29 protein-coding genes, 1 other RNA gene and 3 pseudogenes are annotated in these 41,060 nt (G+C 65.5%); 12 read left to right on the top strand and 21 right to left on the bottom strand.

Annotation, left to right across the window (positions count from 1 at the left end; genetic code table 11):
* Positions 1–120 precede the first annotated feature (120 nt).
* Together F7R02_RS16595 and ssrA are read right to left on the bottom strand one after the other, a co-directional pair.
* A pseudogene (locus F7R02_RS16595) lies at positions 121–1,047 on the bottom strand (integrase); the annotation flags it as partial.
* Between the two features lie 107 nt (positions 1,048–1,154).
* Positions 1,155–1,551, bottom strand: a transfer-messenger RNA (tmRNA) gene (ssrA, locus tag F7R02_RS16590).
* Positions 1,552–1,686: 135 nt separating this feature from the next.
* Here ssrA and F7R02_RS16585 point away from each other — a divergent pair.
* Positions 1,687–4,134: a S8 family serine peptidase gene (locus F7R02_RS16585; RefSeq protein ID WP_078589761.1), complete on the top strand. Its 2,448-nt coding sequence runs from the start codon at positions 1,687–1,689 to the stop codon at positions 4,132–4,134.
* Positions 4,135–4,265: 131 nt separating this feature from the next.
* On the opposite strand, the gene smpB is transcribed toward F7R02_RS16585, so the two are convergent.
* Entirely contained in the window at positions 4,266–4,769 is a 504-nt protein-coding gene (smpB, locus tag F7R02_RS16580; protein WP_033484200.1) for an SsrA-binding protein SmpB, read from the bottom strand.
* A gap of 60 nt (positions 4,770–4,829) precedes the next feature.
* Here smpB and F7R02_RS16575 point away from each other — a divergent pair, with 60 nt between their 5' ends.
* Together F7R02_RS16575 and F7R02_RS16570 are read left to right on the top strand one after the other, a co-directional pair.
* Entirely contained in the window at positions 4,830–5,261 is a 432-nt protein-coding gene (locus tag F7R02_RS16575) for a type II toxin-antitoxin system RatA family toxin (protein ID WP_005913723.1), read from the top strand.
* Between the two features lies 1 nt (position 5,262).
* On the top strand, positions 5,263–5,550 hold the full coding sequence (locus F7R02_RS16570; protein WP_139370918.1) for an RnfH family protein: 288 nt from the start codon (positions 5,263–5,265) through the stop codon (positions 5,548–5,550).
* A gap of 273 nt (positions 5,551–5,823) precedes the next feature.
* Here the strand turns inward: F7R02_RS16570 and F7R02_RS16565 are convergent, their stop codons facing one another.
* Positions 5,824–6,219 (bottom strand): outer membrane protein assembly factor BamE, encoded by a 396-nt coding sequence (locus tag F7R02_RS16565; RefSeq protein ID WP_003483624.1) that lies wholly within the window; start codon positions 6,217–6,219, stop codon positions 5,824–5,826.
* Positions 6,220–6,323: 104 nt separating this feature from the next.
* On the opposite strand from F7R02_RS16565, the gene fur reads away from it, so the two are divergent.
* Complete coding sequence (fur, locus tag F7R02_RS16560; RefSeq protein ID WP_003483626.1) at positions 6,324–6,734, top strand: ferric iron uptake transcriptional regulator; 411 nt, start codon at positions 6,324–6,326, stop codon at positions 6,732–6,734.
* A 384-nt stretch (positions 6,735–7,118) separates the two neighbouring features.
* On the opposite strand, the gene recN is transcribed toward fur, so the two are convergent.
* Positions 7,119–8,783 (bottom strand): DNA repair protein RecN, encoded by a 1,665-nt coding sequence (recN, locus tag F7R02_RS16555; RefSeq protein ID WP_033484201.1) that lies wholly within the window; start codon positions 8,781–8,783, stop codon positions 7,119–7,121.
* A 137-nt stretch (positions 8,784–8,920) separates the two neighbouring features.
* On the opposite strand from recN, the gene hrcA reads away from it, so the two are divergent.
* The 6 genes from hrcA to F7R02_RS16520 all read left to right on the top strand — a co-directional run bounded on the left by hrcA (position 8,921) and on the right by F7R02_RS16520 (position 16,406).
* On the top strand, positions 8,921–9,952 hold the full coding sequence (gene hrcA / locus F7R02_RS16550; RefSeq protein ID WP_167521048.1) for a heat-inducible transcriptional repressor HrcA: 1,032 nt from the start codon (positions 8,921–8,923) through the stop codon (positions 9,950–9,952).
* 100 nt (positions 9,953–10,052) lie between these two features.
* Positions 10,053–10,571, top strand: coding sequence for a nucleotide exchange factor GrpE (grpE, locus tag F7R02_RS16545; RefSeq protein WP_003483633.1), 519 nt, complete (start codon positions 10,053–10,055; stop codon positions 10,569–10,571).
* Positions 10,572–10,712: 141 nt separating this feature from the next.
* A complete protein-coding gene (gene dnaK, locus F7R02_RS16540) occupies positions 10,713–12,638 on the top strand; it encodes a molecular chaperone DnaK (protein WP_003483635.1) in 1,926 nt (641 codons plus the stop codon).
* 160 nt (positions 12,639–12,798) lie between these two features.
* On the top strand, positions 12,799–13,926 hold the full coding sequence (dnaJ, locus tag F7R02_RS16535) for a molecular chaperone DnaJ (RefSeq protein ID WP_078589759.1): 1,128 nt from the start codon (positions 12,799–12,801) through the stop codon (positions 13,924–13,926).
* A 453-nt stretch (positions 13,927–14,379) separates the two neighbouring features.
* A complete protein-coding gene (pdxY, locus tag F7R02_RS16525; protein ID WP_078589758.1) occupies positions 14,380–15,288 on the top strand; it encodes a pyridoxal kinase in 909 nt (302 codons plus the stop codon).
* Positions 15,285–16,406, top strand: coding sequence for a prephenate dehydrogenase (locus F7R02_RS16520; protein ID WP_003483643.1), 1,122 nt, complete (start codon positions 15,285–15,287; stop codon positions 16,404–16,406). The genes pdxY and F7R02_RS16520 overlap by 4 nt, the downstream gene beginning before the upstream one ends.
* Positions 16,407–16,676: 270 nt before the next feature.
* Here the strand turns inward: F7R02_RS16520 and F7R02_RS16515 are convergent, their stop codons facing one another.
* The 15 genes and pseudogenes from F7R02_RS16515 to purB form a co-directional block, all read right to left on the bottom strand.
* Positions 16,677–16,871, bottom strand: a complete 195-nt coding sequence (locus tag F7R02_RS16515) for a hypothetical protein (RefSeq protein ID WP_003483645.1) — start codon at positions 16,869–16,871, stop codon at positions 16,677–16,679.
* Between the two features lie 451 nt (positions 16,872–17,322).
* Complete coding sequence (locus F7R02_RS16510) at positions 17,323–18,726, bottom strand: TolC family protein (RefSeq protein ID WP_033484206.1); 1,404 nt, start codon at positions 18,724–18,726, stop codon at positions 17,323–17,325.
* Positions 18,723–19,808: an efflux RND transporter periplasmic adaptor subunit gene (locus F7R02_RS16505; protein WP_005913738.1), complete on the bottom strand. Its 1,086-nt coding sequence runs from the start codon at positions 19,806–19,808 to the stop codon at positions 18,723–18,725. The genes F7R02_RS16510 and F7R02_RS16505 overlap by 4 nt, the downstream gene beginning before the upstream one ends.
* The gene (locus F7R02_RS16500) at positions 19,792–21,480 is read right to left on the bottom strand and encodes an ATP-binding cassette domain-containing protein (RefSeq protein ID WP_078589757.1); all 1,689 of its coding nucleotides are present in this window, start codon (positions 21,478–21,480) and stop codon (positions 19,792–19,794) included. The genes F7R02_RS16505 and F7R02_RS16500 overlap by 17 nt, the downstream gene beginning before the upstream one ends.
* An 89-nt stretch (positions 21,481–21,569) precedes the next feature.
* Positions 21,570–22,469 carry a hydrogen peroxide-inducible genes activator gene (locus F7R02_RS16495; RefSeq protein ID WP_078589756.1) on the bottom strand — a complete coding sequence of 300 codons (900 nt, stop codon included), beginning with the start codon at positions 22,467–22,469 and terminating at the stop codon, positions 21,570–21,572.
* 240 nt (positions 22,470–22,709) lie between these two features.
* On the bottom strand, positions 22,710–24,479 hold the full coding sequence (locus F7R02_RS16490; protein ID WP_016849804.1) for an ABC transporter transmembrane domain-containing protein: 1,770 nt from the start codon (positions 24,477–24,479) through the stop codon (positions 22,710–22,712).
* Positions 24,476–25,078 carry an IMPACT family protein gene (locus F7R02_RS16485; protein WP_167521047.1) on the bottom strand — a complete coding sequence of 201 codons (603 nt, stop codon included), beginning with the start codon at positions 25,076–25,078 and terminating at the stop codon, positions 24,476–24,478. Before F7R02_RS16485 ends, F7R02_RS16490 begins: the two co-directional genes overlap by 4 nt.
* A 224-nt stretch (positions 25,079–25,302) precedes the next feature.
* Positions 25,303–25,896 carry an LOG family protein gene (locus F7R02_RS16480; RefSeq protein ID WP_078589755.1) on the bottom strand — a complete coding sequence of 198 codons (594 nt, stop codon included), beginning with the start codon at positions 25,894–25,896 and terminating at the stop codon, positions 25,303–25,305.
* Positions 25,897–26,050: 154 nt separating this feature from the next.
* On the bottom strand, positions 26,051–27,487 hold the full coding sequence (gene lpdA / locus F7R02_RS16475; protein WP_005913750.1) for a dihydrolipoyl dehydrogenase: 1,437 nt from the start codon (positions 27,485–27,487) through the stop codon (positions 26,051–26,053).
* Between the two features lie 146 nt (positions 27,488–27,633).
* Positions 27,634–28,845, bottom strand: a complete 1,212-nt coding sequence (gene sucB, locus F7R02_RS16470) for a dihydrolipoyllysine-residue succinyltransferase (RefSeq protein WP_078589754.1) — start codon at positions 28,843–28,845, stop codon at positions 27,634–27,636.
* A 42-nt stretch (positions 28,846–28,887) separates the two neighbouring features.
* A complete protein-coding gene (locus F7R02_RS16465) occupies positions 28,888–31,716 on the bottom strand; it encodes a 2-oxoglutarate dehydrogenase E1 component (protein ID WP_078589753.1) in 2,829 nt (942 codons plus the stop codon).
* 180 nt (positions 31,717–31,896) lie between these two features.
* Positions 31,897–32,832 carry a GNAT family N-acetyltransferase gene (locus F7R02_RS16460; RefSeq protein ID WP_078589752.1) on the bottom strand — a complete coding sequence of 312 codons (936 nt, stop codon included), beginning with the start codon at positions 32,830–32,832 and terminating at the stop codon, positions 31,897–31,899.
* The gene (locus tag F7R02_RS16455; protein ID WP_078589751.1) at positions 32,829–34,316 is read right to left on the bottom strand and encodes a ribosomal protein uL16 3-hydroxylase; all 1,488 of its coding nucleotides are present in this window, start codon (positions 34,314–34,316) and stop codon (positions 32,829–32,831) included. The genes F7R02_RS16460 and F7R02_RS16455 overlap by 4 nt, the downstream gene beginning before the upstream one ends.
* Before the next feature lie 255 nt (positions 34,317–34,571).
* Positions 34,572–35,045 (bottom strand): annotated as a pseudogene (locus F7R02_RS16450) (DUF3060 domain-containing protein); the annotation flags it as partial.
* A gap of 239 nt (positions 35,046–35,284) precedes the next feature.
* The gene (gene purB / locus F7R02_RS16445) at positions 35,285–36,652 is read right to left on the bottom strand and encodes an adenylosuccinate lyase (RefSeq protein ID WP_078589750.1); all 1,368 of its coding nucleotides are present in this window, start codon (positions 36,650–36,652) and stop codon (positions 35,285–35,287) included.
* Between the two features lie 195 nt (positions 36,653–36,847).
* Between purB and F7R02_RS16440 the strand changes: the two genes are divergently transcribed.
* Positions 36,848–37,798: a CAP domain-containing protein gene (locus tag F7R02_RS16440; protein WP_078589749.1), complete on the top strand. Its 951-nt coding sequence runs from the start codon at positions 36,848–36,850 to the stop codon at positions 37,796–37,798.
* A 10-nt stretch (positions 37,799–37,808) separates the two neighbouring features.
* Here F7R02_RS16440 and F7R02_RS16435 read toward each other — a convergent pair.
* Positions 37,809–39,132, bottom strand: a pseudogene (locus tag F7R02_RS16435) (hemolysin family protein).
* A 283-nt stretch (positions 39,133–39,415) separates the two neighbouring features.
* Here F7R02_RS16435 and F7R02_RS16430 point away from each other — a divergent pair.
* Positions 39,416–40,819, top strand: coding sequence for a class II fumarate hydratase (locus tag F7R02_RS16430; protein ID WP_078589748.1), 1,404 nt, complete (start codon positions 39,416–39,418; stop codon positions 40,817–40,819).
* Positions 40,820–41,060 lie beyond the last annotated feature (241 nt).

Here is a 41,060-nt window from a genome sequence, read left to right as displayed (position 1 = left end):
TCGCGCCGGGTCTGCTTGCGCTTGCCCAGGCCCTCAGCGTCACCGAACGTCAGCTGCATAGATGATCCTCTACATGATGAGGCGGGTAGTGTCGCGTATCTGTGGTGCGTTGTTCAGAGCTTCCTTAATGCGGGCGCCTGTGGTCAATCCCAACAAAGTGCCGAACCAGCGATGAGGATACTTCGATGCCCACATTTTAAATGTTGAAGGCTCGAACAAGGCATTGAGTTCGTCTTTGGAAAATGGATTGCGACTCGGCTCATCGGTGGTTGCCTTTGACCGATTTATAATTGCTTTGTGCGGTGCTTTGCTGATCAGATCTTCGCTGGCCAACGCATTAAAAAATGCAGCCAGACGGTCTCGATGCTTTTCCTTCGTGCGCATCCCAAGCTTGGCGTAATTGCCTTTTTTGGCTTTCCTCAAAATGTCAGCAGGAGCCAGTCCTGCAAATTCTGTCTTTTTACTCGCGTTGCTGGGGTAATGCTCGATGGCTTCCAAGAAGCTCCGCACATCATCGGCCTTGTAGTCTTCCACAGGCTTGTCGCCAACCAATGCAACGAACAAGCCCAGGCTGTATTCGGTGTCGAAGATGTTGGTCGCACTTCGACCGACTCGTTTCATCTCACGAACATGGATGGCTGCGCGTTCAGAAAATAACGGTCCGGCCTTCTTCCTCACTTCGGTGGAAGAGGGCAGCGGGAGATTTTTCAACGCTTCGAGCAGCCGAGCATGGTCTTCGGCCCCGTCAGCAGACAGTTCCATCCCACCCACCTTAATGGTGTAGGGCCGAGCTTCGTTGCCTTGCAATGCGGCCAAAGCCTGGCTCAGCAAATCGTCCTTCATGCTGCTTGCCCCCCGCCGCATCCGATCGAATGCTTCCGAGAGTGCCACAGCAGTTCGTGCTACGGCCAGACGGGCAGCATCACCCAGGGACAAGCGAACGGGACGGACAAGGTAGCGCGAGCCAACGAGAGATTGGAGGTCGGTCGGGACGAAGAAGCGCACATAGAGCCCAGCAGGGCGGCGCAGAAAATAAGGCTTCGGCACGGGGTTTGATACCTCGTTTGATACCTAACGCAGGCTCAAACTGAACATCAAACCCCGGGCCTAACCTTCGCAGAATCAAGCACTTACTGCTCTTTTCCGCGATCAGATGGTGGAGGTGGGCGGAATCGAACCGCCGTCCGGAAGCACTCCATCCCCAGCACTACATGCTTAGCCCTCCGTTAGATCTCGTTCCCAGGCAGCACGGTTGGCAAAGCGCACCTGGAAACCAGCCTGCTTTATCTGACCGGTAGCTGACAGGCAGCCACTACCGATGGTTCCGTGATAATGACCCTACACCTACGAGCACGGGCACAAGTAGGTTCGGGGGTTCGCCTTAGGCGGCTGTAGAACTACAACTAAAGCCAATTAAGCGGCGATAGCGAAGTCCGAACCGTAGTTGTCATCGTTGGCAACTAAAAGTTTGCTGCTGGATTAACGAGGAAAGCTGCCCCCTCGGCATGCGCCAAGCGACTTCGCGACCCCCGTCGAAACCAGTGCACCCCCGGGGAAAGCAGTAAAACGCTGACCGGGTCAGTGTAGGGATCGGCGCGCCCTGTCACAAGTGGTGAGATGCGCAACGCTTACAGTGGCTTCAGTCCCGTACCGAACGGAACAGTCTGCAAACGAAGGAGCGAAGCGATGGCGACAGGCAAGCCCCCACGTTCGAAACCTGCACGCGCGCTGCCGCGCAAGGCCGCTGCAAGCACGCAACAACCGGCGCGGCCGCGCACTGCGCGTGCGCAGCAGGCCGGGGCCCAGGAGCCCGCGGCGACCCGCGTGCAGGGCAAGGCGCGCACGGTGATCTACATCCATGGCATCGGCAACAAGCCGCCGGCTGATGTGCTGCGTTGTCAGTGGGACAAGGCCTTGTTCGGGCGGCCCATGGGCGAGCGTACGCGGCTGGCGTACTGGGTCAATCGCGAGCGCTATCCAGTGGCCGAGCCGGGCAATTGCGATGCGCGCGATGTGGGTCCGGCGCTCAATCAAAGCGTGCAGCGCGCCTTGAGCACGCTTGGCCTGGTGCCGGGCGAACAGGACCTGCACCTGTTGGCAGACGCGCTGGCGCAGAGCGAGCAGGAACGTGCCGATCTGCATCGGCTGCTGGACGAGCTTCAGGGCGCGTCCGTGCCCGGCAGCGTGCAGGTCAAGGGGGCCATCGATGCGATCAACCGGGTGTTGCTGCGGCTGATTTCCGCTGCATTGTTGCAGGACGTGCATGACCTGTTCTTCGTGCCGGAACGTGCGGCGCTGATGCGCGAAAGTCTGGCGCAGCGGCTGCGTGCAGGCGGCGGGCCATTCGTGGTGGTGGCGCACAGCCAGGGTTCGATGATCGCCTTCGATGTGCTGCGCCAGCTGAAGGCGGCCGACTGCGAGGTCAGTTTGTTCCTCACCCTGGGCTCGCCACTGGGGTTGCCGCAGGTGCGGAGCATGTTCAAGCGCTGGACCGGCACGCGCAAACTGCCGTTCCCCGAGTGCGTACAGCGCTGGATTAATGTGACCGAAACGCGCGACCCGATCGCGCTGGACCCGGACCTCACCGACGACATCGCCAATGCGAAAGGACGTTTCGAAAACCTGGCCGCTGCGCGCTTGAACCCGGACTGGCAGCACAACCCGCATTCGGCTTCGGGCTATCTGTCGATTCCGCAGGTGCGCGCCGCGGTGCGCCAAGCCGTGGGTGTGGGCTTCGATCAGCCGGTGTCCAATGCAGTGCTGATCAAGGACCTCAGCGAGCAGCTCGAAGCGCATGGCCCGGAGCACCGACACGATGTGCTGATCGAGCTGGATCGGCGCGTGTTGGGTAACGACCCTGCCGATGCGCGCGCATTGCTGTTGCAGCATGTGCGCCAAGCCGCTGCGCGCACCACCGGCTTGAGTGGCGATGCGCTGGATGAGGCGATCGAGCTGGAAGACAGCCTGCAGCGTTTCGTGTCTGCGCGGCTCACCCGATTCGAGATCGAATCGCTGCAGGATCGCTATCGCACATTGGGCTTTCGGCGGGTGTGGCGCAATGCCGGAAAACGCGCGTTGATCCATGTGTCGGGCAATGTCCTGCATGCCGATGCGGCACGCACGGCGTATCGCGCGCGCGCGCAGCAGATCGGTTGGGCGGTGATGGATACCGGCATCGCGGCCGGTCACCCGCATTTTTTCCTCAAGGGTGAGCGCGACAACGTGGTGGCACAGTGGGATTGCACGCGGCGCGGTGCGCCCAAACGGCTGACCCGCGCCGACGGCACTGCGTTTACCCGGCTCGATCGGCATGGGCACGGCACGCATATCGCCGGCATCATCGCCGGGCAGTGTCGCGCTTCGATCCCGGATGCGAGCGGCACGCCCGGCCGTACGCTTGAATTTTCCGGCATGGCGCCGGATACGCAGCTGTATGGCTTCAAGGTACTCGACGATGCCGGAAACGGCCGCGACTCGTGGACGATCAAGGCGGTGCAGCAGGTGGCCGACATCAACGAGCGCGCCGGCGAGCTGGTCATCCATGGCGTCAATCTGAGCCTGGGCGGCTGCTTCGACCCGGAGAGCTACGGCTGCGGGTTTACGCCGTTGTGCAATGAATTACGCCGGCTGTGGCGGCAAGGCGTGCTGGTGGTGATCGCTGCCGGCAACGAGGGCCTGGCCTGGTTGATGCGCAACGATGGCGATGCGTATGCGGCCAACATGGATCTGTCGATCAGCGACCCGGGCAACCTGGAAGACGCCATCGTGGTCGGCTCGGTGCACAAGAGCAGCCCACACAACTATGGCGTGTCGTATTTTTCCTCGCGCGGGCCGACTGCCGACGGCCGCAGCAAGCCGGATGTGGTCGCGCCAGGGGAGAAGATCCTGTCGGCCTACTACGACTTCGACCCAGGCGACCCGGCCAGCCTGATGGTGGAGATGAGCGGCACCAGCATGGCCGCACCGCATGTCTCCGGCGTGCTGGCGGGTTTCCTATCGGCGCGCCGCGAGTTCATCGGCTTCCCCGATCGGGTTAAGCAACTGCTGCTGGATACCTGTACCGACCTGCAGCGCGACCGCTATGTGCAGGGCAGGGGAGTGCCGAATGTGATGCGGATGCTTGGAGCGACGTGATTCGGGAAGCGGCAGTGGGGAGTCGGGAATCGTAAAAGCGACCAGCATCCACGACCTCAGCTCGTGCTCAGCCGGCTATATCGCTGCCGCTGCGGGAAAGGATCTTGCCGTTGCGATTCCCGATTCCCAATTCACGCATCGCGATTATGCCGCCGCATCACGCGCTGCTTGTCGCGCTGCCAATCGCGGTCCTTGGCGGCGTCGCGCTTGTCGTGATTCTGTTTGCCCTTGGCCAGGGCGATTTCCAGCTTGACCTTGTTGCTGCTCCAGTACAGCGCGGTAGGCACCAGGGTGTAGCCTTCGCGCTCCACGCGGGTGAGCACCTTGTCTATCTCGGCCCGGTGCAGCAGCAGTTTGCGGTCGCGCCGTTCCACTGGCACCGTGTGGGTGGAGGCCTGGATCAGCGGCGTGATCTGCGCGCCGATCAGGTAGATCTCGCCGGAGCGCACATAGGCATAGCCGTCGACGATGTTGGCGCGGCCGGCGCGGATCGCCTTGACCTCCCAGCCCTGCAGTGCCAGGCCGGCTTCGTAGCGTTCTTCCAGGTGGTATTCGTGGCGCGCACGCTTGTTCAACGCGATGGTTTTCGTGGCCTTCGCGCCGTTTGCTTTATCCTTGCTCTGTTTCTTGCTCATCCGCCCATTGTCGCCGATTCGGTGTCGTCAAACGATCTTCCGTCTTTCACAAGTTAGCGAATGCCTACCATCCGTCGCAGCGCCCTAGTCGAACACAGCGCCACCCGCATGTTCGATCTGGTCAATGATGTCGCCGCCTACCCGCGCCGTTTCGGCTGGTGCGACGCTGCCAATGTGCTTGAGCAGGACCAGGCGCACATTGTGGCGCGCCTGGATTTGGGGCTGGGGTCGTTCCGCACCTGGTTCACCACCGAGAACATCCTCGAGCGCCCGGAGCGCATCGTCATGCACCTGCGCGACGGCCCGTTCAAGCGCCTGGAAGGCTTGTGGGAGTTCCAGGCGCTGGGCGAGGGCGCCTGCAAGGTGAGTCTGACCCTGGAGGTGGAGACCAGCTCGCGGCTGCTTGGCCCGGCGCTGGCGCTGGGCTTTCAGGGCTTGGCCGACCGCATGGTCAACGATTTCGTGCGCGTCGCCGATCGCGGCGACGTCTAGGTTGCGCGGCGGCATGCTTATCGAAGTGGTGCTGGCCTGGCCGGATCGCTACAGCTCGGTACAGCTGGAATTGCCTGAAGGCGCAACGGTGGCCGAAGCCGTCGCCACGTCCGGTTTGGCGTTGCAGCAAGCCCCTGCCGCGCATGCGGTGCACGGGCTGGTCGCGCGGCCGGAGCAGGTGTTGCGCGACGGCGACCGGGTCGAATTGCTCAGGCCGCTATTGCTGGATCCCAAGGAGGCGCGGCGCAGGCGTGCCGGACCAAGCAAGAAAGCCGGCCCCAACAGCTAGCGACTTCCAACGCTGCGACGACGTACTCGGTCTCGCCGCAAACCAAGCGCTTTTGGCCGTCGTCTTGAAGACTTCATGATGTGTTCGATGAGGTCGAACGAGCGCGCCTCGACCTAAGGCTGCAACAACAACAAGCGCGACGGACCGGTCCTGGGCCCGGCGCTGCGGGATCACTGAAGCGCTCTTTGGCATCCGGCAAAACGAAAAACGCATCCGTTTAAGGGGATGCGTTTTGGTCCGGTCAGGCGATCACGACACCGCAGAGCCACCGCATCAACGGCCGCGCTGCTTCTTCTTGTCACGTGCCAGGTTGCGGCCGAACTGCTTGGGCGCGGCTTTGGCCAGCTGCTCGTCCTGCGAAGGGAAATAGTCGCCTTCCCAGCGCACGACCTGTTCGTTCTCGAAGAACACAGTGAAATTCTTGATCTCGGTACGCGCCAGACGGTCCACGCGCTGCGTGGAGGTATAGTCCCAGCGCTGGGCATGGAACGGGTCGGGGATCGAGGGCGTGCCCAGCAACGCGCTGACCTGCTGCTTGCTCTGGCCTACCTGCAGTTGCTCTACGGCGTTCTGTTTGATCAGATTGCCCTGGTAGATCGGCTGCTTGTAGATGATGCCGCAGCCAGCGGTGGAAAGAGCAACGGCGGCGACCAGCAGGAGATTACGCATCGGGGATTAAGTGCTGAGGAAATCACGCCGATGATACACTTCCGCCGGTCGCCGCGACCCGTTTGATGGCAGCTGGCGCTAAATCGCCAATGAACGGAGAACGTATGGAAACCCACGACCTGCGCAAAGTCGGGCTCAAGGTGACCCATCCGCGCATGCGGATCCTGGAACTGCTCGAACAGAAGAGCAATCAGCATCACCTCAGCGCAGAAGACATCTATCGCCAACTGCTCGACCACGGCGACGAGATCGGCTTGGCCACGGTCTACCGCGTGCTGACCCAGTTCGAGGCGGCCGGCTTGGTGCTGAAGCACAATTTCGAAGGCGGGCAGGCCGTCTACGAGCTGGATCGCGGCGGTCACCACGACCATATGGTGGACGTGGATACCGGTCACGTGATCGAGTTCGAGAGCGAGGAAATCGAGGCGTTGCAGCGCCAGATCGCCGCCAAGCATGGCTATGAACTGGAAGAGCACTCGCTGGTGCTGTACGTGCGCAAGAAGCGTGCGCGCTGAGCTGGGGCGTAGCTAGCGCTAGTGCGTAATGACAAGGCGGCTTCGGCCGCCTTGTCCGTTGTGGGGCGGTTGGTGCATTCGATGCACTGCTTCCCCCATCCGCCCTTCGGCACCTTCCCCCGCGGGCGGGGGGAGGGAGCCGGCGGGCGACCGTTCGCAGTGCAGCCGACAGATCGCGCTCAGCCAGACCGCGCTTCTCCCGCTGGCGGGAGAAGGTGGCGCGCAGCGCCGGATGAGGGACAATCGCATGCGCCTGTCGTGGTCGCGTCGCAGCGATGTCGCCCCCATCCGCCCTTCGGGCACCTTCCCCCGCAGGCGGGGGAAGGGAGCCTTGTCAGACGGCGGAGGAACGGGGGAGTCTGAATTCGCGGCCGACTCGCCCGCTCAGGCGCTCTGCAGCAGCTTGCGGGCGGCCGCGCGCGCTTCCTTGCTCACTTCCACACCACCCAGCATGCGTGCCAATTCTTCCTGGCGGGCCTGCGGGCCGAGCAGTTCGACCGCGCTTTGGGTCATGCCGTCCACCGGCGCCTTGCTGACCCGGTAATGCGCATGGCCCTTGGCGGCGACCTGCGGCAGGTGGGTGACGCACAGCACCTGGCGCTCTTCGCCCAACGCGCGCAGCTTCTGCCCGACGATGTCGGCCACCGCGCCGCCGATGCCCGAATCCACTTCGTCGAACACCATGGTGGGCACGCTGTCCAGGCCCAGCGCTGCCACTTCGATGGCCAGCGAAATGCGCGACAGCTCGCCACCGGAGGCAACCTTGCGCAAGGCGCGCGGGGGCTGCCCGGCGTTGGCGGCGACCAGGAATTCCACCCGTTCGGCGCCATTGGGGTCCGGCCGGGCGCTCTCGTGTGGCTGCAGCTGGATCAGGAACTGCCCGCCACCCATGCCCAACTCGCCGATCAGCGCCGTGGTCGCGGCCGACAACGCCTCGGCAGCGGCGGTGCGGCTGTCGCTGAGCGCACCGGCCGCGTTGCGCCAGGCGCCGGTGGCGGTTTCGATGTGCTTGTCGAGCTGCTGCAGGCGCTCGTCGGCGCCGCGCAGGCTCTCGACTTCGGCGCTCAGATGGTCGCGATGCGCGGCCAGCTCGTCCGGTGTGACGCGGTGTTTGCGCGCCAGATCGTGCAGACGGCCGAGGCGGCGCTCCATGGCCTCGAACTGGGCCGGGTCGGCCTCCAGGTCGTCGCGCACGCGGTCGAGCAGGGCCAGCGCTTCCTCGATCTGGATGACGGCGCTGTCCAGCAGCGCGTCCACCTCGCCCAGCCGCGGTTCGTGCTCGGCCACGCGAGATAAATCGTGGCGGCTGTCCTGCAACAGGCCCAGGGCGCTGGCGCCGTCGTCGCCGTTGAGCTGCTGGGCGACGCTGTCGCAGGCGCCGATCAACGCGGTGGCATGGGCCTGGCGGCGGTGATTGACGTCCAGTGCGGCAATCGCGGCCGGGTCAAGGTCCTCGCGTTCCAGTTCGGCCAGTTGGTGTTCCAGAAAGCCGATCCGGTCGGAGACATCGCCCTGCGCGGAGAGGGCGTCGCGCTCGTCCAGTAGCGCCTGCCAGCGTTGGCTGGCCTGGCGCACCTGCTCGCGCTGTGCGCTGTTGCGGGCGTAGGCATCGAGCAGTGCGAGCTGGCTGTGCCGGGTCATCAGCGCCTGGTGCTCGTGCTGGCCGTGGATTTCGACCAGCTTCGAGGCCAGTTCCGCCAGTTGCGAGGAGGTGACCGGACGGCCGTTGATCCACGCGCGCGAGCCGCCGTCGGCGCGGATGATCCGGCGCAGCTGGCATTGCGCCTCGTCGTCGAGTTCGTTGTCGGCCAGCCAGCCCAGGCCGGGATGCTCGGCTGGCAGCTGGAATTCGGCCGACAGTTCGGCGCGCTCGGCGCCATGACGGACCACGCCGCTGTCGGCGCGCAGGCCGGACAGAAAGCCCAGCGCGTCCACCATCAGCGACTTGCCGGCGCCGGTTTCGCCCGAGACCACGGTCATTCCCGGCCCGAATTCCAGTTCGGTGGCACGGACAACGGCGAAATCCTTGATCGAGAGGTGTCTGAGCATGAGGTCGAGTGTGAACGCTTTGGGGAAGCTTAGGGTGGCAGGGGCAAACGGGGAATCGGATGCTTGCCATCCCCGGGGCCAGACATTATCTATGCGCTGTCTCACCGGATGATCCCATGCGCGCGTCCCAGTCCCCAATGCTCGACCCCCGCGCCCGTCAGTTGCTGCGCACACTGATTGCGCGCTACATCCGCGACGGCGAGCCGGTGGGCTCCAAGACGCTGGCCCAGCATGCGGGGCTGGACGTCAGTCCGGCCACCATCCGCAATATCCTGGCCGACCTGGAAGACGTGGGCCTGCTCAGCTCTCCGCATACCTCGGCCGGACGCGTGCCGACCGCGCATGGCTACCGGGTGTTCGTCGACAGCCTGGTGCAGATGCAGCCGCCCGGCGAAGAGGAAGTACGCCGCCTGCGCGCGGAGCTGGCCAGCGGCAACGGCACGCAATCGTTGCTGGGCAGCGCCTCGCAGATGCTGTCGGCGATGAGCCACTTCGTCGGCGTGGTCAGCGCGCCGCGCCGGGAGCAGTTCGCGTTTCGGCATATCGATTTCGTGGCGCTGGATGCGCGCCGCGTGCTGGCGATCCTGGTGTTTGCCGACAACGAGGTGCAGAACCGGGTGATCGAGCCGCGGCGCGCCTACGAGCCGGCCGAGCTGGAACGGGTGGCCAACTACCTCAATGCGCAGTTCGCCGGGCGCGCGCTGGCCGACATCCGCGCCTGCCTGCTGCGCGAGCTGCGCATGGCCAAGAGCGAGATGGAACAACTGCTGGCGCACAGCGTGGAGCTGGCCAGCGAGGCGCTGGTGCCGGCCGATGCCGACGACATGGTGATGGCCGGGCAGACCCGGCTGATGGGCGTGCAGGACCTGTCGGACCTGGATCGCCTGCGCGAACTGTTCGAGGCCTTCGCCAGCAAGCGCGAGATTTTGCAGCTGCTCGAACGCACCATCCAGGCGCCGGGCCTGCGCATCTTCATCGGCGAGGAAACCGGCATGGTGTCGCTGGAAGACGTCTCGCTGGTCACTGCACCTTACGCCGCCAATGGCCAGGTGCTGGGCGTGCTGGGGGTGATCGGGCCCAAACGCATGGCCTACGACCGGCTGATTCCGCTGGTGCAGACCGCCGCCGACGTGCTGGGCGCGGCCATGCAGTCGCCCGGCACGCGATAACCGGCATCGATCGGCGCGATCGTGTTTGCTTGAAACGCGCGCAGGCGCCCATATACGGGGTGACGTTGGGGCGGGCGTTCCGCTTGCCCGGGAACTGCACATGAACCAAGACCACCCCGAATTCGACTCCGAAGACCTGTCCCAGAATCCACCCGAGACCGATCCGCTCAAGGCCGAGATCGAATCGCTGCGCAGCGAGATCGCCCTGGTCAAGGCCGACGCCCTGCGCGAGCGCGCCGACCTGGAAAACCAGCGCAAGCGCATCGCCCGCGACGTGGAAAACGCGCGCAAGTTCGCCAACGAGAAGCTGCTCGGCGAGCTGCTGCCGGTGTTCGATAGCCTGGACGCGGGACTCACCGCCGCCGGTACCGAGCCCAGCCCGCTGCGCGATGGCCTGGACATGACCTACAAGCAATTGCTCAAGGTGGCCGCGGACAACGGCCTGACCCTGCTCGATCCGGTCGGCCAGCCGTTCAACCCGGACCAGCACCAGGCGATCAGCCAGGGCGAGGCCGAGGGCGTCGCGCCGGGCCATGTGGTGCAGGTGTTCCAGAAGGGCTACCTGCTCAACGACCGCCTGCTGCGCCCGGCCCTGGTGGTCGTGGCCAAGCACGACTGAACCGCAGCGCCGGCTGAACTGCCAGGCGCAGGCATGAAACACAGATGTGCGCCGGTGGCTTGAACACCTGCGCACCACCCCCACATCTCAGCCAGACCCGGCGTCGCCGGACACAGCTACAGAATCATCAGGAGCGTATCCATGGGCAAGATCATTGGTATTGACCTCGGCACCACGAACTCGTGCGTGTCGATCATGGACGGCGGCAAGGCCCGCGTCATCGAAAACTCCGAGGGCGATCGCACCACGCCTTCGATCGTCGCCTACACCAAGGACGGCGAAGTGCTGGTCGGCGCTTCGGCCAAGCGCCAGGCCGTGACCAACCCGAAGAACACCTTCTACGCGGTGAAGCGCCTGATCGGCCGCAAGTTCACCGACGGCGAAGTGCAGAAGGACATCTCGCACGTGCCGTACGGCATCCTGGCGCACGACAACGGCGACGCCTGGGTGCAGACCAGCGACGGCAAGCGCATGGCGCCGCAGGAAATCTCCGCGCGCGTGCTGGAAAAGATGAAGAAGACCGCCGAAGACTTCCTCGGCGAGAAGGTCACCGAGGCGGTGATCACGGTGCCGGCGTACTTCAACGACAGCCAGCGTCAGGCCACCAAGGATGCCGGCCGCATCGCCGGTCTGGACGTCAAGCGCATCATCAACGAGCCGACCGCCGCAGCGCTGGCCTATGGCCTGGACAAGAACGGCGGCGACCGCAAGATTGCCGTGTACGACCTGGGCGGCGGCACCTTCGACGTCTCGATCATCGAAATCGCTGAAGTCGATGGCGAGAAGCAGTTCGAAGTGCTGGCCACCAATGGCGACACTTTCCTGGGCGGCGAAGACTTCGACAACCGCGTCATCGAGTACCTGGTTGATGAATTCAACAAGGATCAGGGTATCGATCTGCGCAAGGATCCGTTGGCGCTGCAGCGCCTGAAGGACGCCGCAGAGCGCGCCAAGATCGAGCTGTCGTCCAGCCAGCAGACCGAAGTGAACCTGCCGTACGTCACCGCCGATGCCTCGGGCCCCAAGCACCTCAACATCAAGTTGACCCGTGCCAAGCTCGAAGCGCTGGTGGAAGACCTGGTCAAGAAGTCGATCGAGCCGTGCCGCACCGCGTTGAACGACGCCGGCCTGCGCGCCAGCGACATCAACGAAGTGATCCTGGTCGGCGGCCAGACCCGTATGCCGAAGGTGCAGCAGGCAGTTGCCGATTTCTTCGGCAAGGAACCGCGCAAGGACGTCAACCCGGACGAAGCCGTGGCCGTGGGTGCGGCGATCCAGGGCGGCGTGCTGGCCGGCGACGTCAAGGACGTGCTGCTGCTGGACGTGACCCCGCTGTCGCTGGGCATCGAGACCATGGGCGGCGTGTTCACCAAGATCATCGAAAAGAACACCACGATCCCGACCAAGGCCTCGCAGACCTTCTCCACCGCCGAAGACAACCAGTCTGCCGTGACCGTGCACGTGTTGCAGGGTGAGCGCGAGCAGGCCCGCTTCAACAAGTCGCTGGCCAAGTTCGACCTGTCCGGCATCGAGCCGGCGCCGCGCGGCATGCCGCAGGTGGAAGTGTCCTTCGACATCGACGCCAACGGCATCCTGCACGTGTCGGCCAAGGACAAGAAGACCAACAAGGAACAGAAGGTCGAGATCAAGGCCGGTTCGGGTTTGTCGGATGAAGAGATCCAGCGCATGGTCGCCGACGCGGAAGCCAACCGCGAAGAAGACAAGAAGTTCCAGGAGCTGGTGCAGGCCCGCAACCAGGCCGATGGTCTGATTCACGCTACCCGTACCGCAATCACCGAGCATGGCAGCAAGGTCGGTGGCGATGTGATCGGCAAGGTGGAAGCGGCGCTGTCGGATCTGGAAACCGCCATGAAGGGCGACGACAAGGCGCAGATCGAAGCGCGCACCAAGACGCTGGAAGAAGCCGGCCAGTCGTTGTACGCAGCAGCTGCGGCAGCAGAGCAGGGCGGCAACGCCGATGCGGCCAGCGGCAACGCCCAGGCCTCCAAGGCCGCCGATGACGTAGTGGACGCCGAGTTCACCGAGGTCAAGGACGACAAGAAGTAAGCCGTGATTTGGGAGTCGGGCGTGGGGATCGGCAAGCGCTAAAGCTAGCCGTTCCCCATTCCGATATCCTTTACGCGTCGCGTCGCCAGGGCGGAACAGCACACGCTGTCCGCTTTTGCGTTTCAACGAATCTCAAATCACGAATCCCGAATCCCGGCTTATGAGCAAACGCGATTACTACGAAGTGCTGGGCGTTGCCCGTGGCGCCAGCGACGAGGAGCTGAAGAAGGCGTACCGGCGTTGTGCGATGAAGCACCACCCGGACCGCAATCCTGGCGATGCGGCTGCCGAAGCGGCGTTCAAGGAATGCAAGGAAGCCTACGAAGTGCTGTCCGATGGCAATAAGCGGCGCGCCTACGACGCGCACGGCCATGCGGCGTTCGAGCACGGCATGGGCGGTGGTGGCGGGCCGGGTGGCCCGGACATGGGGGATATCTTTGGGGATATCTTCGGCAATATTTTCGGCGGTGGCGCCGCCGGTCCGCGCGCTGCGCGACGTGGCGCCGACGTCGGTTACGTGTTGGAACTGGATCTGGAAGAAGCCGTCGCCGGTATCGAGCGCCGCATCGAGATTCCCACGCTGATCGAATGCGCGCCCTGCCATGGCAGCGGTTCGGAAGACGGCAAGGTCGAGACCTGTGGCACCTGCCATGGGCGCGGCCAGGTCCGCATCCAGCGCGGCATCTTCGCCATGCAGCAGAGCTGCCCGCATTGCGACGGGCGCGGCACGCTGATCCAGAACCCCTGCAAGACCTGCCACGGTGCCGGACGGGGGGAAGAAGACAAGGTGCTGTCGATCAAGGTGCCCGCCGGCGTGGATACCGGCGACCGGATTCGTCTTGCAGGCGAAGGCGAGGCCGGCCCGGCCGGCACGCCACCGGGCGATCTGTATGTGGAAGTGCGCGTGCGCGAGCATGCGATCTTCCAGCGCGACGGCGACGATCTGCATTGCGAGGTGCCGATCCGCATTTCGCAGGCGGCGCTCGGCGATACCGTGCGGGTGGCAACCCTGGGCGGCGAAGCGGAAATCCGCATCCCGGCCGAAACGCAGACCGGCAAGTTGTTCCGTCTGCGCGGCAAGGGTGTGCGCTCGGTGCGCAGCCGCAGCGAGGGCGACCTGTATTGCCGCGTGGTGGTGGAAACGCCGGTCAATCTCACCGCCGATCAGCGCGAACTGCTGCAGCAGTTCGAAGCGACGTTCACCGGTGAGGATGCACGCAAGCATTCGCCCAAGTCGGCCACCTTCATCGATGGCGTCAAGGGGTTTTGGGATCGGATGACGTCCTGACCCAGGCGGCGTGATGTCACGATGGCCCGGCATGCGGCTTGCTGCGCGTCGGGCTATTTTTGGGGCTGCTCCGACGGCCGCCCGCGATGCGGCCAATGTGTCGAGTTGCGGATGGAACGCGATGTCAGCGCGAGAATTGCCGGGCCAGCCGCGCGTGCGTTTCATTAGCGCCGCCGCGTGAGATTCCCAGCGACATCTCCGCCCATCGCACGTGCGTCTTTGAAGCGTTGCCATTGCCTTCAGGCGCAGCACGTTGTTGCTCGCAACGCGAGCAAAGCCAAGCCCTGATCGTGCGGTCGGGCCATTGGCCTGCAGCATCGGCCGAGCGCCTTTTAGCGTCTGACCTTGCTCAACGACGGTATTGCCAAAACTGCCGGTGACGTCGTTCATCCACGACATCCTTGCAAGGTTATGCGGATAATCGGTGCCCTCTTTTCCAGCACGGCCGCCCGCATGAGCGATGCAACCGACAGCCACCTCGTCCATGGTCGCCGCCAGCGTCCGGATGGCCCTTCGCCGATCGACGTGATTTCGGTGCAATCGCAATTGGTCTATGGCCATGCCGGCAACAGCGCTGCGGTGCCGCCGCTGCGCGCGCTGGGACTGCGTGTGGCCGAAGTGCCCACCACCCTGCTGAGCAACGCGCCGTTCTACGCCACCCTGCGCGGGCGCATCCTGCCGGCCGACTGGCTGGCGGATTTGCTGCTGGGCGCCACCGAACGTGGCCTGCCGCAGCGTGCACGCATGCTGGTGTCCGGCTATTTCGGCAGCCTGGCCAACGGCGAAGCCTTCGCCGACTGGCTGGCGCAGACCTTGCCGCAGGCCCCGCAGCTGCGCTACTGCCTGGACCCGGTGATTGGCGACACGTACACCGGCCCGTATGTGGAACCCGGGCTGGAGCGCGTGTTCGCCGAGCGTTTGCTGCCGCACGCCTGGCTGGTGACGCCCAACGCATTCGAGTTGGGGCGGTTGACCGGCTTGCCGAGCCTGGAACAGGACGATGCCATCGTCGCCGCGCGCGCATTGCTGGCACGTGGGCCGCAGTGGGTGCTTGCGCACAGCGTGGCCGGTGCCGCGGGTGAGCTGGTGACGTTGGCGGTCAGCGACACGGCGGTGTATCGCTGGGCCAGCCCGCACCTGCCTGTGGATGTTGCCGGTACCGGCGATGTGCTGATGGCGCTGCTGATCGGCCTGCTGTTGCGCGACGTGCCATTCGAGCAGGCGGTGGGCCACGCACTCAGCGGCGTGCACAGCGCGCTGGAAGCGACCCTGGCTGCGGGGTTCGAGGAGTTCGACGTGCTGGCCGCGGCGCCGGCCGCACTTGCCGCAACGCCACGATTTGCCGTCGAGCGCTTGGCATGATCGCACAGCCGGTGGTCGGCATCGTCGGCATCGCCGGTGCGTACGGGCGCTGGCTGGCACAGTTCCTGCGCACGCGCATGCAGCTGGAAGTGATCGGGTCCGATCCGGCCGACAGCGACAGCATGGATGAGGCCACGCTGGCGCAGCGTGCCGACGTGCTGATGTTCGCCGCGCCGATTCGCCACACTGCCGCATTGATCGAGCGGTATGTGGAACTCACCGGCGCACGCGCCGCAGCGCAGCTGTGGCTGGATGTCACCTCGATCAAACAGGCACCGGTCGCTGCAATGCTGACCTCGCAGGCGGACGTGGTCGGCCTGCATCCGATGACCGCACCGCCAAAATCACCGACCTTGAAAGGGCGCGTGATGGTGGTCTGCCAAGCGCGGCTGCGACACTGGTCGGCATGGGTGCAGAGCTTGTGCAGCGCGCTGCAGGCCGAATGCGTGTACGCAACGCCAGAGCACCACGACCGCGTGATGGCGCTGGTGCAGGCGATGGTGCACGCCACTCACCTGGCGCAGGCCGGCACCTTGCGCGACTACGCACCGCTGCTGGGCGAGCTGCGCGCGCTGATGCCGTACCGCTCGGCGTCGTTCGAACTGGATACCGCAGTGATCGCGCGTATTCTTTCGCTCAATCCCTCGATCTACGAAGACATCCAGTTCGGTAACCCGTATGTGGGCGAGATGCTCGACCGGTTGCTGCTGCAGTTGCAGCAGCTGCGCGCCCTGGTCGGGCAGGGCGACGATGCCGCGCGTGCGCAGTTCCGCACCCAATTCCTGCACGACAACGCGCAAGCCCTGCAGCACGACGCGCTTGCGGCAGGCAATTACACCTACGAGCGCGTGGGCTATCTGCTGGCCGATCTCACCGAACCGCTGACTTTGAGCGTGTATCTGCCCGAAGACCAGCCCGGCTCGCTGCGTGCCTTGTTGCATGTGTTTGAGCGGCATGGGGTGAACCTGTCGTCGATCCACTCATCGCGCACGCCGGTTGGCGAGCTGCATTTCCGTATCGGCTTCGAGGTGGCAAGCGATCGTGCGGCATTGGCGCAAGCAGCGAGCGAGATCGATCGCAGTGGGATCGGTCGGGTGCTGGAGCGTTCCGGTGACTAGTGGCGCAACGAAGCCCGTTCCCATCGCCATCGTTTCATCCACACAGGGTGTGGATGAAACTTGCACAAGCATGTGGATAACTGCGCGCAGCCCTTGCAGCGCAAGGGGTGTGCGGTGGCTGGTCAAAAATTGACCAGTGCCGTTTGAGGTGGCGAGCTGGACGACGTCGTCGTTTTTGGCAGTCGCGTCCCTGAATCGGCATCTTCTCCTCGTACACCCCGCGCCGCCCAACGCTGCAAGATGACGACGCGCGAGGTCTTGGGGCCGTTCCTATAGTGCGGACAGGCGCAGCTCACCGCCGTCGGTGACGAAGCGCTGCCCCTGACGTTGCAGATGTCGGCCATCGGGAAGCTCGTAACGCGGCGCCGACTGTGGGGTTGCGCGGGGTTGTTGCTCGTCGCGAAATTCGATGATGACGTAAGGCTCGCCATCTGCGCCGATTGCGGGAAATTGCCGGAAAGACATACGCACCTCCGAAAGTTCCTAAGGTTGCAGTGCGGATCGCGATGGATCCGCACGCCCGGCGCGCGGGCCGGTACCGCGAGCATGCGCACGCAGGTGTTATCCAAACGTCGTCATGCGGTAAGGGATGCAGACCTGTTGGTTGAGCTCGTCAGGCGAGGCGAGGCGACGACGTGATTTTTCACGTCGACAAGCTGCCGTGCACGCGTGCGTTGCAGAGGCGGCTGCCTAGCAGCGAGGGAGCAGACAGCTGCAGCCTCGGGTTCGACAAGGCTTCAAGGGCGCTGAAGCGTCGCTGGACACGACAGCCAGCCACCTGCGTGGCGGTTGAGTGCGTCCGCTGCGGAGGCTTTGCTTCAACCCACAGGATGCCAAGCAGCGGCATCGCGAGGTCGCTCGCACAACCGCGCAATTGCCCGGCATCACCGCGTCCGCCCGACGCGCAGCCGACCCATCAACGACTCAGCTGCAAGGCATCCCGGTCGGCGGTGGCCGCCGCCAGTTCGGCACGCGCGGAGGCGATGCGTGCCTGCGCATCGATCAGGCGTACGCGCGCGTCGTTGGCGGTTTCCTCGCGCTGATTGACCAGGAAAAAGTCACCCGAGCCCAGCTCGAAGCGCCGCCGCTCGGCGGCCGCCAGGCGGTCTGCCAGGCCGCGTTCCTCATCGGCGATCTTGGCCAGCCGTTCGGCGCCATTGAGTGAAATGACGATCGATTCGACCTCGATCGAAATCTGGTCGCGCAGAAAACGGCTGCGCTGATCCAACGCTTCGATCTCGGCGCGCGCTTCGGCCACGCGGCCCCGGGCGGCGCGGTTTTCCAGCGGCACGCTGAAACGAAAGCCGATGATGGCGTCGGTCAGCGACCGGTTCGGGCCGCCGACGCCAGGCGGGCCCAGATCCTTGCTGACTTCCACGCTGACATCCAGGCGCGGTTTGAGATCGTTCTGCGCCAGCATCAGCCGCGCGGTGGCCTGGTCGATGCGGGTCAGCACGGCGCGGTAGTCCGGGCGCTCCACCGGCGCGGTGATCTTGCTGGCGCCGGCCAGTCCTTCCAGCGCCGAGGTGTCGGCCGGCAGGCGTTCGGCGGAAACGACCAGCGGCATGCCGGCGTCGTCGCGCAAATACAGCGACAAGGCGTTGGCCGCGTTGGCGAAGTCCTGTTCCGAGCGGACCACCAAGGCGCGACGGCGCACCAGGTTCTGGTCGTTTTCGGTCAGCAAGATGGTGGGGCGCGCACCGAGCGTGACCTGGCGCGAAATCGCATTGCGGCGTTGCTCGGCCAGTTGCAGCAGCTCGTTGTAGGCGCGCAACTTCAGCCCGGCGGCGACCCAGTTCTGGTAGGCATCCACTGCGCGCCGCTGCACGCCGATGGCCACCATTTCCGCCTCGTACTTGGCCACATCGATGTCGGTGCTGGCGATGCTGCGCTTGGTGCGGCGTTCGTCGATCACGCGGTCGCGCAGCAGCGCGTACAGCGCGCCGACCTTCACTTCGCCGCCGCGATCGGTATAGGACTTGTCTTCGTAGATCGGGAAGGAGCCGCGCGAGGAGCGGTAGCCACCGTAGTAATAGCCGCCGTTCTCTTCGAACGGCCGCTTGACCCCGGTTTCGATCGTACTGCCGTCGTAATAGCCGGCCTCGCGCGAGCGGCCTTCGATGTCGAACACCGTGTCGAAGGCGCCATCGGCCGAGAGGCCCTTGCCTTCGGCCTGGCGCACCTTGGCCAGCGCTTCGACGATCTGCGGTGCCGAGCGTGCCGACGACTGCAGCACCTCATCCAGCGTCAGCGCAGCGGCCTGGGCGAATACCGCACCGGGGCAGAGTGCGATCAACAGGACGACAAGACGGCCGATCATTTCTTGCCCGTCGCTTCGTCTTCGGACTTGGGTGCGGCCGGCTTGGCCTTGCCGTCTTCCTGCGTGGCCGCAGCCGGGCGCCGGCCGAATTCCAGCGGGAAGTTGTTGAGCTGGCGCCACAGCTCGTAGCCGACCTTGACCGTTTCGCCCTGCACCCAGCCGCGCACCTTGCCGCCCTGGCGGGCGAATTCCTGCGCCGGCCACGCCGGCTTGCCCGGCATCGGCTCCACCAGAATGCGGAACAGCCCATCGGGCGCGGCGTTGGGGTCGATGGCGCGCACCCGGCCGTCGAACATGCCGTGCGCCACCGACGGCCAACCGCTGAATTGAATCGCCGGCCAGCCTTCGAATTCCAGCCGCACCGGACGGCCGGGACGGATCAGCGGCACGTCGCGGCCGTCGATGTACAGCTCGACCGCGCGTTCCACCCGTTCCGGCGCGATCACCGCCAGCACGGTGCCCGGCGAAACCATGGCGCTGCCGCTGGCGGCATTGAGCTGCTGCACGCGGCCGTCGCGCGGGGCGCGCACCAGCTGTGCAGACTGGCGATTCAACTGGATGTCGATGCGGGTCAGCTTGGCGCGCGATTCGGCCAGCTTGGCGTCGGCTTCGGCTACTTTGATCTGGGTCAGCTCGTAGTCGCGGCGGCCGGCCAGGCCTTCGGCCAGCAATTGCCTGCTGCGCGCCACATCGATGCTGGCCACCGCGCGCGATTGCTGGATGGCGGCGATTTCCGCCTGCGCCTGCGCGCGCTCGCTGGCCAGGCGGGTGAGCAGGTCCGGGTCCAGATCGCCGACACGCGCGATCGGGTCGCCCTTGGCAACATGCTGGCCGTCATGCACGTACCAGCGCTCGACGCGGCCCGGCACGAAGGCGGTGACCGGTTGTTGCCGGTCGCTGGGATCCAGCGACACGACCTGGCCTTTGCCGCTGGCGGTCTGCACCCACGGCGCCAGTGCCAGGATCGCCGCAGCGATGCCGATGCCGATCAACAGCATCCAGGCGACCGCCTTGGCGATGCTGGGCGGTCGCATTGCCGCCAGGGTCGGGAAATGCGCCATGCGATCAGGGGCGTGCGGCATGCGGCACCTCCTGCGTGGATGCGATCAACTCGGCGCGTGTGGCGTAGCGTTGCTGGCGCTGCGGCTCCAGCCGGAACCAGCCATCCAGGGTGATGTCCTCCGGCCGCCCGGTGCACAGCAGCACGGTGGTTCCTGCATCCTTCAAGCGTCGCAGAACCTGGGTCAGTCGCTCGGCCGGGATCAGGTCGTACAGCTGCGACAGCATCAGCACGCGCGGGCGCACCAACAGTGCATTGGCCAGCTTCAGCGCCATGACCTCGCCGATCCACAGCGGGAACCCGGACGCGGCAAGCCGGGTGTCCAGGCCTTGCGGCAACGCGGCGATGCGCGCGCGCAAGCCCACCGCGTCGATGGCTTGCAGCATCGCTTCGGACGTCACATCGGCCGAGGCCATCGCCAGGTATTCGCGAATGGTGACCTCCACGATGGTCGGGCGGTCGAGCACGGTGACTTCCGAACGCAGCAGGTACATATCGAAGGTGGCCATGTCCGCGCCGCCCACCATCACCAGCCCGCGGTCGGGAACCACGTGGCGCTTGAGCACCATGGCCAGCAGGCGCTCGGCGCCGCCATCGGCCAGCGTGACCAACTGCTCGCCGGCTTCCAGCGCGAAATCGAAACGCGCGCCCTCGATCACCACGCCATCCAGGCGTACCCCGCTGTTGCGCGGCGCCTCGCCGGCGGCAAGCACCGGGCGCTCCTGGGGGATGGCGTACAGCAGCGACAATTCCTCCGCACTGGCCACCAGGTCGTAGAACATGTCCAGGTAGCTGCCCAACTGTGCGATGCCGTAGAACACCGCGCTCAGGATCAGCTCGGCTGCCACCAGCTGGCCGATCGATAGCTCGCCGCGCAGGATCAGGCTGCCGCCCAGTGCCAGCAGCGCCGCGCTGGCGACCGCATAGGTGAGCAGGAACGCCAGCGTCTGGGTGAAGGTGTAGCGGAAATGGCGCCGATGCCGGTCGACATAGTCGGCGGTCACCTTTTCCGAGCGATCCATCGCAAAGTTGAGATGGCGGCTGGATTTATAGAACCCGTTGGAGCCGCCGACGCTTTCCAGCCAATGCGCGGCATTGTGCTTGGCCTGGCTCAGTTCGACCGCCGAGCGGATCGAGCCGCGCGACCAGATCATCCAGATCGAGAAGATGGTCAGCAGCAGCAGCGCGTTGAAGCCGAGGAAAAACGGGTGATAGAAGCTGGTGACGATCAAGCCGACCGCCGACTGCAGCACGATGGTGAATGCACCGACCGCCAGGCTGGGCACTGCCTTTTGCACCACCACCAGATCGAAGTAGCGGTTGAAGACATCGCCGCGGTTCTGGTCGGCGAAGAACGGGTTCTGTGCATGTACCGCGCGCACGGTGATCTCCGCCACCACGCGTGCGAACAGGCGACGTTCGAACAGCGCCATCACCCACACCCGCATCGCGCTGAGTGCCGCCAACAGCAACAGCAGGCCCAGCAGCAGGCCGGACAACGTCCACAGCGGCGTGGGCAGCGCGGTGTTGGCAACGCTGTTGATCAGCAATTGCACCGAGATCGGCGTGGCCAGCGAGAGCAGGCTGATCGCAACGCCGTACACCAGGGTCAGGCGCACATACGGCATGTCCGGTCCGACAATTTCCGTCAGCCAGCTCGCCGCTTCCCGCCATCCAATCCGCTTGGCCGCCATTCGATATCCGTTGATGAGTTCAGTGAAGCATTGACGAGTTGCCGGCCCGCAAACAAGGCCATGGCGCTTATTCGGCACATAGGATTTTCCTATGCAGCCACCGCGCGCAGCAGATTGGCGATCAAACCGAAGGCCGGTGCGCGACCGGCATCCTGGCGCCAGAGCAGACCGATCTCCCTATAGTAGCGCCCGCCTTTGACCGGCCGAACCACCACGTCGTCGCCTTCGCGGATTTCCTGGCGCACGTACAGGTCCGGGAGCAAGGCAAGACCCATGCCCATGCCGGCCATCTGGCGGATCGCGTCCAGGCTGGTGCCTTCGTAATCGCGCAAGACATTGGCGCCCACATCCATGGCGATCGCGGCAACCTGTTCTGCCAATCGGTATTCCGGCATCAAGGTCAGCAAGTTGGCGCCGCGCAGGTCGGCCGGGGTGATGCAGGCCTTGGTGCGCAGCGGATGATCGGCAGCCATGGCCACATGCAGCAATTCGCGAAACAGCCGCTCGCTGTGCAGGCCGCGGCCGGCCACCGGCAGTTGCGCGAGGACAAGATCGTGCGTGCCGTTGCTCAGGTCGGCGGCGAGTGCGGTTGGCAGGCCTTCGCGCACATGCACGCGCAGGGCCGGATGCTCGCGATGCAAACGTGCCACCAGGCTGGGCATCAGATAGGCGCCGAGCGTGGGCGAGACGCCGAGGCGGATGGTGCCGATCAAGGTATCGGCGGCGGTGGCGCGGACCTCTTCCAGATCGTTGACATCGAGCAGGATGCTGCGTGCGCGGTCGAGCAGATCGCGCCCCAGCGGGGTCAGGATCGCCTGCGTGCCGCGCTCGAACAGCGGCGCGCCGATGATCGCTTCCAATGCGCGGATCTGCTGCGACAACGATGGCTGCGAGACGCCCATCTGCTCGGCGGCGCGGGTAAAGCTGCCGGTATCTGCCAGCGCGACGAAATAGCTCAGCTGGCGAAGGGTGGTTCTGGGGCGCGGCATGGGGTCACATCGGATTGCGTGGGAGCGCACGGCCGGCGTGGCCGGTGAGACCAGACAGGCGAAGTGGGGCTAGCGATTGCAGCGGCAACTCGTCCGGCGAGGATGGACGAGCCGCGGTAACCGCAGTGTACGAGCGGTGCATGCCGATTCCGAGCACCGGCGCGCCCGCATCGCGGTGAGCGCAGTCGTTTCGCTAGGTGCGCCTGGTGCCATCGCTGGAACCACGGCGCCTGGCGGGGCTCATTGGTCGATGAACTGCAGCCGCGCCAGCTCCGCATACAGACCGCCTTCGGCGATCAACTGCGCATGCGTACCCTGCGCGACGATGCGGCCGGCATCCATCACCACGATGCGGTCGGCTTTGAGTACGGTGGCCAGGCGGTGCGCGATCACCAACGTGGTGCGGCCTTCCATCAGCCGCTCCAGCGCCTGCTGCACGGCGCGCTCGCTGTGCGCATCGAGCGCGCTGGTGGCTTCGTCCAGCAGCAGGATCGGGGCATCCTTGAGCAGCGCACGCGCAATCGCCACGCGTTGCTGCTGGCCGCCGGACAGGCGCGTGCCGCGCTCGCCGAGTTCGCTGGCGTAGCCCTGGGGCAGGGCGCGGATGAAGACATCGGCTTCGGCCGCCGCCGCCGCCGCTTCCACCTCGGCATCGCTGGCGTGCAGGCGCCCGTAGCGGATGTTGTCGGCGGCGCTGGCGGCAAACAACGTGGGTTGCTGCGGTACCAGCGCGATGTGCTCGCGCAGCAGGACCGGGTCGGCGTCGCGCAGGTCGATGTCGTCGATGCGCACCTTGCCGCTGACCGGGTCGTGGAAACGCAGCAGCATCGACAGCACCGTGCTCTTGCCCGCTCCGGACGGACCCACCAGCGCCACGGTTTCGCCGGGGCTGACATGCAGGTCGAACCCGTCCAGCGCCGGCGCGTCCGGGCGTTGCGGGTAATGGAAGACCACCTGGTCGAAATGGATCGCGCCGCGCAGCGGCTGCGGCAAGGCCTGCGGCGTGGCCGGCGCCACGATCAGCGGTTGTTCGTCGAGCAATTCACTCACCCGGCCCATGCCGCCGGCGGCACGCTGCAACTCGTTCCAGACCTCGGCCAGTGCACCGACCGAACCGCCGCCGATCAGCGCGTACAGCACGAATTGGCCCAGCGTGCCGGGCGTCATGCGGCCAGAAATCACATCGTGCGCGCCCAGCCACAACACCGCGACGATCGCACCGAAGATCAGCATGATCGCCACTGCGGTCACGGTGGCCTGGGTGCGGATGCGCACCTTTGCGGTGTCGATGGCGGTCAGCAGTGCCGTACTGAAACGTTGGCTTTCGTAACGCTCGCGCGCATGCGCCTGCACGGTGCGCACGGCGCCCAGGGTTTCGGCCGCCAGCGTATTGGCGTCGGCCACGCGGTCCTGGCTTGCGCGCGAAATCTTCTGCAGGCGGCGTGCGCCCAGCACGATCGGCAGTACCGCCAGCGGGATGCCGATCAAGGTGAAGCCGGCCAGACGCGGGCTGGTGACGAACAACATCACCACGCTGCCAATGACCGTTGCCACGCTCCGCAAGGCCACCGACATGGTGCTGCCGATCAGCCCACGCAGCAATTCGCTGTCGGCCGACAGGCGTGACACCAGTTCGCCGCTGCGGCTGCGGTCATGAAATCCGGCGTCCAGGCCGATCAGGTGTGCGTACAGCCGGCCACGCAGGTCGGCGACCACTTTTTCGCCCAGCAGTGCGACGAAATAGAAGCGGGCAGCGGTCGCCACCGCCAGCACCACCGAGACTACGAACAACAGCGCGAACGCCTGATTGATCTGCGCATCGCCGGAGAAGCCTTGATCGATCATGCGCTTGACCGCTGCCGGCAGGCTCAGTGTGGCGGCAGCGGAAATCGTCAGCGCGACCATCCAGGCAACGAACAGGCCGCGCTGGCGTTGGATGAAGGGCCACAAGGTGCGCAGGCTGCCCAGCTTCCGCAACGGGCTGGGACGTGCAGCGGCTGGCTGGGTCATGCGGCTTCCGGGGTTGAGAGGTGGACACGATTGCGAGTGGCGTCGCACAGGCGGGTTTTCAAGCCGGCGAGCTGATCGGCAGGCAGTTGCACACGCAACGCTGCACCTTCGGCGTCGAAGCGTTCGTCCAGTTTGTCGGCATGGAAGGCCGCCAGTGCGGCGTGCACCAGGCCCAGATCGTCGAACCGGCACTGCACCTGCACCCGCGACAACGCGATCAATGGCTGTCGCGTTGCAAGCCGAAGGCACTCGGCCGCGGTACCGCCGTAGGCACGCACCAGCCCGCCGGCCCCGAGCTTGATGCCGCCATACCAGCGCGTGACCACGACCACCACCCGATCGAAGCCCTGGCCGTCGATGGCGGCCAGGATCGGCCGGCCGGCGGTGCTGCTTGGCTCGCCGTCGTCGCTGGAGCGGTAGTCCTGCCCGAACCGGTAGGCCCAGCAGTTGTGGGTGGCATCCGGCACTGCCACGCGCTGCACGATCTCCAGCGCATGCGCGGGAGTCTCCAGTGCGGCAGCGCGGGCCAGAAAGCGACTGTGCTTGATGTCCAGGCTGTGGTGCGCGTCAGCGGCGAGGGTATCGAGCATCGCCGCCATTCTATGCGAGGCGATGTCGCGGGTTGCTGCGGCCATCGTGACTGCCGTTGCAAGCTGGCAGATCGAGGCGATGTTGTGCGACCGCACTGCGCGCGGTCTGAACCTCGCCGTGGAGTGCGTCGCTGGCCGCCATCGCACTGGTCGATGCCGTGGTGATGCGCGCAGTGCCCCGCCGCGCGGATGCATGCAGTGCCGCCGCGTCGAAGAGACGGGGCGGCTAACGCTTACACCAGGGTGGAGCGACGCTTCTCGTCGATCCACTTCGACGCCTGCGCCGGAGTGTAGTGCCGCATCCATTCGAGCATCTGCTCGATATCGGCGCCGTACCACAGGTCGGCGCGCTGGTCTGGATGCAGGAAGCGCTCTTCGACCATGCGGTCGATCATGCCAATCAGCGGTGCGTAAAAACCTTCGATGTCCAGAAAGGCGCACGGCTTGTTGCCGATGCCGAGCTGGCGCCAGGTCAGCATCTCGAAGATCTCTTCCATGGTACCGAAGCCGCCGGGCAGGGCAACGAAGGCATCGGACAGCTCGAACATGCGCATCTTGCGCTCATGCATGGAGCCGACGATTTCCAGCGTGGTCAACCCGCGGTGCGCCACTTCCCAATCGGCCAGTTGCTGCGGGATCACCCCGGTCACTTCACCGCCGGCCGCCAGCACTGCATTGGCCACGGTGCCCATCAAGCCAACGTTGCCGCCGCCGTACACCAGGCGCAGGCCCTGCTTGGCGATGCGATCGCCCAACGCAATCGCGCGCTCGACATAGGCGGGTTTGTTGCCGGCATTGGAGCCGCAGTAGACGCAGAGGCTTTTCATGGGAACCGGAATCGGGAGTGGGGAATCGGGAATGGGTCAACGCAACTACAGAAGCCGGAACGCATGACGCCGGACCTGGGTCCGGCGTCAGCATGAAGAGTGAAGTGATGGGAGCGCTTCTACGATTCCCGATTCCCCACTCCCGATTCCCGACTTAATTGGCCTTATGAATCGCGCGCTTGCTCACCGCCATCGCGGCATCGTGGATCGCTTCGGACAGCGTCGGGTGCGCGTGGCAGATGCGGGCCAGGTCGTCGGCCGAGCCGTTGAACTCCATGGTCAGCACGCCTTCGTGCACCAGCTCGGAAACGCCCACGCCCACCAGGTGCATACCCAGCACGCGGTCGGTTTCGGCATCGGCGATCACTTTGACGAAGCCGGCCGGCTCGCCCATCGCCACCGCGCGGCCGATCGCTGCGAACGGGAAGCTGCCGGCCTTGTAGGCGACGCCCTCGGCCTTGAGCTGCTGCTCGGTCTTGCCGACCCAGGCGATTTCCGGCTCGGTGTAGATAACCCACGGAATGGTGTCGAAATTGACGTGACCCGGCAGGCCGGCGATCAATTCGGCCACCGCGATGCCTTCCTCGAAGCCCTTGTGCGCCAGCATCGGGCCGCGCACGCAGTCGCCGATCGCCCACACGCCATCCACGCCGGTGTGGCAATGCCCGTCGACCTCGATCTGGCCGCGGTCGGTGACCTTGACGCCAGTGCCTTCGGCCAGCAGGTTCTTGGTGGCGGCCTTGCGGCCCACGGCCACCAGCAGCTTGTCCACGGTCAGGGTCTGCTCGCCGGTCGCGTCGGTGTAGCTGAGCACCACCTGCTTGGCGTCGCCGCTGCCGGTGATCTCGGTCTTGCCGACCTTGGCGCCCAGCTTGATGTCCAGGCCCTGCTTCTTGAATTCCTTCAAGGCGGTCTTGGCCACTTCGGCATCGGCCAGGGCCAGGAAGTCCGGCAGCGCTTCGAGGATGGTCACCTCGGCGCCCAGGCGCTTCCACACGCTGCCCAGCTCCAGGCCGATCACGCCGGCACCGATGACGGCCAGACGCTTGGGAACGGCGGTGAAATCCAGGCCGCCGACGTTGTCGACGATGGTGTCGCCGTCGAACTTGGCGAACGGCAGTTCGATCGATTCCGAACCGGCCGCCAGGATCACGTTGGTGCCCTTGAGCTCGATCTCGCCGCCTTCATGCTGGGTCACCTTGACGATGTTGCCCGGCTGCAACTGGCCGAAGCCGTAGTACGGGGTGATCTTGTTGGCCTTGAACAGCATCGCGATGCCGCCGGTGAACTGCTTCACGATCTTGTCCTTGCGGCCGATCATGGTGGGCACGTCCATCTTGGCGTCGTTGAAGCTGATGCCGTGGTCGCCGAACAGGTGGCCCATGTTCCAGAACTGGCGCGAGGAATCCAGCAGCGCCTTGGACGGAATGCAGCCCACGCGCAGGCAGGTACCGCCCAGTGCCGGCTTGCCGTCCTTGCCCAGGGCCGCGTCGATGCAGGCGACCTTCATGCCCAGCTGCGCCGCACGGATGGCGGCGTGATAACCGGCCGGACCGGCACCGATGACGACGACGTCGAATTGTTCGCTCATTTCATTTGCTCACGGGAATGGGGAATAGGGAATGGGGAATCGCAATAGCGCACGCGCCCTTGGCGTCCCATCCAGGTCCAGGCGGGAATGGAGCGGTCCATGGGCGCTTGTCCCATTCCCGTATCTCCATTCCCGATTCCCGGCGCTTACAGGCCGAACAGCATGCGGCCCGGGTTTTCCAGCTGGTTCTTGATGTCGACCAGGAACTGCACCGAGTCCTTGCCGTCGATGATGCGGTGGTCGTAGGACAGCGCCAGATACATCATCGGCGCGATCACGACCTGGCCGTTCTCGGCGATCGGACGTTCCTTGATCGCGTGCATGCCCAGGATGGCGCTCTGCGGCGGGTTGATGATCGGGGTGGACAGCAGCGAGCCGAAGGTGCCGCCGTTGGTGATGGTGAAGGTGCCGCCCTGCAGGTCGTCCAGGCCCAGCTTGCCGGCGCGCGCCTTGGCGGCGTAGTCGGCAATGCCTTGCTCGACATCGGCGAACGACTGGCGCTCGACGTTGCGCAGCACCGGCGTGACCAGGCCCTTGTCGGTCGACACCGCGATCGAGATGTCGCTGTAGCCGTGATAGATGATGTCGTCGCCGTCGATCGAGGCGTTGACCAGCGGGAAGCGTTGCAGCGCGTTGGCGGCAGCCTTGACGAAGAAGCTCATGAAACCGAGCTTGATGCCGTGCGCCTTCTGGAACTCGTCCTGCAGCTCCTTGCGCGCGGCCGACACCTTGGCCAGGTTGACTTCATTGAAGGTGGTCAGCATCGCGGTGGAGTTCTTGGACTCCATCAGGCGCTTGGCGATCGTCTTGCGCACGCGGGTCATCGGCACGCGTTCTTCCGGGCGGGCACCAGAGGCCTTGCCGACGCCGCCGGCCTTGGCGAAGTTGACGATGTCTTCCTTGGTCACCGCGCCACGACGGCCGGTGCCTTCGACCTGCGAAGGATCCACGCCCTGGGTGATCGCGGAGAAACGCGCACCTGGCGGCAGCGAATCGGCAGCGAACTTGGAAGCAGCAGGCGCCGCGGCGGCTGCCGGTGCCGGAGCGGCAGCCGGTGCCGCAGCAGTCGCAGCCGGGGCAGTGGCCTGCTTCTCTTCAGCTGGTGCCGCCGCAGCCACAGCGCCTTCTTCGATGATCGCCAGAATCTGGTTGCTGGTGACCGTGCTGCCGGTTTCGAACTTGATTTCCTTCAGTACGCCGTCGACCGGCGAAGGAACTTCCAACACGACCTTGTCGGTTTCCAGGTCGACCAGATTCTCGTCGCGCTTGACCGCTTCGCCGGCCTTCTTGTGCCAGCTGGCGATGGTGGCGTCGGAAACGGATTCGGGCAGTACCGGAACTTTGACTTCGGTGGCCATTCGGGGAGCGTCCTAGGGTTTTCGTTCTTTGGGGAAGAGGAGTTATTCAGCGACTTGGTCGTTGAACGGGTTGAGCAGCGCATCGGCGACCAGCTTCTGCTGCTCGATGATGTGGTCGGCCATGTGGCCGGCGGCAGGCGAGGGCGAACGGGCGCGGCCGGCGTAATGCAGGCTCTGACCGCCGGCCAGGCAGAAGTTGAGGTGGTGGCGGATCTGGTACCACGCACCCTGGTTCTGCGGTTCTTCCTGGCACCACACCACATCGGTGGCGTTGGCATAGGCCTTCAGTTCGGCCGCCAGCTGCGCGCGCGGGAACGGATACAGCTGCTCCACGCGCAGGATGGCGACATCGTCCTGGCCACGCTTGGTCTGGTCTTCGAGCAGGTCGTAATAGACCTTGCCCGAGCACAGCACCACGCGCCTGACCTTGGCCGCGTCGGCCTTGGCGTCCGGGATCAGATGCTGGAACTGCCCGTCGGCCAGTTCTTCCAGGCTCGACACCGCCAGCTTGTGGCGCAGCAACGACTTGGGCGTCATCACCACCAGCGGCTTGCGGGTCGTCATGCGCATCTGGCGGCGGATCATGTGGAAGCACTGCGCCGGCGTGGTCGGCACGCAGACCAGCATGTTCTCCAGCGCGCACAGCTGCAGGAAGCGCTCCAGACGTGCGGAGCTGTGTTCCGGGCCCTGGCCTTCGTAGCCATGCGGCAGGAACAGCGACAGGCCCGCGATGTGGCCCCACTTGGCCTCGCCGGCGGCGATGAACTGGTCGATCACCACCTGCGCGCCATTGGCGAAATCGCCGAACTGCGCTTCCCAGATGCACAGCGCATTCGGGTCGGTGGTGGAGTAGCCGTATTCGAAGCCCATCACCGCTTCTTCGCTCAGCAACGAGTCGATGACAGTTGCGTCTTCCGGGTTCTGCACCAGTTGGCGCAGCGGCAGGTAGTAGTCGTCGGTCTTCTGGTCGTGCAGGATCGCGTGACGGTGGAAGAACGTGCCGCGGCCGGCGTCCTGCCCAACCAAGCGCAGCTTGTGGCCTTCGGCCAGCAAGGTGGCGTAGGCCAGGTTCTCGGCAAAGCCCCAGTCGCCGAGCTGATCGCCGGCGGCCATCTTGACGCGATCTTCGTAGATCTTCGCCACGCGGGCGTGCAGTTCGACGCCTTCGGGGATGGTGGTGATCAGCCTGGCCAGGCGGTCCAGCTGGTCGCGCTTGACGCGCGTGTCCACCGGATCGGCAGCGGTGCCGACCAGGTACCTGGACCAATCGATGGCGAATTCGTCCGGCTTGCGCTTGGCCAGTTCGGTGGTGTACTCGCCCGAATCCAGCTTGTTGCGGTAGCCGTCCACCAGCGCCTTGGCCTCGTCGGCGCTCAGCACGCCTTCGCTTTCCAGCTTGGCGGCGTACAGCTCGCGGGTGGTCTTGTGCTTGCGGATGGTCTGGTACATCACCGGCTGGGTCGCTGCCGGTTCGTCGGCTTCGTTATGGCCCCAGCGGCGGTAGCAGACCAGGTCGATGACCACGTCCTTCTTGAACTGCTGGCGGAACTCGTAAGCCAGCTTGGACACGAACATCACCGCGTCCGGATCGTCGCCGTTCACGTGGAAGACCGGCGCGCCGATCATCTTGGCCACGTCCGTGCAGTACAGCGTGGAGCGGGCGTCGTCGCGGGTGCTGGTGGTGAAGCCGATCTGGTTGTTGACGACGATGTGCACGGTGCCGCCGACCGCGAAACCGCGCGCCTGCGACATCTGGAACAGCTCCATCACCACGCCCTGGCCGGCGAATGCGGCATCGCCGTGGATCAGGATCGGCAACACGCTCTTGCGCTCGGCATCGCCGAAACGCTCCTGGCGCGAACGCACGCTGCCGACCACGACCGGGTCGACGATTTCCAGGTGCGAGGGGTTGAAGGCCAGCGCCAGGTGGACCTGCTTGTCGGTGCCCACCGCGATATCGGCCGAGAAGCCCATGTGGTACTTGACGTCGCCGGTGTGCGCACGGTCGTCATGGGCATGCTCGAACTTGCCCTCGAATTCGTCGAACAGCTTGCGCGGGTTCTTGCCCAGCGTATTGACCAGCACGTTGAGGCGGCCGCGGTGGGCCATGCCGATCACGATGTCCTTGACCTGATCGTTGCCGGACTGGCGGATGATCTCGTCCATCATCGGGATCAGCGAATCGCCGCCTTCCAGCGAGAAACGCTTCTGGCCGACGTATTTGGTATGCAGGTAGCGCTCCAGGCCCTCGGCAGCGGTGAGCCGCTCCAGGGTGCGCTTGCGGCTTGCCGAATCGCCGGCAATCTTGCCGCCGGCGTCTTCCAGGCGCTTGTAGATCCACTGGCGCTGATCGAACTCCTGGATGTGCATGAACTCGGCGCCGATGCTGCTGGCGTAGGTCGCCTTCAGGCGCGTCAGCAGCTCCTTGAGCTTCATCCGCGGCTGGCCGCCGACACCGCCGGTGCTGAACTCGCTGTCCAGATCGGCCTGGGACAGGCTGTGGAACGGCAGGTCCAGGTCGGGCGGGTTGACCGGCGGGACCAGGCCCAGCGGGTCGAGCTGGGCGCCGAGGTGGCCACGGGCGCGGTAGGCGGTGATCAGACGGCCGACATTGCGCTCGCGCTCGTCACTGGCGCCTGCGCCGGTGCCGGCATTGGCAGCCTGCTTGGAGGCGGCGAGGATGTGGGCGATGGCCGCCGAGTGCGGCACATCACCGGCACCGCGACCTTCGAAACCATCGAAGTAGCTCTTCCACTTCGGATCGACACTGTCCGGGGCGACGAGGTACTGCTCGTACAGATCCTCGATATAGGCGGCGTTGCCGCCGGCGAGTTGCGATGACTGCGCGAACTGCTTTAGGAGATTATCCACGATGGTAAGTCGGGTCTGCTGTGGGGATGATTGTGCGGAAGCGGCAGGGCGAGATGCCCTATCGGTCGGTCTCAAATCTCGAAAAATTATACCCCCTTGCGCTAGTGAGGGGGCGTCTGCAAGCTGACCGACGGGGTAGACCAATCGCGCGCGCGCCTACGTGCAAGGGGCGCTGCGGCGTCAGATGCCGAGCGCGCGCGGCTCGTTCCAGAGCGCGCTGCGCTCCCATATCTGCGCGAATTCGCGCTCCAGCTGGCGGCTGCGCGCTGCGCCCGACAGCCAGGTTTCGCCATCATCGAAGCGATGATCTGTTGGACGAAAGTAGTAGGCGTCGTCGCCGACAACATAGACCGATGCAAAACTTGCATCGACCGGGTCGCTGACCGCGCGGAACCGGAACACGCTGGGCAGGCGCTGTGCCAGGCGCAGCATCGCGCTGCTGCTGGCCGCGGCACTGGCGGTGTCTTGCACCAGGACATGTACACGCTTCTCGTGGCGGGCGGTGGCGAAACGACGCAGCGCGTCGAGCACCGCGGCGTTGTCGAACAGGGCCGGGTCCAGGGCGCGGGTGTAGATCAGCACCTGGCGGCGCGCGGCGCACAGCAGCCCGGTGGTGGCGGCCAAGGCTGCGGTGAAGGAGTCCACTGCCATCGGGCCGTCGAGGCGACGGTGCACGACGGTACCGGGCGCATCGTGGGTCTGGCCAATGCGCTCGGGTGAGGAGAGGGTGCCAGCGTCGGGCAGAAAGCCCAGGCGCGCGAAGACCGCTTCCGCAGCAGGGCTGGGACATGCGCGCAGGCCAGGCCAGCCGCGCTGCCGTGCCGCGTCGACTGCGGCAGCGAGCAGTTGGTCCGCCACGCCACGGCGGCGCCAGTTGGACAGAACGCCGAGCCGGTCGAGGCGGCGGTCGGCGGTGAGCCGCACCGAGGCGATCAGCTGGCCCTCGGCGCGTACGGCCAGATGCAGGCTGAGCGGGTCCAATGCATCCCACTGGACACCGCCGGTGGCGCCAGCGGTGTCGGTGTCGGTGGCGCAGGCCAGCCGCAGCGCACGCAGCGCCGCGGCGTCGGCGGCCGGGTCCAGCGTGACGATCTGCGGTCTGGCGTGCGCGCTCATGCGGGCTTGGTGGTGTCGTCGCTGTCGTCGGAATCGGTCTCGTCGGCGATCGCACTGTCGACGTCCTGCTCGGCTTCGGCATCGTCGCCGGGCTCGACATCGGCCTCCAGCGCCTCTGGCGGGGTATCGGCAGCGTCGGCAACCTGTTCGACATCGGCGTCGGCATCGATGTCTTCGTCCGCCTCCGGCGCGTCGTCCTCGGCGTCTTCGTCGTCGTGGTCGGCCGACACGCTCAGCGCATGCGCGTGGTCGTCGTCTGCGATGGCGTCCTCGGCATCTTCGTGGGCGCGCTGGTAGTGGCCGTGTGCCAGCAGCTCCAGTACCACCTCGCGGCCACGCGGGGACAACTGCGCGTACAACGTGCCGTCGATCTCTTCGGCCGCGGCCAGACGGGACGCGTCCTTGGCCGACAGCGCAAACTCCAGGCCGCTGCAGAACAGCGTGGCGCCGCGCTTGGCGCGCCGCCAGGCCAGCCGCGACCACGGGTGGCGGTGCAGCAGCACGCCTTCTTCCAGCGCCTGCTCGACCGCTTCGCGCGGGATCGGCTCGGGCGCCGGCACCACGTCGCCGGAGGCGCGGTAGGTGGTCATGAAACGGCCGAACCAGTCGCCCAGACGGTCGGGGTCGTTCATGCGCAGCGCATTGAGCGCAGCGACCACGCGGTTCATCGCGGTGACGTCGATTTCGTAGGGGTCGGCCGGCACCTTGAGGTCTTCGTCGTGATAGCGCACGGCCTCGTCGGCATCGGCAATCAAGGTGTCCAGGTAATCGCCGATCAACTCGGCCGAGGACGGTGCGCGGGTGCCGATGGAGAAGGTCAGACAGGCGTCTTCGGCCACACCGTGGTGCGGGATCAGCGGCGGCAGGTAGAGCATGTCGCCCGGGCCCAGCACCCAATCGTGGGTGGGCTTGAACTCGCGTAGCAGCTTGAGTTCGACATCGTCGCGGAACGCCAAAGGCGTGGCCTTGCGGCCCTGGACGGTGCGCGCGTCGATCTGCCAGCGGCGGTGGCCCTGGCCCTGCAGCAGGAACACGTCGTAGTGGTCGACATGCGCGCCCACCGAACCGCCAGTGGCGGCGAAGCTGATCATGATGTCGTCGATACGCCAGCGCGGCAGGAAGCGGAAGTGCTCCAGTAGGGCACGCACGTCGGCGTCCCATTTGTCCACGTCCTGCACCAGCAAGGTCCAGTAATGGTCGGGCAGGCCGGGAAAATCGGTTTCTTGGAACGGGCCGGTGCGCACGTCCCAGCCGTCGGTGGCGCGGTCGTGGCTGATCAGGCGTGCCAGCACGCCGTCTTCGCAGGCCAGCCCGGCCAGATCTTCCGGCTGCAGCGGCGAGGCGAAATCCGCGAACGCATTGCGGATCAACAGCGGGTGCTTGTGCCAGTAATTGCGCAGGAAACGCTCGACCGGCATACCCAGCGGCTGTCCCGGACGGGCCTGGACTTCGATGGCAAGTGGGGTCGCTTTACGTACGGCCATGTGGGGTCCTTACACGATGTAGATAGAGAGTGCGGTGCGCGGCATCGGCCGGCGCCAATGGCCTATTGTCGACTGCCCGAGCCGGATGTGCACCTGTGCGGCGTGCAGCGAGCCGGCTCCCGTTCGCCGCTGCGGGGCTGGCCAGCGATTCCGATCGCTTCTTCGTGTTGATGGCCGTGCGAGCGGCATGGTGGCGCCTGCCGCGCACGCCGATCGCCGCGCGCGCGGTAGCGCACCGGCGCGCATCACATCACCTTCGTCTCGTAAGGGGTTGCTGGAAGGGTTGACGGTGTTGTCGTTGCCGGAAAAGCGCACCTGTTTCACGGCGCGCGCCAGCACCAGATTCCTGTTGCCCTGTATGTCCACGCGATCGACATCGGTCAGATTGAGCGTGTTGTCGTGACCGCTCACGCTGAGCTGACCGAGTTGCCTGTTGAGTACCGTGACCTTGCTTCCCTCCAGCCGAATGCTGCGCGCGGTGTCTAGATTCATCGCGCCACGCGAGGCGGTGATGGTGACCGTGCCGCACGCGCCGTGCAGGATCCATTCGCTGTCATCGCGGGTCAGCCGGACATCTTTGCCGGCACAGTCTGAGCCGCTGGCCGGATCGGTCGGCGTGGACGAGACCGACGACAGCGCCCGCGCAGCGGGGCCGTCGCCGCCGCATCCGCTCAGTGCAAGGACGCTTGCCAGCGTCAGCAGGGACAGTGCCATGTGGGTGACGCGCATCGCCGGTCTGGTGAAAAGCAAGGCCGGCACGATAGCAGTCCGGTCAGGTCACCCATGTGCAGGTCCTCGCCAACCATCCAGTCCGCTAAGGCCGTGCGACGCATCCGACGCGAGGCGTCGTCATCACTGGCCTTGATCGTGCGTCATCGGCATGCGCTGATGCCGATGAAGCCTCGCCGATGAGGTCGATGACGTGGCCCGCTTCGCAAGCTCCCACCGAAGCTCGCGGTTCGGTCAGCTTAGATCGCGCGCGCCAGCTGCTCGGCCAGCCCGCTGTAGGCGCCCGGGGTGAGCGCGCGCAGGCGCTGCTTGTCTTGTTCCGGCAGTTGCAGACTTTCCACGAAGGCCTGCATCGAGGCGGCGGTGATGCCCTGGCCGCGGGTCAGCGCCTTGAGTTGTTCGTAGGGGTTCGGCAGGCCGTGGCGGCGCATGACCGTCTGCACGGCTTCGGCCAGCACTTCCCAGGCCGCATCCAGGTCGGCATCCAGCCGCTCGGGGTTGACGGTGAGCTTGCCCAGGCCCTTGGCCAGCGAATCCAGCGCGACCTGGGTATGGCCGAACGCGGTGCCGAGTGCGCGCAGCACGGTGGAATCGGTGAGGTCGCGCTGCCAGCGGCTGATCGGCAACTTGGCGGAGAAATGTTCGAACAGCGCGTTGGCGATGCCGAAATTGCCCTCGGCATTTTCGAAGTCGATGGGGTTGACCTTATGCGGCATGGTCGAGGAGCCAACTTCGCCCTCTTTCAGCTTCTGCTTGAAATAGCCCAGCGAGATATAGCCCCAGATGTCGCGCGCCAGGTCGATCAGGATGGTGTTGGCGCGGCGGCTGGCATCGCCGATTTCGGCCACATTGTCGTGCGGCTCGATCTGGGTGGTGTAGGGGTTGAACACCAGACCCAGGCTTTCCACGAAACGCTGTGCGAACGCCGACCAGTCCAGGTCCGGGTACGACACCAGGTGCGCGTTGTAATTACCGACCGCGCCGTTGATCTTGCCGGTCAGTTCGACCGCGGCGATCTGCTTACGCTGGCGCTCCAGGCGCGCGACCACGTTGGCGATTTCCTTGCCCAGCGTGGTGGGCGAGGCGGTCTGGCCGTGGGTGCGCGAGAGCATCGGCTGGGCGGCCTGGGCGTGGGCGAGGGTGCGCAGCGCGGCGGTAATACCATCCAGGCTGGGCAGCAACACCTGACGGCGTGCCTGCTCCAGCATCAGCCCGTAGCTCAGGTTGTTGATGTCTTCGCTGGTGCAGGCAAAGTGCACGAATTCCAGCGCCGGGCCGAGTTCGGCATCGTCCTTGAGCTGCTCCTTGATGAAGTACTCCACCGCCTTGACGTCATGGTTGGTGGTGCGCTCGATTTCCTTGACCCGCGCGGCATGGGCCACGCCGAAATCGTCGGCCAGGGCGCGCAGCCGCTGCGTGGCAGCCGGCGAGAACGGCGCCAGTTCGGCGATGCCCGGCTCGGCGGCCAGTGCCAGCAGCCATTCGATTTCGACCTTGACCCGCGCCTTGATCAGGCCGTATTCGGAGAAGATCGGGCGCAGCGCATCCACTTTGGAGGCGTAGCGGCCATCGAGCGGGGACAGGGCGAGCAGAGCGGAATCCGACATGGGCAGGAGAGGCAGCGGTGACGGTGGGGCCAGCATTCTACGCCGCCGAGGCTGCGGGCAGGCCCGGTGCCCTGCAAAACGGGTTCCCAAGCCCACGGCAGAATGGCTGAATGGCGGGCTACCTGCGCGGCAGAGGAGCCCGACATGGCGCGACCTGCACTTTATGGTAGAGCTCCCTGCGCTGTTCCGGCTGCCATGCGCCCGATCTTCGCTCGCCTCGCCTTTGCGATCTTTACCGCCGCGCTGCCCGCCGCCGCGCAGGATGCCGACTTCGCCGCGCAGGCGGCGGCGCTGTATCGCACCCCGCCTGCGATCGCCAGCTGCCGCGCCGGAGACCTGCAGCCGGCGCAGCGGCAACACGTGCTGGCGCTGATCAACGACATCCGTCGGCTGCACGGGCTCGACGCGGTCGACGACGACCCGGCGGCCGAGCCCGAAGCCACCCAGGCGGCCTTGGTGATTGCCGCCAACGGCCGCCTCAGCCATACGCTGACGCCGGACTGGCGCTGCTATTCCGACACCGCAGCCAAGGGCGCGCGCCGTAGCCTGATCTACGGCGGAGTCAGCTCGCCGCTGCTGCGTTTCTCCAGCGCCGAACAGATCGTGATCGAGTGGCTGACCGAAGCCAACAATGTCAGCGCCGGTGGACTGGGGCACCGGCGCTGGCTGCTGGATCCGTTTCTGCAACGCGTCGCCTTCGGCATGGTGGCCGGTCGCGACGGCGCCACGTTCAGTAGCGGTGCCGCGCTGCGCTTCGTTCCGGCGGTCGGCGTCGCGGCGCGGACGCGTGAGGATTTCATCGCCTGGCCGATCGGCGAGTACCCGAGCCGCTACTACGCCGACGATGCGCTGTTGTCGTTCACCGCATTGCCGGACCGCAAGCGCAAGTTCGCCAATCGCGATGTCGACTACGCCGATGCGCAGGTGCAGATCCGCGAGCGCGATGGACGCCAGCTGCAGGTACGCAACCTGAGCGACGACCACGAGGGTTTCGGGGTGCCCAATAGCCTGCAGTTCCGGGTGCCGCGCCTGCAGCCGGGTGTGATCTACGACGTGACCATCCGCGGGGTGCGGTTCGGCGGGCAGTCGCGCGATTACCGTTATTGGTTTCGCATCGGCCAATCGGCTCGCGCGTCCGCCGACTGAATCGACGGCATCAGCTGGCCGCGTCGACGGCTTCGCCCACCGGGCGCACCGTGACTGCCTGGATGCGATGGCCTGCCATGCGCCGCACGGTCAGCAGGTGACCATCCAGCTCCAGCGTTTCGCCTTCCTCGGGCAGGCGCTGCAGCTCATACAGGATCAGCCCGCCGACCGAATTGACGTGGTCCGGCGCGCTCAGGTCCTGACCGAGCAGGCGTTCCAGGCGGAAGATCGAGGTGCTGCCGGCGACCAGCAGCGAGCCGTCCTGGCCACGGATCGGGGCATCGCTCACCACGTGTCGGTGCTCGTCCTTGATGTCGCCAACCACCACTTCCAGCAGGTCTTCCAGGGTGAAAAAGCCCAGGATGCGGCCTTCTTCTTCCACGCACAGCGCCAGATGGGTGGTGCCGGTGCGGAATTGCTCCAGCGCGTTGGGAATCGGCGTTTCCAGGGTCAGCACGGTGGGAGGGCGCAGCAGCGGGGCGCAGATCGTCCAGGTTCTGGCCGCGTGCCATCGCCACCAGCAAATCCTTGGTGTGCAGGATGCCGAGTACCTGTTCGCCATCGGCATCGAACCAGGGGTAGCGGCTGTAGCGCGACTCACTGAATTCGGCCAGCACCGTCTCCAGGGTCATGCCTTCGCGCAGGCTGCGCATGTGCTCGCGCGGGCGCATCAAATCGCCGGCGACCAGATCCGGCAATTCCAACGCGTGGCTCATCAAGGCCAGCCCCTGGTCGGGCGCAGCGGCGTTCGGGTCCTGGCGGCCGACGATCAGCATCAGTTCCTCGCGTGAGTAACGATGCGAGTGATGTTCCACCTCGCCCCAGCCGAGCAGGCGCAGAAAGCGGTTGGCGCTGGTATTGAGCACCCAGATGGCCGGGTACATCAGCCAGTAGAAAACGTACAGCGGCGCAGCGGTCCACAACGACATGCGTTCCGGGCGGCGGATCGCCATGGTCTTGGGCGCCAGTTCGCCCAGCACGATATGCAGGAACGAAATCAAGCTGAAGGCGATTGCCAGCGCAGTGAATTGTGCTGCTTCCGGCGACAGGCCCAGCGTATCGAACAGCGGTTGCAGCAGATGTGCGAAAGCCGGCTCGCCGACCCAGCCCAATCCGAGCGAAGCCAGCGTGATACCGAGCTGGCAGGCCGACAGATACGCATCCAGATGCGCGTGTACACCGAGCAACAAGCGCCCGCGCCAGCCGTTGGTTTGCGCCAGGCCCACCGCTTGCGTGTGCCGCAGCTTGACCAGCGCGAACTCGGCGGCGACAAAAAATCCATTCAACAGCACCAGCAGCAATGCCACCAACAGCAGCAGGACGTTACCCAACATGGCCGCCTCCATGCGCTGCAGGAGCGGTCCATCCGCGTGCCACCGCATGTGCGGTAGCCATGAGCAGTGTCGCGGCAACCGATGCGGAACGTGCGTTTCTACAGTCAGGCTCGTCGCCCATGGCGGCTTGGTATCTCGTCATGATCAGCAGGCAGTCTAGCCGACAGCGTGCGACGACATCGTCGCAACGCGGCGTGCGAGTATCGTAGACAGTCTCGCCAGCGTGGGTACGCCCGCCGCCAGCCATCCATCACCACAAATCAGCAATGTGCGGAGAGTGCAGATGAGCGAACGTTTCAGGACCGAACACGACAGCATGGGCGAATTGCAGGTGCCCGCCGACGCGTTGTGGGGCGCGCAGACCCAGCGCGCGGTGCATAATTTCCCGGTGTCCGGGCAGCCGATGCCGCGCGGTTTCATTCGCGCGCTGGGCTTGATCAAGGCCGCGGCAGCCGGCGTCAACGCCGAGCTTGGATTGCTGCCGAAGTCGATCGGCAAGACCGTGCAGGCCGCTGCATTGCAAGTGGCCGAGGGCAGCTTCGATGCGCAGTTTCCCATCGATGTGTACCAGACCGGTTCGGGCACCTCGTCCAACATGAATGCCAATGAGGTGATTGCCACCCTGGCCACGCGTGCCGGCAAGGATGCGGTGCATCCCAACGACCACGTCAATCTGGGCCAGAGTTCCAACGATGTGGTGCCCACCGCCATTCGCGTGTCGGCATTGCTGGCGGTGCAGGAACATCTGCAACCGGCGCTCAAGCATCTGCGCAAGACCATCGACAAGCGCGCCAAATCGCTTGATAAGATCGTCAAGACCGGTCGCACGCATTTGATGGACGCGATGCCGCTCACCTTTGGTCAGGAGTTCGGCGCGTGGTCCGCGCAGCTGAGTTCGGCGCAGGAGCGTATCGACGACGCGCTCAAACGCTTGCGACGCTTGCCGCTGGGCGGCACGGCGATCGGGACCGGCATCAATGCCGACCCGCGCTTCGGTGGCAAGGTCGCCAAGGCCTTGTCCACCCTGAGCGGAGCCAGGTTCGAGAGCGCGGAAAACAAGTTCGAAGGACTCGCCGCGCAGGACGATGCGGTGGAGTTGTCTGGCCAACTCAACGCGCTGGCGGTGGCACTGCTCAAGATCGCAAACGACTTGCGCTGGATGAATGCCGGCCCGTTGGCGGGCCTGGGCGAAATCGAACTGCCGGCGCTGCAGCCTGGCAGCTCGATCATGCCAGGCAAGGTCAATCCGGTGATTCCCGAAGCCACCGTGATGGCGTGCGCGCAGGTGATCGGCCACCACACTGCCATCACCATCGCCGGGCAAACCGGCAACTTCCAGTTGAACGTGACGTTGCCGCTGATCGCCTACAACCTGCTGGATTCGATCACCTTGCTGGGCAACGTTTCGCGCCTGTTGGCCGACACCGCCATTGCCGGTCTGAAGGTGCGTCAGGAGCGCGTCCGCGAGGCGTTGGACCGCAACCCCATCTTGGTGACGGCACTGAACCCCATCATCGGTTACGAAAAGGCCGCGGCGATCGCCAAGCGTGCCTACAAGGAGCAGCGGCCGGTACTGGATGTGGCCAAGGAAGACAGCGGGCTCGGCGAAGCGGAACTGCGGCGATTGCTCGACCCGACGGCATTGACGCGTGGCGGTATCCATGCCGGCGGCGGTAGCGGGGGCTGATCACCGCAGCGCATATGTAGGAGCGCACGTGTGCGCGATGGGGCATTATCGATAACGCCCTGTCGCGGCGCGTTCCTACCGATTTTGCTGATTTGTCGTCGCTTGGCCAAGCCGGCTAAGGAAGCTCTGAACAACGCACCACAGATACGCGACACTACCCGCCTCATCATGTAGAGGATCATCTATGCAGCTGACGTTCGGTGACGCTGAGGGCCTGGGCAAGCGCAAGCAGACCCGGCGC

This window comes from Xanthomonas cissicola (assembly GCF_008801575.1).
Taxonomy (GTDB): Bacteria; Pseudomonadota; Gammaproteobacteria; order Xanthomonadales; family Xanthomonadaceae; genus Xanthomonas; species Xanthomonas cissicola.
The sequence above is the reverse complement of the archived record's forward strand: the minus strand, read 5'-3'. Positions and strand labels throughout refer to the sequence as shown.

Bases quoted from the DNA above. Each gene is read 5' to 3' on its own strand.
- F7R02_RS16460 (WP_078589752.1), bottom strand. From the start codon at position 32,832: ATGAGCGCGCACGCCAGACCGCAGATCGTCACGCTGGACCCGGCCGCC.
- F7R02_RS16500 (WP_078589757.1), bottom strand. From the start codon at position 21,480: ATGGCGGCCAAGCGGATTGGATGGCGGGAAGCGGCGAGCTGGCTGACG.
- F7R02_RS16440 (WP_078589749.1), top strand. From the start codon at position 36,848: ATGCGCCCGATCTTCGCTCGCCTCGCCTTTGCGATCTTTACCGCCGCG.
- F7R02_RS16565 (WP_003483624.1), bottom strand. From the start codon at position 6,219: ATGCGTAATCTCCTGCTGGTCGCCGCCGTTGCTCTTTCCACCGCTGGC.
- fur (WP_003483626.1), top strand. From the start codon at position 6,324: ATGGAAACCCACGACCTGCGCAAAGTCGGGCTCAAGGTGACCCATCCG.
- F7R02_RS16490 (WP_016849804.1), bottom strand. From the start codon at position 24,479: ATGACCCAGCCAGCCGCTGCACGTCCCAGCCCGTTGCGGAAGCTGGGC.
- F7R02_RS16585 (WP_078589761.1), top strand. From the start codon at position 1,687: ATGGCGACAGGCAAGCCCCCACGTTCGAAACCTGCACGCGCGCTGCCG.
- F7R02_RS16430 (WP_078589748.1), top strand. From the start codon at position 39,416: ATGAGCGAACGTTTCAGGACCGAACACGACAGCATGGGCGAATTGCAG.
- F7R02_RS16480 (WP_078589755.1), bottom strand. From the start codon at position 25,896: ATGAAAAGCCTCTGCGTCTACTGCGGCTCCAATGCCGGCAACAAACCC.
- recN (WP_033484201.1), bottom strand. From the start codon at position 8,783: ATGCTCAGACACCTCTCGATCAAGGATTTCGCCGTTGTCCGTGCCACC.
- hrcA (WP_167521048.1), top strand. From the start codon at position 8,921: ATGCTCGACCCCCGCGCCCGTCAGTTGCTGCGCACACTGATTGCGCGC.
- F7R02_RS16485 (WP_167521047.1), bottom strand. From the start codon at position 25,078: ATGGCGGCGATGCTCGATACCCTCGCCGCTGACGCGCACCACAGCCTG.
- grpE (WP_003483633.1), top strand. From the start codon at position 10,053: ATGAACCAAGACCACCCCGAATTCGACTCCGAAGACCTGTCCCAGAAT.
- F7R02_RS16505 (WP_005913738.1), bottom strand. From the start codon at position 19,808: ATGCCGCACGCCCCTGATCGCATGGCGCATTTCCCGACCCTGGCGGCA.
- F7R02_RS16495 (WP_078589756.1), bottom strand. From the start codon at position 22,469: ATGCCGCGCCCCAGAACCACCCTTCGCCAGCTGAGCTATTTCGTCGCG.
- F7R02_RS16510 (WP_033484206.1), bottom strand. From the start codon at position 18,726: ATGATCGGCCGTCTTGTCGTCCTGTTGATCGCACTCTGCCCCGGTGCG.
- F7R02_RS16515 (WP_003483645.1), bottom strand. From the start codon at position 16,871: ATGTCTTTCCGGCAATTTCCCGCAATCGGCGCAGATGGCGAGCCTTAC.
- smpB (WP_033484200.1), bottom strand. From the start codon at position 4,769: ATGAGCAAGAAACAGAGCAAGGATAAAGCAAACGGCGCGAAGGCCACG.
- F7R02_RS16575 (WP_005913723.1), top strand. From the start codon at position 4,830: ATGCCTACCATCCGTCGCAGCGCCCTAGTCGAACACAGCGCCACCCGC.
- pdxY (WP_078589758.1), top strand. From the start codon at position 14,380: ATGAGCGATGCAACCGACAGCCACCTCGTCCATGGTCGCCGCCAGCGT.
- F7R02_RS16455 (WP_078589751.1), bottom strand. From the start codon at position 34,316: ATGGCCGTACGTAAAGCGACCCCACTTGCCATCGAAGTCCAGGCCCGT.
- F7R02_RS16520 (WP_003483643.1), top strand. From the start codon at position 15,285: ATGATCGCACAGCCGGTGGTCGGCATCGTCGGCATCGCCGGTGCGTAC.
- purB (WP_078589750.1), bottom strand. From the start codon at position 36,652: ATGTCGGATTCCGCTCTGCTCGCCCTGTCCCCGCTCGATGGCCGCTAC.
- dnaK (WP_003483635.1), top strand. From the start codon at position 10,713: ATGGGCAAGATCATTGGTATTGACCTCGGCACCACGAACTCGTGCGTG.
- lpdA (WP_005913750.1), bottom strand. From the start codon at position 27,487: ATGAGCGAACAATTCGACGTCGTCGTCATCGGTGCCGGTCCGGCCGGT.
- dnaJ (WP_078589759.1), top strand. From the start codon at position 12,799: ATGAGCAAACGCGATTACTACGAAGTGCTGGGCGTTGCCCGTGGCGCC.
- sucB (WP_078589754.1), bottom strand. From the start codon at position 28,845: ATGGCCACCGAAGTCAAAGTTCCGGTACTGCCCGAATCCGTTTCCGAC.